At 67.7% G+C, this 56,397-nt stretch carries 53 protein-coding genes and 1 pseudogene (2 of these 54 only partly in view); 18 read left to right on the top strand and 36 right to left on the bottom strand.

The features are described 5' to 3' along the window. Nucleotides 1-898: the 5' portion of a 3-oxoacyl-ACP synthase III family protein gene (locus ACWEQQ_RS16270; RefSeq protein WP_452348758.1), read on the bottom strand. It extends 44 nt beyond the left edge of the window; only the first 898 of its 942 coding nucleotides appear in the window; it begins with the start codon at nucleotides 896-898; the stop codon falls past the left edge of the window. A 391-nt stretch (nucleotides 899-1,289) separates the two neighbouring features. Between ACWEQQ_RS16270 and ACWEQQ_RS16265 the strand changes: the two genes are divergently transcribed. Continuing rightward, the gene (locus ACWEQQ_RS16265; protein WP_452338236.1) at nucleotides 1,290-1,655 is read left to right on the top strand and encodes a hypothetical protein; all 366 of its coding nucleotides are present in this window, start codon (nucleotides 1,290-1,292) and stop codon (nucleotides 1,653-1,655) included. 75 nt (nucleotides 1,656-1,730) lie between these two features. Here the strand turns inward: ACWEQQ_RS16265 and ACWEQQ_RS16260 are convergent, their stop codons facing one another. From ACWEQQ_RS16260 to ACWEQQ_RS16205, 12 genes are all read right to left on the bottom strand, one after another. Continuing rightward, a complete protein-coding gene (locus ACWEQQ_RS16260; RefSeq protein ID WP_452338237.1) occupies nucleotides 1,731-2,219 on the bottom strand; it encodes a h domain protein in 489 nt (162 codons plus the stop codon). Next, nucleotides 2,216-3,058 carry a hypothetical protein gene (locus ACWEQQ_RS16255; RefSeq protein ID WP_452348757.1) on the bottom strand — a complete coding sequence of 281 codons (843 nt, stop codon included), beginning with the start codon at nucleotides 3,056-3,058 and terminating at the stop codon, nucleotides 2,216-2,218. The genes ACWEQQ_RS16260 and ACWEQQ_RS16255 overlap by 4 nt, the downstream gene beginning before the upstream one ends. Further along, nucleotides 3,055-4,464 carry an MCE family protein gene (locus ACWEQQ_RS16250; RefSeq protein WP_452338239.1) on the bottom strand — a complete coding sequence of 470 codons (1,410 nt, stop codon included), beginning with the start codon at nucleotides 4,462-4,464 and terminating at the stop codon, nucleotides 3,055-3,057. Before ACWEQQ_RS16250 ends, ACWEQQ_RS16255 begins: the two co-directional genes overlap by 4 nt. Further along, the gene (locus ACWEQQ_RS16245) at nucleotides 4,461-5,705 is read right to left on the bottom strand and encodes an MCE family protein (protein ID WP_452338240.1); all 1,245 of its coding nucleotides are present in this window, start codon (nucleotides 5,703-5,705) and stop codon (nucleotides 4,461-4,463) included. The genes ACWEQQ_RS16250 and ACWEQQ_RS16245 overlap by 4 nt, the downstream gene beginning before the upstream one ends. After that, on the bottom strand, nucleotides 5,702-6,949 hold the full coding sequence (locus ACWEQQ_RS16240; RefSeq protein WP_452338241.1) for an MCE family protein: 1,248 nt from the start codon (nucleotides 6,947-6,949) through the stop codon (nucleotides 5,702-5,704). Before ACWEQQ_RS16240 ends, ACWEQQ_RS16245 begins: the two co-directional genes overlap by 4 nt. Continuing rightward, entirely contained in the window at nucleotides 6,946-8,007 is a 1,062-nt protein-coding gene (locus ACWEQQ_RS16235) for an MCE family protein (RefSeq protein WP_452348756.1), read from the bottom strand. Before ACWEQQ_RS16235 ends, ACWEQQ_RS16240 begins: the two co-directional genes overlap by 4 nt. Beyond that, nucleotides 8,004-9,035 carry an MCE family protein gene (locus ACWEQQ_RS16230; RefSeq protein WP_452338243.1) on the bottom strand — a complete coding sequence of 344 codons (1,032 nt, stop codon included), beginning with the start codon at nucleotides 9,033-9,035 and terminating at the stop codon, nucleotides 8,004-8,006. The genes ACWEQQ_RS16235 and ACWEQQ_RS16230 overlap by 4 nt, the downstream gene beginning before the upstream one ends. Next, the gene (locus ACWEQQ_RS16225) at nucleotides 9,032-10,276 is read right to left on the bottom strand and encodes an MCE family protein (protein WP_452338244.1); all 1,245 of its coding nucleotides are present in this window, start codon (nucleotides 10,274-10,276) and stop codon (nucleotides 9,032-9,034) included. Before ACWEQQ_RS16225 ends, ACWEQQ_RS16230 begins: the two co-directional genes overlap by 4 nt. Before the next feature lie 16 nt (nucleotides 10,277-10,292). Next, nucleotides 10,293-11,144: an MlaE family ABC transporter permease gene (locus tag ACWEQQ_RS16220; protein WP_452338245.1), complete on the bottom strand. Its 852-nt coding sequence runs from the start codon at nucleotides 11,142-11,144 to the stop codon at nucleotides 10,293-10,295. A 4-nt stretch (nucleotides 11,145-11,148) separates the two neighbouring features. Then, nucleotides 11,149-11,913, bottom strand: a complete 765-nt coding sequence (locus ACWEQQ_RS16215; RefSeq protein WP_452338246.1) for an MlaE family ABC transporter permease — start codon at nucleotides 11,911-11,913, stop codon at nucleotides 11,149-11,151. A 323-nt stretch (nucleotides 11,914-12,236) separates the two neighbouring features. Next, entirely contained in the window at nucleotides 12,237-13,139 is a 903-nt protein-coding gene (locus tag ACWEQQ_RS16210; RefSeq protein WP_364606228.1) for a 3-oxoacyl-ACP reductase, read from the bottom strand. Nucleotides 13,140-13,184: 45 nt separating this feature from the next. Continuing rightward, nucleotides 13,185-13,373: a ferredoxin gene (locus ACWEQQ_RS16205; protein WP_040854753.1), complete on the bottom strand. Its 189-nt coding sequence runs from the start codon at nucleotides 13,371-13,373 to the stop codon at nucleotides 13,185-13,187. Between the two features lie 153 nt (nucleotides 13,374-13,526). On the opposite strand from ACWEQQ_RS16205, the gene ACWEQQ_RS16200 reads away from it, so the two are divergent. Together ACWEQQ_RS16200 and ACWEQQ_RS16195 are read left to right on the top strand one after the other, a co-directional pair. Next, nucleotides 13,527-14,720: an acyl-CoA dehydrogenase family protein gene (locus tag ACWEQQ_RS16200; protein WP_379383118.1), complete on the top strand. Its 1,194-nt coding sequence runs from the start codon at nucleotides 13,527-13,529 to the stop codon at nucleotides 14,718-14,720. Between the two features lie 96 nt (nucleotides 14,721-14,816). Beyond that, nucleotides 14,817-15,944 carry an acyl-CoA dehydrogenase family protein gene (locus tag ACWEQQ_RS16195; RefSeq protein WP_452348755.1) on the top strand — a complete coding sequence of 376 codons (1,128 nt, stop codon included), beginning with the start codon at nucleotides 14,817-14,819 and terminating at the stop codon, nucleotides 15,942-15,944. Between the two features lie 102 nt (nucleotides 15,945-16,046). Here the strand turns inward: ACWEQQ_RS16195 and ACWEQQ_RS16190 are convergent, their stop codons facing one another. After that, complete coding sequence (locus ACWEQQ_RS16190; protein ID WP_452348754.1) at nucleotides 16,047-16,742, bottom strand: maleylpyruvate isomerase family mycothiol-dependent enzyme; 696 nt, start codon at nucleotides 16,740-16,742, stop codon at nucleotides 16,047-16,049. Between the two features lie 75 nt (nucleotides 16,743-16,817). After that, nucleotides 16,818-18,014, bottom strand: a complete 1,197-nt coding sequence (locus tag ACWEQQ_RS16185) for a glycosyltransferase (protein ID WP_452348753.1) — start codon at nucleotides 18,012-18,014, stop codon at nucleotides 16,818-16,820. A gap of 94 nt (nucleotides 18,015-18,108) precedes the next feature. On the opposite strand from ACWEQQ_RS16185, the gene ACWEQQ_RS16180 reads away from it, so the two are divergent. Together ACWEQQ_RS16180 and ACWEQQ_RS16175 are read left to right on the top strand one after the other, a co-directional pair. Continuing rightward, complete coding sequence (locus ACWEQQ_RS16180) at nucleotides 18,109-18,522, top strand: VOC family protein (RefSeq protein WP_452348752.1); 414 nt, start codon at nucleotides 18,109-18,111, stop codon at nucleotides 18,520-18,522. A 69-nt stretch (nucleotides 18,523-18,591) separates the two neighbouring features. Further along, nucleotides 18,592-20,178: pseudogene (locus ACWEQQ_RS16175) on the top strand (acyl-CoA synthetase). 10 nt (nucleotides 20,179-20,188) lie between these two features. Here the strand turns inward: ACWEQQ_RS16175 and ACWEQQ_RS16170 are convergent. From ACWEQQ_RS16170 to ACWEQQ_RS16155, 4 genes are all read right to left on the bottom strand, one after another. After that, nucleotides 20,189-20,830 (bottom strand): hypothetical protein, encoded by a 642-nt coding sequence (locus ACWEQQ_RS16170; protein WP_452348751.1) that lies wholly within the window; start codon nucleotides 20,828-20,830, stop codon nucleotides 20,189-20,191. Nucleotides 20,831-21,219: 389 nt separating this feature from the next. Further along, nucleotides 21,220-22,215, bottom strand: coding sequence for a sigma-70 family RNA polymerase sigma factor (locus ACWEQQ_RS16165; protein WP_452338253.1), 996 nt, complete (start codon nucleotides 22,213-22,215; stop codon nucleotides 21,220-21,222). 105 nt (nucleotides 22,216-22,320) lie between these two features. After that, nucleotides 22,321-23,970, bottom strand: a complete 1,650-nt coding sequence (locus ACWEQQ_RS16160; protein WP_452348750.1) for an acyl-CoA synthetase — start codon at nucleotides 23,968-23,970, stop codon at nucleotides 22,321-22,323. Nucleotides 23,971-24,203: 233 nt separating this feature from the next. Continuing rightward, nucleotides 24,204-25,250, bottom strand: a complete 1,047-nt coding sequence (locus ACWEQQ_RS16155; protein WP_452338255.1) for an LLM class F420-dependent oxidoreductase — start codon at nucleotides 25,248-25,250, stop codon at nucleotides 24,204-24,206. A 92-nt stretch (nucleotides 25,251-25,342) separates the two neighbouring features. Between ACWEQQ_RS16155 and ACWEQQ_RS16150 the strand changes: the two genes are divergently transcribed. From ACWEQQ_RS16150 to ACWEQQ_RS16135, 4 genes are read left to right on the top strand one after another with little or no spacing between them, the layout of a single operon-like run. Then, nucleotides 25,343-26,308: a Zn-ribbon domain-containing OB-fold protein gene (locus ACWEQQ_RS16150; RefSeq protein WP_452348749.1), complete on the top strand. Its 966-nt coding sequence runs from the start codon at nucleotides 25,343-25,345 to the stop codon at nucleotides 26,306-26,308. Nucleotides 26,309-26,325: 17 nt separating this feature from the next. Beyond that, nucleotides 26,326-27,360 (top strand): thiolase domain-containing protein, encoded by a 1,035-nt coding sequence (locus ACWEQQ_RS16145; protein WP_452348748.1) that lies wholly within the window; start codon nucleotides 26,326-26,328, stop codon nucleotides 27,358-27,360. Then, nucleotides 27,357-28,523 (top strand): thiolase domain-containing protein, encoded by a 1,167-nt coding sequence (locus ACWEQQ_RS16140; RefSeq protein WP_452338257.1) that lies wholly within the window; start codon nucleotides 27,357-27,359, stop codon nucleotides 28,521-28,523. Before ACWEQQ_RS16145 ends, ACWEQQ_RS16140 begins: the two co-directional genes overlap by 4 nt. Next, entirely contained in the window at nucleotides 28,520-28,936 is a 417-nt protein-coding gene (locus ACWEQQ_RS16135) for a nuclear transport factor 2 family protein (protein WP_379398124.1), read from the top strand. The genes ACWEQQ_RS16140 and ACWEQQ_RS16135 overlap by 4 nt, the downstream gene beginning before the upstream one ends. Nucleotides 28,937-29,053: 117 nt before the next feature. Here ACWEQQ_RS16135 and ACWEQQ_RS16130 read toward each other — a convergent pair whose 3' ends face one another. Beyond that, complete coding sequence (locus tag ACWEQQ_RS16130) at nucleotides 29,054-30,250, bottom strand: cytochrome P450 (RefSeq protein ID WP_452338318.1); 1,197 nt, start codon at nucleotides 30,248-30,250, stop codon at nucleotides 29,054-29,056. Nucleotides 30,251-30,456: 206 nt separating this feature from the next. On the opposite strand from ACWEQQ_RS16130, the gene ACWEQQ_RS16125 reads away from it, so the two are divergent. After that, nucleotides 30,457-31,623 (top strand): steroid 3-ketoacyl-CoA thiolase, encoded by a 1,167-nt coding sequence (locus ACWEQQ_RS16125; RefSeq protein ID WP_452348747.1) that lies wholly within the window; start codon nucleotides 30,457-30,459, stop codon nucleotides 31,621-31,623. Nucleotides 31,624-31,981: 358 nt separating this feature from the next. Continuing rightward, nucleotides 31,982-32,398 (top strand): helix-turn-helix domain-containing protein, encoded by a 417-nt coding sequence (locus ACWEQQ_RS16120; protein ID WP_011207048.1) that lies wholly within the window; start codon nucleotides 31,982-31,984, stop codon nucleotides 32,396-32,398. Nucleotides 32,399-32,986: 588 nt separating this feature from the next. Here ACWEQQ_RS16120 and ACWEQQ_RS16115 read toward each other — a convergent pair. The 7 genes from ACWEQQ_RS16115 to ACWEQQ_RS16085 form a co-directional block, all read right to left on the bottom strand. Further along, nucleotides 32,987-34,018 carry a hypothetical protein gene (locus ACWEQQ_RS16115; RefSeq protein WP_452348746.1) on the bottom strand — a complete coding sequence of 344 codons (1,032 nt, stop codon included), beginning with the start codon at nucleotides 34,016-34,018 and terminating at the stop codon, nucleotides 32,987-32,989. 19 nt (nucleotides 34,019-34,037) lie between these two features. Beyond that, complete coding sequence (locus ACWEQQ_RS16110; RefSeq protein ID WP_354831205.1) at nucleotides 34,038-34,550, bottom strand: ImmA/IrrE family metallo-endopeptidase; 513 nt, start codon at nucleotides 34,548-34,550, stop codon at nucleotides 34,038-34,040. A gap of 10 nt (nucleotides 34,551-34,560) precedes the next feature. Next, entirely contained in the window at nucleotides 34,561-35,853 is a 1,293-nt protein-coding gene (locus ACWEQQ_RS16105) for a hypothetical protein (protein WP_452348745.1), read from the bottom strand. A gap of 575 nt (nucleotides 35,854-36,428) precedes the next feature. Beyond that, complete coding sequence (locus ACWEQQ_RS16100; RefSeq protein ID WP_452338260.1) at nucleotides 36,429-37,508, bottom strand: NAD(P)H-dependent flavin oxidoreductase; 1,080 nt, start codon at nucleotides 37,506-37,508, stop codon at nucleotides 36,429-36,431. After that, nucleotides 37,505-38,263, bottom strand: a complete 759-nt coding sequence (locus tag ACWEQQ_RS16095) for a CoA-transferase subunit beta (protein ID WP_452338261.1) — start codon at nucleotides 38,261-38,263, stop codon at nucleotides 37,505-37,507. The genes ACWEQQ_RS16100 and ACWEQQ_RS16095 overlap by 4 nt, the downstream gene beginning before the upstream one ends. Further along, nucleotides 38,263-39,141 carry a CoA transferase subunit A gene (locus ACWEQQ_RS16090; protein ID WP_452338262.1) on the bottom strand — a complete coding sequence of 293 codons (879 nt, stop codon included), beginning with the start codon at nucleotides 39,139-39,141 and terminating at the stop codon, nucleotides 38,263-38,265. The genes ACWEQQ_RS16095 and ACWEQQ_RS16090 overlap by 1 nt, the downstream gene beginning before the upstream one ends. Before the next feature lie 15 nt (nucleotides 39,142-39,156). Continuing rightward, complete coding sequence (locus ACWEQQ_RS16085) at nucleotides 39,157-39,921, bottom strand: enoyl-CoA hydratase family protein (protein ID WP_354831217.1); 765 nt, start codon at nucleotides 39,919-39,921, stop codon at nucleotides 39,157-39,159. A gap of 50 nt (nucleotides 39,922-39,971) precedes the next feature. On the opposite strand from ACWEQQ_RS16085, the gene ACWEQQ_RS16080 reads away from it, so the two are divergent. Both ACWEQQ_RS16080 and ACWEQQ_RS16075 read left to right on the top strand, forming a co-directional pair. Next, nucleotides 39,972-40,766 (top strand): SDR family oxidoreductase, encoded by a 795-nt coding sequence (locus ACWEQQ_RS16080; protein WP_379383149.1) that lies wholly within the window; start codon nucleotides 39,972-39,974, stop codon nucleotides 40,764-40,766. A 28-nt stretch (nucleotides 40,767-40,794) separates the two neighbouring features. Continuing rightward, nucleotides 40,795-41,706 carry an SDR family oxidoreductase gene (locus ACWEQQ_RS16075; RefSeq protein ID WP_452348744.1) on the top strand — a complete coding sequence of 304 codons (912 nt, stop codon included), beginning with the start codon at nucleotides 40,795-40,797 and terminating at the stop codon, nucleotides 41,704-41,706. Between the two features lie 75 nt (nucleotides 41,707-41,781). Here the strand turns inward: ACWEQQ_RS16075 and ACWEQQ_RS16070 are convergent, their stop codons facing one another. Continuing rightward, nucleotides 41,782-42,615, bottom strand: a complete 834-nt coding sequence (locus ACWEQQ_RS16070) for an SDR family oxidoreductase (protein WP_452348743.1) — start codon at nucleotides 42,613-42,615, stop codon at nucleotides 41,782-41,784. 85 nt (nucleotides 42,616-42,700) lie between these two features. Here ACWEQQ_RS16070 and ACWEQQ_RS16065 point away from each other — a divergent pair, with 85 nt between their 5' ends. Beyond that, the gene (locus ACWEQQ_RS16065; RefSeq protein WP_452348742.1) at nucleotides 42,701-43,579 is read left to right on the top strand and encodes a metallophosphoesterase family protein; all 879 of its coding nucleotides are present in this window, start codon (nucleotides 42,701-42,703) and stop codon (nucleotides 43,577-43,579) included. Here ACWEQQ_RS16065 and ACWEQQ_RS16060 read toward each other — a convergent pair. From ACWEQQ_RS16060 to ACWEQQ_RS16025, 8 genes are all read right to left on the bottom strand, one after another. After that, nucleotides 43,568-44,947: a uracil-xanthine permease family protein gene (locus ACWEQQ_RS16060; protein WP_452348741.1), complete on the bottom strand. Its 1,380-nt coding sequence runs from the start codon at nucleotides 44,945-44,947 to the stop codon at nucleotides 43,568-43,570. The genes ACWEQQ_RS16065 and ACWEQQ_RS16060 overlap by 12 nt on opposite strands. A 204-nt stretch (nucleotides 44,948-45,151) precedes the next feature. Then, nucleotides 45,152-45,559: a hypothetical protein gene (locus tag ACWEQQ_RS16055; protein ID WP_452348740.1), complete on the bottom strand. Its 408-nt coding sequence runs from the start codon at nucleotides 45,557-45,559 to the stop codon at nucleotides 45,152-45,154. Between the two features lie 66 nt (nucleotides 45,560-45,625). Then, the gene (locus ACWEQQ_RS16050; RefSeq protein WP_452348739.1) at nucleotides 45,626-47,398 is read right to left on the bottom strand and encodes a multicopper oxidase family protein; all 1,773 of its coding nucleotides are present in this window, start codon (nucleotides 47,396-47,398) and stop codon (nucleotides 45,626-45,628) included. 205 nt (nucleotides 47,399-47,603) lie between these two features. Next, complete coding sequence (locus tag ACWEQQ_RS16045) at nucleotides 47,604-48,755, bottom strand: acetyl-CoA C-acetyltransferase (RefSeq protein WP_364606754.1); 1,152 nt, start codon at nucleotides 48,753-48,755, stop codon at nucleotides 47,604-47,606. An 80-nt stretch (nucleotides 48,756-48,835) separates the two neighbouring features. After that, nucleotides 48,836-49,444: a TetR/AcrR family transcriptional regulator gene (locus ACWEQQ_RS16040; RefSeq protein WP_379383156.1), complete on the bottom strand. Its 609-nt coding sequence runs from the start codon at nucleotides 49,442-49,444 to the stop codon at nucleotides 48,836-48,838. A 47-nt stretch (nucleotides 49,445-49,491) separates the two neighbouring features. Then, nucleotides 49,492-50,244, bottom strand: a complete 753-nt coding sequence (locus ACWEQQ_RS16035) for a hypothetical protein (protein WP_452348738.1) — start codon at nucleotides 50,242-50,244, stop codon at nucleotides 49,492-49,494. Between the two features lie 206 nt (nucleotides 50,245-50,450). Next, nucleotides 50,451-51,245, bottom strand: a complete 795-nt coding sequence (locus ACWEQQ_RS16030; RefSeq protein ID WP_452338270.1) for an SDR family oxidoreductase — start codon at nucleotides 51,243-51,245, stop codon at nucleotides 50,451-50,453. Continuing rightward, nucleotides 51,242-52,462, bottom strand: coding sequence for an acyl-CoA dehydrogenase family protein (locus ACWEQQ_RS16025; RefSeq protein ID WP_364606757.1), 1,221 nt, complete (start codon nucleotides 52,460-52,462; stop codon nucleotides 51,242-51,244). Before ACWEQQ_RS16025 ends, ACWEQQ_RS16030 begins: the two co-directional genes overlap by 4 nt. A 71-nt stretch (nucleotides 52,463-52,533) precedes the next feature. Here ACWEQQ_RS16025 and ACWEQQ_RS16020 point away from each other — a divergent pair, with 71 nt between their 5' ends. The 4 genes in view from ACWEQQ_RS16020 to ACWEQQ_RS16005 are tightly spaced (at most 19 nt apart) and all read left to right on the top strand, a layout consistent with a single transcriptional unit that may run on beyond the window. Next, complete coding sequence (locus tag ACWEQQ_RS16020) at nucleotides 52,534-54,081, top strand: FadD3 family acyl-CoA ligase (RefSeq protein ID WP_452348737.1); 1,548 nt, start codon at nucleotides 52,534-52,536, stop codon at nucleotides 54,079-54,081. Next, a complete protein-coding gene (locus ACWEQQ_RS16015; RefSeq protein ID WP_452338272.1) occupies nucleotides 54,078-54,995 on the top strand; it encodes an enoyl-CoA hydratase in 918 nt (305 codons plus the stop codon). Before ACWEQQ_RS16020 ends, ACWEQQ_RS16015 begins: the two co-directional genes overlap by 4 nt. Beyond that, nucleotides 54,996-56,126, top strand: a complete 1,131-nt coding sequence (locus ACWEQQ_RS16010; protein WP_452348736.1) for an acyl-CoA dehydrogenase family protein — start codon at nucleotides 54,996-54,998, stop codon at nucleotides 56,124-56,126. A gap of 19 nt (nucleotides 56,127-56,145) precedes the next feature. Beyond that, nucleotides 56,146-56,397, top strand: the start of a protein-coding gene (locus tag ACWEQQ_RS16005; protein ID WP_452348735.1) for an acyl-CoA dehydrogenase family protein. 792 nt of this gene lie beyond the right edge of the window; only the first 252 of its 1,044 coding nucleotides appear in the window; it begins with the start codon at nucleotides 56,146-56,148; its stop codon lies off the right edge, out of view.

Below are 56,397 nucleotides of genomic sequence, written 5' to 3'. Positions count from 1 at the left end.
CGACGCCGGCCAGCAGAATGCGCTCACCGCGTTGCAGCGGGCGTTCGAGATGGCTGCTGTGCAGGGTGATGGGAATGGAGGCCGCGCCGGTGTTCCCGTAGCGGGGAGCGGTCAGCGGCACCCGGCCGGGATCCATGCCGAGTTCCCGGATACAGGTCTCCAGCAGCCGAGTGTTGGCCTGGTGCAGGATGATCCGGTCCATCTCGGCGAGCGTGAAGCCGGATTCCGCCAGCGCCTCCGCGATGAGTTTGGGCAGCATGGTCAGCACGTAGTCGCGCACCGCACGGCCGTCCATCCGGAACAGCCGCTCGCCCGCGGGAACCTCGACGAGAGAACGTAATTCACCGTTGGTGACCAGACGGCTCGCGTGCAACCCGTAGCCCGGCGGCACCGGTCCGACCAGGGTCGCGCCCGCACCGTCGCCGAACAAGCTCACGGTCTTGCGATCGGCGCGGTTCATGATCCGCGAGTAGATGTCGGCCCCGACCACCAGCGCCGGGTCCGCCCGCTCCCCCTCGCGTTCCAGCAGTCCGGCGGCGACGGTCAGGGCGAAGAGGTAGCCGACGCACACCGAGTTCAGATCGAAGGCGGGTATGCCGCTGAGCCCCAATTTGTGTTGCAGCGCAGCGGCTGTCGCGGGCTGCGGCTGATCCCCGGTCGAGGTGGCGACGATGACGCTGCCGATCCGCGGCCAGGTCTCCCGGGGCCCGAGCAGGTCCAGGGCGGCTCGATGGGCCAGATCGGAGGTGGCCGTCTCCGCGCCGGCGTAGCAGCGGGTGTCGATCCCGGTACGTTCCCCCACCCACTCCGGGGTGGTGCCCGCCCACTCCGAGATGGCGGCATTGCCGATCTCGGCGGGCGGCAGGTAGGCGCCGGTGCGCAGAATACCGACCGCCATCACAGGCACACCGGTAGTTCGGCCAGCTGCCAGACCGCCGATCCGCCGTGCCAGCACACCTCCAGACCCAGTGATCTCGTTGTCCCCGAAGGGAATCGGCGTACGGGACACCGCAGCATATCCATAGAACCTCTCTCATCGGCGTAGCGCGTGACTGTGCTACTCCGCCAACCAGTTTCACGGCCGACCGTCTCCAATTGCCGCTGGCCATGCGCAGATCTATTGCGTCTCAGCGACTTTCAACACCCATGACCCCCCCACCCACTCCGTCGCCACTGTAACTCGTTCTACAGCTTGATGCAGAGCTTGGTTCGGCAAATCCGCTGTGACCAAACACATATGGACTCACAGACATCTTTTGACTAGGTCACGTTTCGCTTCTTGGACTGCAGTGGATTTCGTCGAGAGTGCACACGCCGACGTTGCGCCGCTCGCGGACGAGCATGTCCCGAGCAGCCCCAACGGATTACGGGGCAAGGTGGTGCACGGCATATTCACGACGGCCCGCCAAAACCATACTAATGCGGAGGAATACCGCGAAGCGCTCATAGCAGCCGGCTTCGAAGATGTCGGGGTCTACTCCATCCGCCATCACGTCTTCCCGCAATATGCGGAATTTGTCAGCAATAGGTCCAGGCAGCCGGAAACGAAGCGAATCAATCCGTTGACTCGAATGTTTTTCGGTAGCAGAGGAGTCTCGTTCCGGGCCCCTTGGCTGGACTACATCGTGGCCGTCGCAGAAAAGCCGTCTGTGTGAGTCGACTTGGGGTAGAACACGAAACGCGGAACCTCTGATGCACAGAGGTTCCGCGCTTCCGCCGGTGTCGGTGGCTCAGACCGTCTTGATGTCGGAGACCAGCCAGTGGCCGTCCTTCTTCGAGAGTTGCACCTGCAGACGGTCGCTGGCGAGCGTCTCCTGTGCCGAATCCGCGCTCGAGAAGCGCTGATCCGCGATCACCAGCACGGTCGCGCCGTCGCGGGTGGAGTCGATCACGCCGGTCGCCTGCACGATGGTCTGGACGTTGAGCTTCTTCTCCTTGGCCGCGGGAATGGCCTGCTCGTTGATCACCTTCATGTAGGAATCGCGGTAGGCGCCCGACAGCCGGTCGGCGACCTTCGGCAGTTCCTTTTCGGCGGAATCGTAGTTGTAGGTGAAGAGGTCCTCGACCGTGTCCTGTGCGAAAGCGGCTGCGGAAGTGCGGTTTCGTTCAGCGGTACGGTCGGACCAGAAGCGGTCGGCGACGAGCGATCCCACCGTCACGGCGGCGACGAGGAGCACGCCGGCGACGGCGATCATGATGGAACGGGCATTGATCTTCACGGCACCAGCTCCCACGACGAGGCGGTCACGGTGCCGCCGCTGCGGTTCACGGTCACTCGGAAGCGGTAGTCCTTCTGCATCGGACCGTTGGACGCGGCATTGGACACGGTCTGCTGGGCCAGCAGCAGCACCTTGGCCGAATCGGCGCTGTCGCTCTCGATGGCGGCGGAGATGATCTTGCCGGAGGACTGCACCTTCATCTGCTCGAAGACCTTCTTGTAGCTGTCTTTATTGGCGGCGAGGTCGTCCTTGAGGCCGCCGCCCGCTACCGCGAACAGCCGGTCCAGGTCGGGCCCGGCGGTGTCGGCCTTGACGGTGACCATGTCCAGGTACGCCTGCTTGGCGACCTGGATGTATTCGGCGCGCCGCGCGCTCAGGTCGTCGGCATGCTGTTGGTGGTAGTAGAAGAGGCCGCCCGAACCGATCAGCACCAGCGTGGAGAACAGGGCGACCACCGCGGCGATCGAGCCCGCCCAGCCGAGCGAGGCCCGCGCCCGCTGGAAACTCGACTTCGGTTCGCCGCCTGCGGATTCGGCCGGCGCGTCGACGGCCGGCTTCGCGTCCTCGACCACCGCGACCACGAATTCCGGCTCGGCGGTGACGGATTCGGCGGCGGCGGACGCGGTGTCCGCGACCGCCTCGACATCCGCGACGTCCGCGACCGCCGGCTCCGGCTCGGCGGCCGGGCTCGACGCCACGGCCGCTGCCGTTTCCGGGCTCATCGCGGCGACCGAGGTCTGCTGGACCTCGATGCCCGCGCGATCATCCTCGACGGGCGGGCCCGCCTGCCGCACAACGCGTCGCCGGGTGCGGGTTCGATTTGCTGGGGTTTCGCTCATGGCGTTGGCTCCTGAAGCAGCTGTTGCCAGCTCGACGGCACCCTGGTGGAACCATCTGCATTGACGTCTCCCCGACGGTACACGTGACCATCAGGTCCGACGAAGGTACCGGTGCCCGGATCCTCGTGTGCGATGAAGGGTGCGCTCTGGTCGCCGAGCAGCTTGTCCAGCGGCTGCCCATTGTTGTCCACCTTGTTCGGCGGACCGAACGGCGGGTTGTCGCCCTCGGGCTGGTAGCCGTTGGGATCGTGGCAGAGCTCGGGGGTCGGCGCGCGCTTGCCCGGCACATCCACACACGGGGTGTTGCGGATACCGCGCACGGCCTCCTTGGCGTTCTGCGGCACCTTGCAGTACATGTTGCTCGGGGTTTCGATCTGCGAGGTATCGGCGGGCGAGCGTCGCTCCGACGCCGGCAGGAAGCCGGTGGTGCAACCCGGCGGGTCGTTCAGGCCGAGCATGAAGTCGACCATGGCGCCGTACTGCACGGGCCCGCGAATGGCGGTCAGCAGTCCCGACAGCAGCGGCGGATAGATGACCAGGACCTGCTCGAGCCCGGCGTGATAAGTGAGCCCGACCTGGCCGACGCTGAGCATATTGGCGAGCATGATCGGCAGGGTCGGCTTCAGGTCCTGGAAGGTCGAGTTGACCTTGTCCAGCGTGGACGGCGTCTTCTGCAGGATCGCCTTCAGCGACGGATCATGTTCGCGCAGTTGGTCGGTGACGGCGGCGAGATCCCTGGTCCAGGCCCGGACATCGTCCGAGGTCTGGTTCTGGGTGTCCAGCAGCGGGCCGATCTTGTCCAGCAGATCCTTGGTGGCGTCGGTGTTGTCCTTGGCCGACTGCACCAGCAGCGACGCCGAATCGATGAAGCGCTGCAGATCCGGCCCCGCGCCGTTGAAGGCCACGAAGGCGTCGTTGATGACCTCTTGCAGCTTGGTATCCGCGACGGTGGACAGCAGCCGGTCGGCCTGGTCGAGCATGGCGCCGACGTCCTGCGGCAGCTTGGTCTGCTCCACCGGGATGACCGAACCGTCGTGCAGGTTGCCGCCCTTGGGATTATCGGCCGGAACCAGATCCACGAACTGCTCACCGATGGCCGACACGCTCTTCACGTAGGCGGTCACATCGGACGGGATCTTGTAGTCGCTGTCGATGGAGAGCTTGGCGTCCACACCGGCCGAGGTGAGTTTGACGTCCTCCACCTTGCCGATATTGGTGCCGCGGTAGGCCACGTTGGCGGTCGGGTACAGGCCGCCGGTCGCGGCCAATTGCACGGTGACGCCGTACCTTCCGATACCCAGCATGGCCGGGAGCTTCACGTAGTCGCCGCCCATGACGGTCAGGCCGATCACGGTCAGCACCGAGAAGATGGCCAGCTGCACCTTGACGAACTTGGTGAGCTTCACTTCCCGTCACCCCCTTGCTGTGCGGGCACGGTCAGGCCCGGAATGGCCGGCAGACCTGGAATCGGCGGCAGCCCGGCGATACTCGGGGTCGGCGGCGGCGTGGTCGGCTGTGGCGCGGTCTTCAACGGATCGGTGAGCGGGTCGCCGATGCCCTGCGGGGTCTTCGCTCCGGTGATCCCGGTGCCGAGGGTGGCCTGGGCGCCGCCCAGGCTGCCGCCCAGCGGCGTGCCGGTGAGGAAGTTCGAGTCCAGCCGGGCGCCGGTGAGGTCGACGGTCATGAACAGGTTCATGTAGTCGCCCTTGATGACCTTGTCGATGTTCTTGATCGGGAACGGGAACGACAGCAGCCACTGCAGCGATTCGGCGAGTTTGCCGCCGGTCGAGGCCAGCGACTGCAGCGCGGGCTCCAGGTTGGACAGGTCCGCCTTGAGGTTGTCGCCGCCCTGATCGATGACCTTCTGCACGGTGTCGCTCAAACCACCCAGTGCCGTAATGGCTTTGGTGATGTTCTCGCGGCGGTCGGCGAGCACGGTCAGCGCCGGGTGGATCTGAGTGATGGCCTTGGTGACATCGTCCTTCTGCTGCGCGAACACCCCGGCGAACCGGTCCAACCCGCTCATGGCGGCGATGATGTCGGCCGTCTGCTTGTCCAGGGTGGTGGTCAGCTGATTCAACTGCGGCAACAGATCCCGGATCGAATCGGTGCGGTTCTTGAAGGTGGCGTCGAGTTCCTTGGTGATCGTCTCCACCTGGGAGATGCCACCGCCGTTGAGCACCACCGACAGTGAGGACAGCGTCTGCTCGGTGGTCGGGTAGGCCGCGGCGCGGTCGAGCGGGATCAGGTCCCCGTCCTGCAAACGGCCTTGCGCCGGCTGATCGGCCGGTGCGGCCAGCTCCACGTGGTTGGAGCCCAGCAGACTGGTCTGCCCGATGCGCGCGATGGCGTTGGCGGGCAACGTGACTCCCTTGTCCAGGGAGAGGGTGACCAGGGCGTGCCAGTTCTCGACCTCGATCCCGGTGACCGAGCCCACCGCCACGTCGTTCACCATGACCGGCGAATTACGGGTCAGTGTGGTCACATTCGGCATCTGGACGCGCACGTGCCAGGCGCCCGCACCGGTGCCGGGCGCACCCGGCATGGACACCGAGTTCAGGCCGTCCCAGGAGCAACCGCCCACACCGAACAGCGCGACCAGGCTGATCGCCGTGCCCGCCAGGCGAATTCGTCGGCGACTGGTCATCGTCCACCTCCAGTCAGCAGATCGGCGAGGGACTTGGGCGAGGCGACCGGCGCACCGTCGGCCGCGGGGGCCCGGTTGGCCAGGTCCGGCGTGCTGTAGGTGAGCTGATTCGGGAACGCGTTCTGCTCGGTCGCCGGATTCACCAGCAGCGGAGGATAATTCATCATCAGCGACTGGATGACGGGCGCCAGGTACTGCTTGCACAGCTCGGCGCTGTGCTGGGAATCGTTGACCGGGTCGGCCTCGACGCCACCGCACAGGAATGCGGTCGGGTTCGCGAAGTTCGGTGCGCCCAGGGCGCCGGTTATCGTGCCCTGCGCGGGCTTGTAGAGCTGGTAGAAGTTCGCCAGCGCGGTCGGGGCGGAGTGCATGATACGTTCCAGTTCCGGCTTCTTGTCCGCGAGGATCTGGGTGGCGTCGGCCAGCTTCTGCACGCTCTCGGTCAGTGCGCCGCCGCGCTCGTCCAGGAACCGCTTCACATCGCCGATGGCCGAGTCGAGATTGTCCAAGCCGGAACCGAGATCGGTCGAAACATTGGCGAGCACCGAGGAGACCGAGGCCAACCGGCCGCCGAACTGCACGATCTGATCGTTCGACTTGGACAGCACATCGACGAACTTCTGCAGGTTCTGGATGGTGCCGAACAGGTCGGTGCGACCGTCGGAGAGCGTGCTCAGCGTGCTGGACAGCTCTTTCAGGGTGTCGCGGAAGGCCTGGGCATTGCCATTGCCGAGGTTGTCGGCGGCGGTATTGATGGCCCGGCCGAAGGAGCCCTGCTTGTCCTCGCCGATCGGGCCGAGGGCGGTGGACAGCTTGGTCAGCTCGGCCTTGATGTCGTCCCATTCCACCGGAACGGCGGTGCGCTCCACGGGAATCGACGCGCCGTCGCCCATCTTCGCGCCGCCGGTGTAGGCGGGCGCGAGCTGGATGAAGCGCGCCGACACCAGCGACGGCGAGATGATGACGGCCTTGGCGTCGGAAGGAACGTCGACACCGCGGTCGACCGTCATCTTCACGGTCACCCGGTCCTTGCCGGGATCGATGGAATCGATGCGGCCGACCTTCACGCCGAGCACCCGGATCTCGTCACCGGCGTAGAGGCCGTTGGTCGAGGGGAAGTACGCGGTGATGTGCTTCTTGCCGATATCGGAGACGAGTCCGTATACCAGCCACCCGGCCAGCACGACCACCACGGCCAGGGCCGTGAGCTTGGTCCACCGCGGCAGCTTGCGAATGGCGTTCATCGCGGCGGCTCCTGGGGGTTGGTCTGAACTTGGAAGGCGCCGTTGAGCATGTTCTGCAGCGAGTCGGGCAGATGCTGCGGCCAGACCATGGAGTCGACCAGAACCTGCAGGGCCGGGCTCGCGCCATTGGACAGGTAGGCCTGGAAGTACGGTCCGGAGCCGACCTGCTCACCGAGCGCGGCCTCGAACGGGCCGAGCTCGTCGACCGCCTTGCCGATGTTTTCCTTGTTCTTGATCAGCAGCGCCAGCACCGAATTCAGCTTGTCCAGCGTCGGTTTCAGCTGGGCCTCGTTGTCGGTGACGAAGCCGGTCAGCTGCTGCGCCAGGCCGTTGATGTAGACGATGAGCTGGCTCAGTGCCGAGCGGCGGGCGTCCAGCTCGCCGAGCAGGGTATTGCCGTCGACCAGCAGCGAATTGATCTGCAGCGCACGGTCGCCCAGCACCTTGGTGACGTTCTGGGCATGCGAGAGCAGATCGGTGAGCGCCTTGTCGCGAGCGTTCAGGCTGCGGGAGAGCGCGGTGACGCCGTCCAGCGCCGAGCGCAGCGGTCCCGGGGTGTCGCTGAAGGCTTCGGACAGGGTGTCCAGGGTCTTGTTGACCTGGTCGGTGTCCATGCCCTTCACGTCGGTCGCCAGATCGCCGAGGGCGTCGGTGAGCGAGTACGGAGAAGTGGTGCGCTCCAACGGGATCGTCTGATCCTCACGTAGCGCGCCGTCACCGGTCGGCACCACCTCGAGCGACTTGCGCCCCAACACGGTGTTGGTCTTGATGGCCGCGGTGGTCTTGGTGCCGAGCACGATCGCCTCGTCGAGGCTGAACCGGACCTTGACCTTCGCGCCGTCCAGTTTCACCGACTCGACCTTGCCGGACTTCACGCCGGCCACCTGCACCTGGTCGCCGGGCAGCAGCCCGCCGGCATCGGCGAAGTAGGCGCTGAACTGCGCGCCCGAGCGGATGAACGGCAGCCGGTCGAACTGCAAGGCGGTCAAGCAGATCGAAACCACCAGCACGATGCCGACGACGCCGATATTGATCAGCGGTGAGCGTTGTTGGTTCAATTTGCCGCGCACCTTCCGGTGTTCTGACCGCCCGGCAGGGTGATCCGTGTGGTGCCGCCGCCGGGGGCGTCCACGATCAGGGCCGCGCCACAGACGAACATATTCAGGAACGAGCCGTAGGAGCCGATCCGGATCAGCTTCTTGTAGGTCTCGGGCAGCAGGTTCAGGACGTAGTTGACGTCGTCGCTCCGGTCGTCGAGATTCTGCGACAGCGTGCCGAGCTGCTGGAAGTCCGCCTTGAGATCCGGGCGGGTCTGCATCAGCAGATCCTGGAGACCGCCTGTCGCCCCGGCCAATCGGGGCAGGGCGTCACCGATCGGATCCTTGTCCGCCGCGAGCCCGCTGACCAGCCGCTGCAATTCGGTCAGCGTGGTCTGGAAGTCCGCGTTGTTCTGATCGATGGTGCCGAGCACCGTCTTCAGATTCTCGATCACGCTGCCGATCAGGGCATCCCGATCGGCGAGGGTCTTGGTGAAGGAGCCGCCGCTGTTGAGCAGCGACACCAGCGTGCCGCCCTGACCCTGGAACACCTGCAGCAGCGCACCGGTCAGATCGTTCACCTGGTCCGGATTCAGGCCGCGCAGCAGCGGTTTGAAGCCGCCGAGCAGCAAGTCCAGGTCCAATGCGGGCTTGGTCTGGCCGATCGGGATGGTGGCGCCCTTGCCCAGCGATTGCGCCGTGCCCGGGCCGTCCATCAGTTCCAGGTAGCGGTTGCCGACGAGGTCCTCGTAGCGCACCGCGGCCTGGGTGCCGGAGTAGATCCGGTACTGACGGTCGAGGTCGAAGTCGACGTGCGCCAGATGGTCCTTGCCCACGTAGACGCGGCTCACCGAGCCCACCGGAACACCGGCGATGCGCACCTTCGCGCCCGGCAGCATTCCGGACGAGCTGGCGAAGATCGCGTGGTAGCCGGTCGCGCGGGAGAAGCGCACCTCGCTGAAGACCACCCCGAGCGCGGCCAGCACCAGCACCATGATCAGGGCGAAGATACTCAGCTTCACCGTGGTGCCATGCGGTTTGAACTTCACTTGCCCACCCCCGGAACATCGCCGAACAGCAGCTGGAACACCCGCGGACCGTTGAGGCTGGTGCTCGTCGGCGGCGTCCACACCTCACCTTCGGAGGTGTCGGTGACGAGGAAGTTGGAGTGGCTGCCCGGCACCCGATCGAGAATGTTCTCGCAGTGCGGGCCACCGGTGGCATTCACCTTCGGCAGATCCTTCGGGTACGAGTACGGCGTGCCGCCACCCATGAAGCCGGCGTTCAGCGTCACGTACGGGCCGTCACCACCGAAGATGCGGTTGCCGTCCGGCAGTGCGTTGGCCGCACCGACGACCAGGCAGTACAGGGCCGGGTTGTACTCGTTGAGCAGTTCGGTGGTCGGGCGCAGCACACCGAGGGTGTCCACCAGGGCCTTCTCATTGTCGGAGAGCACGCCGCCGGTGTCGTTGGCCAGGCCCACCAGGTTCAGCAGCACCTTGTCGAAGTTGTCCTTCTCGTCGACGATGGTGCCGCCGGTGGTCGCCGCGTTTCCGGTGGTGCGCAACAGATCCGGCGCGACATCGGCGTACAGGTTGGTGACGCCGACCGAGGTCTGCAGATCGCGCTGCAGGTCGGGCAGGCTCGGATTGAGGCTCTTGAGCACGTCGTCACTGTTCACCATGAGCTGGCCCAGCTTGTCGCCGCGGCCCTGCAGAGCGGTGCCCAGCGCGGTCAGCGTGGCATTCAGCTTCTCCGGCTGCACCTTCGCCAGCAGATCGTTCAAATGCTGGAAGAGCGTGTTGAATTCGACCGTCACCGCACCGGCCTGCACCACCGCACCCGGCTCGAGGGAATCGGTGGAGGGGTTCTGCGGTTCGATGAAGTTGACGTACTTGGCGCCGAACACCGTAGTCGAGTTGATGTCGACGGAAGCGTTGGCGGGCACCATCTTCAGCTTGTCCGGATCGACCGCGAGATCGATGCGGGCGCCGTCCGGGCCGTCGGTGATCTTGGAGACCCGGCCGATCTCGACGCCGCGGATCTTCACCTTGGCGTCCTTGTCCATGACCAGGCCCGCGCGCGGGGAGGCGATGGTGACCTTGACCGTGTTGTCGAAGCCGCCCGCGAAGGCGACCAGGCAGATCGCCACCGCCGCCACGATGGTGAGCACCAGGCCGGCCCCGGCGAGCCGGATGACCCACCCCTGTTCGAGGTAGGGCTTGGGCTTCGGTTTCTGGACGAACGGTGAACCGATCGGGTTCACCACGCCGCCTTGCTGTTGGACCATGTCGTGTGTCCCGCCCCTACCCGGAGAGATGGAAATTGCCGGAGGTGCCGTAGATGGCCAGCGACATCAGCAGCGTCACCATGACGACCGCGATCAGCGAGGCCCGCACCGCATTGCCTACCGCCACACCGACACCGACCGGTCCGCCCGCGGCGTTGTAGCCGTAGTAGGTGTGGATCAGCATGACGGCCATGGCCATGAAGATCGCCTGGGCGAAGGACCAGAGGATGTCGCTGGGGATGAGGAAGGTCGAGAAGTAGTGGTCGTACACACCGGCCGACTGGCCGTAGATCACGACGGTCGAGAAGCGCGAGGCGATGAACGACGCGATGACCGCCAGCGAGTACAACGGGATGATGGCGATGATGCCCGCCAGCATGCGGGTGCCCACCAGGAAGGGGACGGGCCGGATGGCCATCACCTCCAGGGCGTCGATCTCTTCGGAGACGCGCATGGCCCCCAATTGTGCCGTGGTACCGGCCCCCAGCGTCGCCGCCAGGCCGATGCCCGAGATCACCGGCGCCGCAATGCGAACGTTGATGAAGGCGGCGAAGAAGCCGGTCAGCGCCTCGACGCCGATATTGCCGAGCGAGCTGTAGCCCTGCACGGCGATGGTGCTGCCGGCCGCCAGCGTCAGGAAGCCGACGATCACGACGGTGCCGCCGATCACGGCCAGCGCGCCTGTGCCCATGGAGATCTCGGCGATCAGGCGAATGGTCTCGGTCCGGTAGTGCACCAGGGCCTTGGGGACCGAGCCGATCGAGCGCGCGTAGAAGACCGCGTGCTTGCCGATCGAGTCGAGGGCCGCGGAGAAGCGCCGAAAACGGTTGGCTACCTTCGGGAAACGACTTTGGATCACGAAAGCCATCTGATCACCGCGCCGTGAACTTGATGCCCGCGGCGGTGACCACGACGTTAATCACGAACAACGCCATGAAGGCGAAGACGACGGTCTGGTTGACGGCGTCGCCGACGCTCTTGGGACCGCCCTTCACGTTCAGGCCCAGGTAACAGGCGACCAGTCCGGCGACGAGTCCGAACAGCATGGCCTTGATCTCGGAGAGGACGAGCTCCGGGAGGTGGGTCAGCAGGGTGAGCCCGTTGACGAACGCGCCGGGGTTCACGCCCTGCAGGAAGACCGAGAACAGGAACCCGCCCAGGATGCCGATGGCCGACACCAGACCGTTGAGCAGGAGGGCGACCAGCATGGAGGCCAGCACACGCGGAACCACAAGGCGCTGAACCGGATCGATGCCGAGCACCTTCATGGCGTCGATCTCTTCGCGAATGGTGCGCGCGCCCAGATCCGCGCAGATGGCGGTCGCGCCCGCGCCGGCCACAATGAGCACCGTGACCATCGGGCCGATCTGGGTGATGGTGCCGAACGCCGCGCCCGCGCCGGACAGGTCGGCGGCGCCGATCTCCCGGAGCAGGATATTGAGGGTGAAACTCACCAGGACGGTGAATGGAATCGCCACCATCAAGGTGGGGAACATGGACACCCTGGCGATGAACCAGGACTGATCGATGAATTCCCGTCGCTGGAACGGGGGCCGTACCGCGGCGCGAGCGACAGCACCGGCGAGTTCGAAGAACCCTCCGACCGCCCGCAGCGGTACGGCAAGGACTTCATTCATTCCCGCTATTCCTCCTGCCCCTGCCTAGCTATAGCAACCGAGATCTGAATGTGATCTCGGTCCCGCTCGAAGATTAGAACACGTTCTCATACGGTTCGGGAAGGTTTCGACGGTTTGAACAGGCAATCTTTCTGAACTTGCGTCCAGTTTTGAGAACAGGTTCACGTCAGCCTAACCACCACAGGTATGCCGCATTGTGAGGCGACACACATAGTTGTCCCTTTTCTTACCAACGATCGATCTCGTGATCAACCGCAGCCGCCGGGGGCCGGGCCGTGTCTTCAGGAACCCACGACCCCCGGACGGGGACACCGAGGCCAGTCTCAGCCCAGATCCTTCAGCGAGGAGGCGGAAAACGTAGCGTCCGAACCGCGTTCGGAGAAATAGCCGCCCAGGGTCGCGGCCAGGCCCTCGCGGGTCCACTCGCCCTCGGCGTCGAAGCGCTGCTCCACCACCGGAGCCGCCATCAGGGCCACCATCGGGCCGTAGACGACGAACAGCTGACCGCTGATCGCCTCGGCCGCCGGCGAGGCCAGGTAGGCCACCAGCCGCGCGACGTGATCGGGCGAGAGCGGGTCCGGACCCTGGTCGGGAGCCGCGGAGAAGACCTTCTCGGTCATGGCCGTCCGCGCTCGCGGCGCGATGGCGTTGGCGCGCACGCCGACCGACTCCAGCGCCCGCGCGGCCGAGAGTGTCAGCGCGGTGATGCCGGCCTTGGCCGCACCGTAATTCGCCTGCCCGGCCGGGCCGAGCAGACCGGCCTCCGAGGAGGTGTTGATGATGCGCCCATAAACGGGAGCACCCGTCTCCTTGTACTTGCCACGCCAGAAGGCGGCCGCATTGCGGGTCAAAAGGAAATGCCCGCGCAGGTGGACCGCGACGACCGCGTCGAAATCCTCATCGGACATGTTGAACAACATCTTGTCCCGGGTGATCCCGGCATTGTTCACCACGATGTCCAGCCCGCCGAAGGTCTCCTCGGCGGTGCGGATCAATGCGTCGGCCGTCGCGCGCTCGGCAATACTGCCGCCCACGAACTCCGCCTTGACGCCCAGCGCTCGGATGTCGGCGAGGGTTGCGCTCACCGCGTCGTTCTCGGCAAGGTCGTTGACGATGACCGACGCGCCGGCCCGGGCCAGCTCGAGGGCTTCGGCCCGGCCCAGCCCGGCGCCCGCGCCGGTGACGATGGCAACCCGGCCCGAAAGACTTACATCAGAATCGCTCACCGGGCCGACTCTAGAACGTGTTCCACCCGACGGGCAAGCGTGCGCTCAGACCAGCTTCAATGCCGCCTTGGGGCACTGGGCCACGGCGGACTCGATATCGCGACGGTTGGCCTCGGTGACCTCGGCCTCGTTGACGTGCAGGTTGTCGTCGTCATCGAGATCGAAGACGTCAGGGGCGATTCCGACACAGATTCCGTTGGCTTCGCACTGATCGAAATCGACGATCACCTTCATAGTTCTCTCCTTAACCACAGGTTCTTCCCGAGCCTAACAAGCGGACCGGTGGTCAGAACAGCAAAGTAGCCCTAACCGGAACGAATACTGGAACATGTTTCACTTGCGTGCGATGATCGGCTGAACCGAGAAACGAAGGCTAGAGGTACTGCTATGCGTATCGCCTACACGCCGCAACAGGAACAGCTGCGTGCCGAGCTGCGTGACTATTTCACCCGCCTCATCACTCCCGAACGGCGGCAAGCGCTTTCGGCGCAGACCGGAGAGTACGGCGAGGGCAACGTCTACCGCGAGGTGGTCGAGGAGATGGGTCGCGACGGCTGGCTCGCCCTCGGCTGGCCCAAGGAGTACGGCGGCCAGGACCGCTCCACCATGGATCAGCTGATCTTCACCGACGAGGCCGCCATCGCCGGCGCCCCGGTGCCGTTCCTGACCATCAACTCGGTGGCGCCGACGATCATGCACTACGGCACCGAGGAGCAGAAGAAGTTCTTCCTGCCCAAGATCGCCGCCGGCCGGCTGCACTTCGCCATCGGCTACTCCGAGCCGGGCGCCGGCACCGACCTGGCCTCGCTGCGCACCTCCGCGGTCCGCGACGGCGACGACTGGATCATCAACGGACAGAAGATGTGGACCTCCCTCATCGCCTACGCCGACTACGTGTGGCTCGCCGCCCGCACCGACCCGAACGCCAAGAAGCACAAGGGCATCTCGATGTTCATCATGCCGACCACGGCAGAGGGCTTCTCCTGGACGCCGGTGCACACCATGGCCGGGCCCGACACCAGCGCCACCTACTACCAGGACGTGCGGGTCAAGCACTCCGACATGGTGGGCCCGGAGAACGGCGGCTGGGCGCTGGTCACCAACCAGCTCAACCACGAGCGGGTCGCGCTGACCTCGTCCGCGCCGCTGGCCCTGGCCGTCGCGCAAGTGACCGAGTGGGCCCGCAACACCAAGACCGCCAACGGCGCCCGGGTCATCGACCAGGAATGGGTACAGATCAGCCTGGCCCGCATCCACGCCAAGGTCGAGTACCTGAAGCTGACCAACTGGGAGATCGCCTCGCGCGCCGACGCCGGCGGCGACGCCGCCCCGCGCCCGTGGGACGCCTCCGCCACCAAGGTGTACGGCACCGAACTGGCCACCGAGTCCTACCGCGCGCTGATGGAGATCCTCGGCCCGCAGGCCTACCTGCGCCAGGACTCGGCGGGCTCGCAGCTGCGGGGTCGCCTGGAGCGCATGCACCGCGCCTGCCTGATCCTCACCTTCGGCGGCGGCACCAACGAGGTGCAGCGCGACATCATCGCCATGACCGCCCTCAAGCAGCCCGCCGCCGCGCGCTAGCTGTGTCCGATAGCGATGTGAGCGGGCCCTCCGTGGTTACGCAAGCTGCCTCCTCCGGGCCTGACGCTCACATCGCGCGAAACCAAGGTAACCATCATGGATTTCACCCTCACCGAGGCGCAGCAGGATCTCGCCCGCCTCACCGCCGAGGTCACCGGCAAGCTGGTCACCGCCGACCGGCTGCGTGAGCTCGACCGCAACACCGACGCGTCGGGCAACCCGACCCTGCGCTTCGACGAATCGCTGTGGAGCTCGCTCGCCGAGACCGGCGTGCTGGCCGCGGCCCTGCCGGAGACAGTGGGCGGCAGCGACTTCGGTGTGCTGGAGCAGACCGCCATCCTGCGCGAGATCGGCAAGTCCGTCGCGCCCGTGCCGTACCTGTGGTCGATCGTGCTCGGCGCCGGCGCGCTCGCGCAGTTCGGCTCCGCGGCCCAGCGCGAGCTGGCCGCCCAGGCCGCGCGGGGCGAGATCATCCTCACCGCCGCGCTGAGCGAGGAGCGCAACTGGGAGCCCACCAGCCCCGTCACCACCGCGATGGCGGGCGACGGCTGGCAGCTGACCGGTCTCAAGACCACGGTGCCCTTCGCCCGCCAGGCGGCGCGCATCCTGGTGTCCGCCAGCGTCGACGGCTCCCCGGCGGTCTTCCTGGTCGACCCGTCGCACGCCTCGGTGCGCGTCGAGGACCAGATCGTCACCGACCGCTCCCCCGAGGCCGAGGTCGAATTCGCCGGCACCCCCGCCGAGCTGGTGGGCACCGTCGACCAGGGCGCCGAGATCCTGACCTGGCTGCTGGAGCGCGCCTGGCTCGGCCTGGCCGCCACCCAGCTCGGCGTGGTCGAGAAGGGCCTGGAACTGGTCGCCGACTACGCCCGCGAGCGCGAGCAGTTCAATCGCAAGATCGGCAGCTTCCAGGCCGTGGCCCAGCGCCTGGCCGACGCCTACATCGACGTCCAGGGCGTGCGCCTGGCCGTGCAGCAGGCGGCCTGGCGACTCGCCGAGGGCCTGCCCGCCGCGGCCGAGGTCCACACCGCCAAGTTCTGGGCCGCCGAGGCGGGCCACCGCGTCGCCCACACCGTGGTGCACGTGCACGGTGGCGTCGGTATCGACCGCGACCATATCGTGAACCAGTACTTCACCGCCGCCAAGCACAACGAGTTCGCCCTCGGCGGCGCCACCGACCACCTGCGCGCACTCGGGTCGCTGCTGACCGACGCTGCGCAGTAACAACTCTCGGAGACTCGGCCGAACCCTGCACTGCGGCCGACGGCGAGGCGGTGGCTCCCATACCGGCCACCACCTCGCCGTTTTTCTTTGTCCGGGAACGGTTTACGGCACCAGCGGACCGGCGAGCACCCGCTCCCCCGCCGCCCAGTTGCCCTGCCAGGTCAGCGCCGCATCGTTGGAGGGCTTGCGCTGCCACAGCGCCAGCAGCAGATCCGAAGCGGTGCCGGAGATTTCGGCGACCGGGGTGCCCGGGCCGTAGGTCCAGCTCTCACCGGTATCGGTGGCGCGGACCCTGACCGCCACCTCGGGCTCGCTCGCCAGCCCACGCTGAATCATGCGCGGCGCGAACAGCTCGAAGACCTCCGCGATGCCGTCGGCGGCCTGCGCCGGATCGAATTCCTCCGTGATGCCGAGCGCGTTCTTGCCGTCCCACACGTGCATGAGGGTCTCCTGGGCGCGGCGGCGCTGCCAGAACCCGACCGTGCGCGGCAGCAGCTTGGTGAAGGTCCAGGCCGGGGTCTCCGGGGCGACCGCCACCGCCTCGAGCAGGGCCTGCACCGTCTCGTCGTACCAGGCCCGCAGCTCGACGGGATCCTTCGGAGCGGGTTCGCCCCGGTAGTCGCCGCGGCCCTCCCGGATACCGGTGACCACCCACAGATTGCCCTGGCCGACATGGTCGACCAGGTCGTAGAAGGTCCAATCCCCGCAGCTGGGAACCGGTGCGGCCAGATCGGCCCCCGGCGTGATCAGCTCTCCGAGCTCGCTCAATTTCTCGCGCAAAATGGCCACGAAATCCATGCGGCCCACGCTAACCAGCGAAAACTCGGCCTGCCAGCCATATGCGGCCGGTCGAACACGAAATCCGGCCGAACATCAGGATTCGACTTCACGGACGGAGGAGATGCGCTCACCCACCGGGTCGTGATGATCCGTCGACGGTTCCAGTTCGTACAGCAGGGCCTCGCCGCGCGCGTCGTCGCGGATCGCGCGGCCCAGTTCGGCCGCGGCCCGGTAGTGGGCCGGGGTGCGCAGGACGTGGCGGATCCCGCGGGCGATGCGCTGCGGGGTCGCGGTGCGCGGCACCGTGATTCCGGCATGGTGGGCGCGGACGCGCGCGGCATTGTCGGCATTGTCGCGGCCGTGCGGCAGGACCACGACCGGGAGGTCGGCGGCGAAGGACTTCATCAGGGTGCCGTGGCCGCCGTGGGTGACGACCAGGCTGGCATGCCGCATGATTTCGCGGTGCCCGGCCGAGCGCAGCACCGTCACGTTCGGCGGGGCGCGCAGCTCGTCCGGGTCGACGGCGGGGCCGGTGGTGATGACGCCGCGCACCGGGAGCTGGCCCAGGGCGTCGGAAATGCGCTGCAGGCAATCGGTTTGGCGTTGAAAGGTGGTGGACAGCGCGACCAGGACGAGCGGGTCGCCGCCGTCGGTCTGCGTCCACGTGGCGCCCTCGACCCAATCCGGCTCGTCGAGGATCGGGCCGACCCAGCGCACCCCGTCGGGGCCCTGCCCCGGGAAGTCGAACGCCGCACTGGACAACACCAGCTGCCGGCGCGCCAGTTGCGCCTGATCCTGATAGTGGGCCAGCCGCTCCAGCCCGAAATCCGTGCGCAGGACATTGAGCTTCGGGAGCAGTTCCTCGTCCCAGCGCCGCTGCACCAGCGAGCCCACCACCCGGTCGCGCAACCGGCCCAGCGGCCCGTGCGCCTGGCCGAAGCCGGAACCCGGCGGCGGGCCACCCTCCACCGGCAGCGGGTAGATGCCGGGGATGAGCACCGAGAAGGGCACCTCACAGGCCTGCGCCGCAACCATGGCCCCGAAGGCGAAGAAGGAGGCCAGCACCAGATCGGGTCGCTCGGCATCGATTTCGTCGGCGGTGTCGCGGGCGAATCCGGCCCCCGCGCGCAGGCGCAGCCGTGCGCCCGTGGCCGTCACCGCGCCGGTGAGCGATTCCTCCGCCAGCACGGTCACCCGATGGCCACGCCGCACCAGACGACGCACCACACCCAGCTCCGGTGGAACCGTTCCGCCGCTTCCGGTGAGGGCGACCAGGTAGCTGTGAGTCATCGGGCACCTCCCCCAGTCACTCTTGCACGACCGATGAGTTTTCCGCACCCGCTTCGTCCCCATCAGTACATCGAATGAGAGGGATCGACCCGCCATGCCGAGCAAGATGATCTTCATCAATCTGCCCGTCGCCGACCTGGACCGGTCCAAGCGCTTCTACGAGGCCGTGGGCTGGAAGGTGAACCAGGACTTCACCGACGGCAATGCCGCCTGCATCGTGGTCGACGACAATATCTGCGTCATGCTGCTGACCCGCGACTTCTTCACCACCTTCGGCACCCGCCCCCTCGGCGACACCCGCGGCACCGTCAACGGTGTCTACGCCCTGGCCCTGTCCAGCCCCCACGAAGTGGACAGCCTCGTCGAAGCGGCCCTCCAGGCCGGCGGCACCGAAGAACTCAGCCCCGACCGCCGCGCCCAGGAAGCCGAGGTGGGCATGTACAGCCGCACCTTCCTCGACCTCGACGGCCACCAGTGGGAGCCCTTCCACATGGCCTACCCCGCCTGACCGCCGATCGGCAGCTTCCTGCCATCCGATGAAGTGTCGGTTCACCCGGGTGCCAACCAGGGTGAACCCATGGCTTTCAACGTTGCAGACTTGTTCGAGCACGCCGTCGACGCGGTTCCGGACCGGATCGCCCTGATCTGCGCCGACCGGCACCTCACCTACCGCGAACTGGACGAGCGGGCCAACCGGCTCGCGCACCACCTGGCCGCCCGCGGCATCGGCGCGGGCGATCACGTCGGCGTGTAGGCACGCAATTCGGCCGAGGCCCTGGAAACGATGCTCGCGACCTACAAACTGCGGGCGGTGTCGGTGTGCGTCAACTACCGCTATGTGGCCGACGAGGTGCGCTACATCGTCGAGAACGCCGATCTGCAGGCCCTTGTCCACGAGGCGCAGTACAGTGCCGTCGTCGCCGAGGTCCAGGCTGCGGTGCCGTCCGTGACCGAGGTGCTCGCGATCGGACCCGACTACGACGCGGCGCTGGCCGCGCAGTCCCCGGACCGCGATTTCGGTCCGCGCAGCGGCGAGGACCTGTACATCCTCTACACCGGCGGCACCACCGGCATGCCGAAGGGCGTGATGTGGCGGCACGAGGACGTCTGGCGGACGCTCGGCGGCGGCATCAATCATGTGACCGGCGAGTATGTCTCGGACGAATGGGAATTGGCCGCCTCCGCGAAGTCCGCGCCGACCGGAATCGTCATGGCTCCGCTCTCGCCTCTCATCCACGGCGCCGCGCAGTGGGCGGCATTCATCGCCCTGAACTCCGGTGGCACCGTGGTCTTCGTGCCACAGTTCGATGCGCACGAGGTGTGGCGGGTAGTCGAACGACACCGGGTCAATGTGCTCACCGTGGTCGGTGATGCCATGGCCAAACCGCTGCTGGAGGCGTATCACGAAGGGCACTACGAGGTTTCGTCCCTGTGGGCGTTCAGCAGCCACGCCGCGCTGTTCTCGCACTCGCTCAAACAGCAGTACCTCGACACCTTCCCGAACCTGTTCATCACCGACGTGATCGGCTCCTCGGAGAGTGGCAGCACCGGATTGTCCGTGGTCACCAAGGATTCCGACCACACGCAGGGCCCGCGGGTGAAGTTCAGTGCGCAGGCCGTCCTGCTCGACGACGACGGCAACCTGGTCGAACCCCGGCCGGGCGCGGTGGGCCGGATGGCGCGGACCGGGCACGTGCCGCTCGGGTATTACAAGGATCCCGAGAAGACGCGGTCGATCTTCGCCGAGGTGGACGGCAAACGCTATGTGGCGCCGGGCGATTACGCGCGCTACGAGGCCGACGGCACCGTCACCCTGCTCGGGCGCGGCTCGGAGTGCATCAACACCGGCGGCGAGAAGGTGTTCCCGGAGGAGGTCGAGACCGCTCTCAAATCCCATCCGGAGGTCTTCGACGCCCTGGTGATCGGCATTCCGCACGATCGCTTCGGACAGGCCGTGGCAGCGGTGGTGCAGCCGCGGCCGGGAGCCGCGCTCGCGCTCGGTGAGCTCGACGCGCACCTGCGCACCATGATCGCGGGATACAAAGCGCCCCGGGGGTATTGGCTGGTCGACCAGGTCATGCGGCAGCCCAGCGGCAAGGCGAACTATCCCGCCGCCAAACGGTATGCGGCCGAGCACGCCGAAGAGATGCGCAGTCCCCGCTGACCGGGTGCGGTCAGCGCAACAGCCCGAGGTCACGCACCCGCACCCCGAGCTGGAATCGGGTGCTGACCTCGAAGCGGGCCATCAGCTGCGCGACATAGCGGCGGTAGGTGCGTAGCGACACCCCCAGCGCCCGCGCCGCCGTCTCGTCCTTCGCTCCGGCGTGCAGCTGCTCGACCACCGCGAGCGCCACCGCGTCCAGCCCGCGCTCCCCCAGCTCCAGGTGATCGCGGAGCTGACGCGCGGAATGCCAGGTGCGGACGGCGAATTGGTGTACCACGCCGAGCAGCGCCGGTTCGGCCACCAGCAGGCCGCGCGGTTGCTGCCCGGGCGCGGCCGACCACAGCGCCGCCCGCTCGCGATCGACGATCAGCACATTGCAGAAGTCGGTGTCGGTAACCCGGATCTGCGAGCCGACCGCGAACTGCCGCAGCACCGACTGCCGTCCGCGCACGCCCACATAGGCGGCCGACAGCAGCAGCCGGACCTGCTTGCCGGCGGCGTGCAGCTGCCGGAAAACCGTGTCCTCCGAACGGTATTCGGTCTCCGGTCGGACGGGGCGGGCGATGGCCATCACGGCCTCGTGGCGCACCCCCACCAGCATGCGGCGCAGATTCTCCGCCCACAGCTCGTCCGCGTGCAGCTCTACCGTCATCACGCACCTCTCGTGAACACCTGTGGGAGAGCATATTTCGTCCCGGCCGACGGGTTCCACGAACACACCGCCGTGGTCCGCGACCCGGGCACCGGCGAGATATCAGTGTTCCGGATGGACCGCATGCGCTGGGTGTCACCCAAAACGGGTGAGTCGCCGATCTTGACCGGTGGTGGCGCCGACCGTGAGGGTAGGGGAACCGGCTAGTTCGTGCGGAGCCTCCGATCAACGGCGATCAGCGACGGCCACCGATGTCCTCCGTCTTTCGACGGAGGTTGCGCGCCAAGCCGGTCCGCGGGCCGGAGTTCACCGTCGTCCGAGATGTGGACGGAGCGGGACCGGCCCGCGGAACACCACCGGAGCACGGCGACGGCCGTGACGAGCCCGCCCTAGTTCGAGCCCAGCTCCATGGGCAGGCCGAACAGCGGGAAGAGCTTCTCGGTGTCGAGGAAGAAGGTGAGACCGGAGATGCGGTCACCGTCGAGTTCGAGAGTGGTGATGGACCACGGGATCCAGCGGCCGGGCTCGTCACCCGGCTTGTAGTGGCCGAAGGCGGGTAGCCCGTTGGCGCCGGCCAGCGGGACCAGGCGGGAGTCGCGGCACGCGTGGCCGGTGCCGAGCATGAAGGCGGCCACGTTCTCGGGACCGGAGATCCACAGCGAGAACGGCGGCATGGACAGGGCCACATCGGCTTTCAGCAGGTCGGTGAGGGCGTCCATGTCGTAGGCCTCGAAGGCCTTGACGAAATCGTCGACGAGTTTGCGCTGCTGCTCGTTGCTCTCGTCGAAGGGGTCCGACACCGTGGCCGTCTCCTGCACCTTCGACATGGTGGCGCGGGCCCGCTGCAGCGCGCTGTTCACCGAGGCCGGGGAGACATTGAGCATGTCGGCGGTCTCGCCCGCCGAGAAGCGCAGCACCTCGCGCATGATCAGGATGGCGCGCTGACTGGCCGGCAGATGCTGCACCGCCGCGACGAAGGCCAGGCGCAGCGTGTCCTTCGCGCTGGCGGCCTCGGCCGGGTCGGCGCCGAAGGCGAGGGCGTTCGGAATCGGTTCCACCCACACGTAATCCGGCTCCGGCGGGGGCAGCTGCGAATCGGGGGTCGAGGGACCGTTGAGATCCATGGGTCTGGCGCGCCGTTGCGGACCGTCCAGCATGTCCAGACAGACATTGGTGGTGATCTTGTACAGCCAGGACCGCAGACTGGACCGGCCCTCGAAGGAGTCGTAGGACTTCCACGCCCGCGTGAAGGTCTCCTGCACCGCGTCCTCGGCTTCGAACGAGGACCCGAGCATTCGATACGCGTAGGCGCACAGCTCCCGCCGATACCCCTCGAAAGATCGCAGTACATCGTCGGAAACGGTGCCGCCCACCTTCTCGCTCATGCCAGACAGCGTCGCACAGCCCACCGACAAGAAACACCCGCGAAAAGGCTGGTGCCCGTCTGCGATCGCAGACGGGCACCGGCACACACCACGAGCTGAGCCGCGTTACTTGGTGTTCGAGGCCTCGGCGTGGTGGTCGGCCTCGCGGGCCTCGGTCTGCGCCTTGGCCCACTTGTAGTCCGGCTTGCCCGCGGGCGAGCGCTTGATCTCGTCCACGAACCACAGGCTGCGCGGCATCTTGTAGGAGGAGATCTCCTTGACCAGGGTCGGGCGCAGCTCCTCCAGCGTCGGGCGGGCGCCGCCGCGGCACTGCACGACCGCGACCACCCGCTGGCCCCAGCGCTCGTCCGGCACGCCGACCACGAGCGCGTCGAAGATCTCCGGGTGCGCCTTGAGCGCGCCCTCGACCTCTTCGGGGTAGATCTTCTCGCCACCGGAGTTGATGGACACCGAGCCGCGGCCCAGCATGGTGACGGTGCCGTCCTCCTCCACCCGGGCGAAGTCGCCGGGGATGGAGTAGCGAACGCCGTTGAACACCTTGAAGGTTTCGGCGGTCTTGACCGGGTCGTTGTAGTAGCCGAGCGGAATGTTGCCGGTCCGCGCCAGCATGCCGACCTGGCCGGAGCCGGGCGCGACCTCGGTGCCCTCCTCGTCGATCACCTTGGTGGAGCCGTCGATCTTCACCCGCGGTCCGCCGGTGTGCGTGGCGCCCTTGGCCGCCACGGCCAGACCGCCGAAGCCGGTCTCCGAGGAGCCGATGGAGTCGGTGATGAGCGCGTTCGGGAAGTTCTCGATGAACTGGTCCTTCAGTGCGGGCGAGAACAGCGCCGCGCTGCTGGCCAGCACCCACAGGCTCGAATGCTGGTATGCCTCACCGGTTTCCGCATTGCCCTCGGCCAGCGCGTCCAGCATCGGACGGGCCATGGCATCGCCGGTAATGAAGATCATGTTGACGCCGTGCCGCTGAATCGCCTGCCACACACCGTGTCCGCTGAACTCCGGCAGCATGACGGCCTTGCCGCCGTCGAACAGGCTGTGCAGGGTCGCGGTGAACGCGCCGCCGTGGATCAGCGGCGGAATCGGGTAGCGCACCATCGGCGAGTTGCCGCTCGCGCCGCCCTTGGACTGCTCCCACTCGTCCTGGATGAATTCACCGGTGTAGAAGTTGATGCCGCCGCCGAGGACGCGCCACCAGTCCTCCTGCCGCCACATGACGCCCTTGGGCATGCCGGTGGTGCCGCCGGTGTAGATCATCATGATGTCGTCGGAGGAGCGCTCGCCGAAATCGCGCTCGCCGCGCGAGCCGGCCAGTGCCGCTTCGTATTCCACCGCGGTCGGGGGCAGCGGCAGGTCGGTGCCGTCCTCGACGGTGACGACCGCCTTGATCTTCGGCACGTTCGGCAGCACATTGGCCACCTTGTCGCTGTACCGCCGCTCGTGAATGAGCGCGACCATATCCGAGTTCTCGAAGATGTACTGCAACTCGTTCTCGACGTAGCGGTAGTTCACGTTGATCATGACTGCCCGCGCCTTGAAGATGGCCACCATGGCCTCCACGGCCTCAATGGTGTTGCGCGAGTACACGCCGACCTTGTCACCCGGCTGCACACCCTGATCCTGCAGGAAGTGCGCCAGCCGGTTGGCTCGGTCCTCGAGCTCGGCGTAGGTCACCGAACGAGCGTCGTCAACCAGCGCGACACGTTCCGGCATGAGGTCGATGGTGTGCTCGACAAGGTCCGCAATGTTGTAGCTCACTGCTTCAAAATAGAACGTGTTCTTGTGTGTGACAAGCCACAGATTCGGCTTTGGTCCAGCGACCCGATGTGCCCCCTGTCACACCCTACGGCGACTTACGCTGAATTGGAACAGATGCGAAAGGGCGCGACCCACTCACCGGGGCGCGCCCTTTCCAACCGGCCGCGAAGCGCTTCTTCGTGGCCGGATTTCTGGAACTAGTTCTACGACCGACTCAGTACCCTGCGGCCGACTCAGTGCCCCTGCGACTCGATCAGCGGACGCAGCGCCTCGAACTGCGCCACGTCGCGGACACCCACGAGCATCATGGTGACGCCGGCCTGCTCCCACACCTTCAGCTGCTCACGCACCTGCGCCTCGTTGCCGATGATGGTGGTGTCGAGAATCAGCTCGTCGGGCACGACCGCCGCGGCCTCCTCCTTGCGGCCGGTGCGGAACAGCCGGGTGATCTCGTCCACCTGCTCGCCATAACCCATGCGCCGGTACACCTCGGCGTGGAAGTTGAGTTCCTCGGCGCCCATGCCGCCGATGTAGAGCGCCATGAACGGGCGCAGCCGATCCAGTTCGGCCTTGGGGTCGTCGGTCAGGATCACCTGCGCGGTGGCGGCGATCTCGAAGTCCTCGCGCGAGCGCCGCGCGCCCGGGCGCGAGAAGCCCTCGTCGAGCCATTCGTTGTACATGTCGGCCAGCCGCGGCGTGTAGTAGATGGCCAGCCAGCCGTCCGCGATCTCCGCGGTCAGTGCCACGTTCTTGGGGCCCTCCGCGCCGAGCCAGATCGGCAGGTCCGCGCGCAGCGGGTGGGTGATGGGCTTGAGCGGCTTGCCGAATCCCGTTGCGCCCGATCCGGAGTAGGGCAGCGGGTAGTGCGGGCCCGCACTGGTCACCTTGCCCTCGCGGGCCAGCACCTGCCGCACGATCGAGACGTACTCGCGGGTGCGGGCCAGCGGCTTGGCGAACGGCTGCCCGTACCAGCCCTCCACCACCTGCGGCCCCGAGACGCCGAGCCCGAGGATGTGCCGGCCGCCGCTGAGGTGGTCGAGGGTCAGCGCGGCCATGGCGGTGGCGGTCGGCGTGCGCGCCGACATCTGCACGACGGAGGTGCCCAGCCGGACCCGGCTGGTGTCCGAGCCGTACCACGCCAGGGGCGTGAAGGCGTCCGATCCCCAGGACTCCGCGGTGAAGATGGCGTCGAAGCCGGTCTCCTCCGCGGCCAGCACCAGTTCCCGGTGATTGGCGGGCGGCTGCGCGCCCCAATATCCCAGTTGCAAACCAAAGCGCATTTCCATGTCCTTCCTAGAACATCCGGGGCCGGTCGTCAGGGCCGCAGCCCGTACTCTTGCCACCGTCACTAGAACCTGTTCTACTCGATCACGTGACTCTGGGGAACACCGAAATACTGTCCGCACCGCTGCGGATGCAATTCGACTACACCCGCTCCACCGGTCCGATCATCGGTCGCTTCCTCACGGAACTGCGATCCGGCAAGGTCGTCGGGGTGCGGGGTTCCGATGGGCGCGTGATCGTGCCGCCCGCGGAATTCGATCCGGCTACCGGCGAGGCGCTGTCGGAGTTCGTCGGCGTGTCCGACGTCGGCACCGTCCAGACCTGGTCGTGGGTGGCCGAGCCGCTGCCCGGCCAGCCCTTCGACCGGCCCTTCGCCTACGCGCTGATCAAGCTGGACGGCGCGGACACCGCCATCCTGCACGCGGTGGATGTGGCCTCCCCGGCCGACATCGCCACCGGTATGCGGGTACGGGCACGCTGGGCCGCCGAGCGCACCGGCGACATCCACGACATCGCGGCCTTCGAACCGGGTGAGACCTCCACGGCCCCGGACGATTCCGCGAGCGACCTGGAACCGGTGACCGGCATCGTGACCCCGGTCGACTTCTCCATCAAGCACACCGCCGCCCCGCAGGAGGCCGTCTTCCTGAAGGCGCTCACGGAGGGCCGCCTGCTGGGCGCCCGCGCCCGGATGGACGGCAAGGTGTACTTCCCGCCGCGCGGCGCCGACCCGCGCGACGGCTCGCCGACCGACGACTACGTCGAGGTGTCCGACAAGGGCATCGTGACCACCTTCTGCATCGTGAACGTGCCGTTCATGGGCCAGCGCCTCAAGCCCCCGTACGTGGCGGCCTACGTGCTGCTCGACGGCGCCGACATCCCCTTCCTGCACCTGGTGCTGGGCGTCGAGGCGAGCGAGGTCCGGATGGGTATGCGAGTGGAGGCGGTGTGGAAGCCGCGCGAGGAGTGGGGCCTGTCCATGGCCAATATCGACCACTTCCGGCCCACCGGTGAACCCGACGCCGACTACGACAGCTTCGCGCACCACCTGTAGAGAGGCGCTGAACCACCTTGAACCACAAGGCAACTGACATCGCGGTCGTGGGCTTCGCGCACGCGCCGCACGTGCCGGAGACCTTCGGCACCACCAATGGCGTCGAGATGCTCGCGCCCTGCTTCCAGGAGCTGTACGCCAAGCTCGGCATCGGGGTCTCCGACATCGGCTTCTGGTGCTCCGGTTCCTCGGACTACCTTGCCGGACGCGCCTTCTCGTTCATTTCGGCCATCGACTCCATCGGCGCGGTGCCGCCGATCAACGAGTCGCACGTGGAGATGGACGCGGCCTGGGCGCTGTACGAGGCGTGGGTGAAACTGCGCTCCGGACAGGCCGAGACGGCCCTGGTGTACGGCTTCGGCAAGGCCTCGGCCGGTACCCTGCGCCAGATCCTCACCCTGCAGACCGACCCGTACCTGGTCGCGCCGCTGTGGCCGGACTCGGTGTCCATCGCCGGCCTGCAGGCCCGCGCGGGCCTGGACTCGGGCCGCTGGACCGAGGCGGACATGGCCGCGGTGGCCGCGCGCAGCACCGGCTCCGACGCCGAAAAGCTGCTGGCCGCACCGAAGGTCGCCGATCCGTTCCGGGCCCATGACATCGCGCCCATCACCGACGGCGCGGCCGCCATCGTGCTGGCCGTGGGCGACCGCGCCCGCGAGCTGTGCGAGCGTCCGGCCTGGCTGACCGGAATGGCCCACTACATCGACACCCCGGTGCTGGGTGCGCGCGACCTGACGGTCTCGGCCTCGGCCAAGAAGGCGGCCGACGCCCTCACCGGCGGCGACGCGAGTGGCTTCGACATCGCCGAGCTGCACGCGCAGTTCAGCCACGAGGAGCTGATCCTGAAACAGGCCATCGGCCTGAACGGCACCACCCGGATCAATCCGTCCGGCGGTCCGCTGTCGGGCAATCCGATGTTCGCCGCGGGCCTCGAGCGCATCGGCTTCGCCGCCACCGAAATCATCAACGGCACCGCGAATCGCGCACTGGCCCACGCCAGTTCGGGCCCCGCGCTGCAGCAGAACCTGGTTGCCACCCTGGAGGCACGATGACTTTCCCCGCCGCGGTGCTCGGCACCGGACAGACCCATCACGTGACCAAACGGTCGGATGTATCCATGGGGGGCATGGTCCGCGAGGCCATCGACCGCGCCCTGGTGGACTCCGGCCTGACCATGGCCGATATCGACGCCGTGGTGGTCGGCAAGGCGCCCGACTTCTTCGAGGGCTCCATGATGCCGGAGCTGTTCCTCGCGGATGCCCTGGGCGCCACCGGAAAACCGCTGCTCCGGGTGCACACCGCCGGTTCGGTGGGCGGCTCGACCGCGATCGTCGCGGCCAACCAGGTGCAGGCCGGCGTGTACGGCAAGGTGCTGGCCATCGCATGGGAGAAGCAGTCGGAGTCCAACGCCATGTGGGCGCTGTCGAATCCGGTGCCGTTCACCATGCCGGTCGGCGCGGGCGCGGGCGGCTACTTCGCCCCGCACGTGCGCGCCTACATCCGCCGCTCCAACGCCCCGCTGCACGTGGGCGCCATGGTCGCGGTGAAGGACCGCCGCAACGGCGCGCGTAATCCGTTCGCGCATCTGCACCAGCCCGACATCACCCTGGAATCGGTGATGTCCTCCCAAATGCTGTGGGACCCCATTCGTTTCGACGAGACCTGCCCGTCCTCGGACGGCGCCTGTGCCATCGTGATCGGTGACGAGGCGTCCGGCAAGGCCGTGGAGGCGCAGGGCAAGAAGGTGGCCTGGGTGCACGGCACCGCCATGCGCACCGAGCCGCTCGCCTACGCCGGCCGCGACCAGGTCAACCCCAAGGCCGGTCGGGAAGCCGCCAAGGCGCTGTGGAAGCAGGCCGGGATCACCAACCCGCTCGAGGAGATCGACGCGGCCGAGATCTATGTCCCCTTCTCGTGGTTCGAGCCCATGTGGCTGGAGAACCTGGGCTTCATGCCCGAGGGCGAGGGCTGGAAGCTCACCGACGCCGGGGAGACCGCCATCGGCGGGAAGCTGCCGGTCAACCCCTCCGGCGGCGTGCTCTCCTCCAACCCGATCGGCGCCTCCGGCATGATCCGCTTCGCCGAGGCCGCCAAGCAGGTCATGGGCCGGGCCGGCGACTACCAGGTGGAGAACGCCCGCAAGGCCTACGGCCACGCGTACGGCGGTGGCTCGCAGTACTTCTCGATGTGGGTCGTCGGGAGTGAGCAGCCGTGACCACCACGACCGAACACCCGGCCCGGGTAGCGGGCACGGCGTCGCAGGCCGCGGTGCGGGCGAAGAACAAGGAGGCCTGGGTGGCGCTGTTCGCCGCCGACGGGATCGTGGAGGACCCCATCGGGCCGTCCTTCTTCGATCCCGAGGGCGTCGGGCACCGCGGCGCGGAGGCCATCGCGGCCTTCTGGGACAAGGCGATTGCCCCCACCGAGTCCATCGAGTTCCTCTTCGACGACTCCTTCGCCTGCGGTCGTGAGGTGGCCTACACGGGCCGCATCCGCACCACCATGAGCGGTCATATCGTCGACGCGGAAGGCGTCTTCACCTACAAGGTCGACGAGGACGGGAAGATCCTTGCCCTGCGCGCCTTTTGGGAGACCGAGCGCGCCATGTCGACGATGAAGAAGGCCTAGGCCCTCGGCCGGCTACGAAAGACGAAGCGGGCGACTGGATTCATCCAGTCGCCCGCTTCCTTTTTCTCCGCCCCGAGGAGTGAGAGGGGGAACGGGGCGGATCAAATCATCTGCGGCTCAGTGCTTCACGGGGCAGGTCTTGTAGTCGACCTGGAATTCCTTGATGCCGTTGAGCCAGCCGGACTGCAGCCGTCGCGGATCTCCGAGCTTGGAGATGTCGGGCATGTGGTCGGCGATGGCATTGAAGATGATCTCGATCTCGAGCCGGGCCAGGTTCGCGCCGATGCAGAAGTGCGCGCCGGTGCCGCCGAAGGACAGGTGCGGGTTCGGATCACGCAGGATATTGAAGGTGTACGGATCCTCGAACACCTCCTCGTCGAAGTTGGCCGAGCGGTAGGACAGCACGACCCGCTGCCCCTTCTTGATCTGCACGCCGCCGACTTCAACGTCCTCGAGCGCGGTGCGCTGGAACGAGCTGACCGGGGTGGCCCACCGGATGATCTCGTCGGCGGCGGTCTTGGGCCGCTCCTTCTTGAAGAGCTCCCACTGGTCCGGGTTCTCCATGAACGCGATCATGCCGTGCGTGGTGGCATTGCGGGTGGTCTCGTTGCCCGCGACGGCCAGCATCATGACGAAGAAGCCGAATTCCTCCGGCAGCAGCGCCTCGCCGTCCATGTCGGCATTGATGAGCTGGGTGACGATGTCGTCGGCCGGGCAGGCCCGGCGGGCCTCGGCCATTTGGTACGAGTAGCCGAGGATCTCGGTGGAGGCGACCACCGGGTCGGCGTCGCTGTCCGGATCGTCGTAGCTGGTCATGTCGTTGGACCACTTGAACAGCTTCATGCGGTCTTCCTGCGGCACGCCGATCAGTTCGGCGATGGCCTGCAGCGGCAGCTCGGCGGCCACCTGCTCGACGAAGTCACCGGTACCGGAGTCGGCGGCGGCCTTCACGATGGCCTCGGCCCGGGCGGTCAGCTCGGCCCGCAGGCCGTTGATGACGCGCGGGGTGAAGCCCTTGGAGATGATCTTGCGGAGCTTGGTGTGCTCCGGGGCGTCCTTGTTCAGCAGGACGAAGCGCTGCAGATCGATCTGCTCGCGCGTGATGTCGTCCTGGAACCGCGGGATAGCGGTGTTCTCATAGGTGGAGAACACGTCGTCGCGCCGCGAGACGGTCTTCACGTCGGCGTGCTTGCTGAGCACCCAGAAGCCGTCGTCGGTGAAGCCCCCGACCTCCGGCGACTTGGGGTTCCACCAGATGGGGGCGCTGCGGCGCAGTTCGGCGAGTTCTTCGACCGGGACCCGGTGCGCCCACATTTCCGGGTCGGTGACATCGAATCCATCCGGCACATCGGGCCGGGCTGCAGTGTCGACCACCAGCAGTCTCCTTTGACCAACTGAAACACGTTCTACCGCTATTGAAGCACAGGAGGTAAAACAAGAGAAGGGACTAGGTATTGGTCCGGAACAGGCTTACGTTACTGGTTGTGAACTCGTTGCAGTTCTAATCCGGAAGGAAAGACATGGGTACTCCCGTCATCGTCGAGGCCGCCCGCACGCCCATCGGCAAGCGCAATGGCTGGCTGGCCGGCCTGCACGCCGCCGAGCTGCTGGGCGCGGCACAGCAGGGCGTGCTCGAGCGCGCGGAACTGAATCCGGCGCTGGTCGAACAGGTCGTCGGCGGCTGCGTCATGCAGGTCGGCGAGCAGGGCAATAACGTCACCCGCACCGCCTGGCTGCACGCCGGGCTGCCGTGGCAGACCGGTGCGGTCACCATCGACAACCAGTGCGGTTCGGCGCAGCAGGCCGCGGGCCTGGTGGCCGGTCTCATCTCCACCGGCGCCATCGAGGTCGGCATGGCCTGCGGCATCGAGTCGATGAGCCATGTTCCGTTGGGCGCCAACGTCGGAACGCACGCCGGCCCGCGCCGGCCCGCGTCCTGGAACATCGACATGCCCAACCAGTTCGAGGCCGCCGAGCGAATCGCCAAGCGGCGCGGCATCACTCGCGACGATGTCGAGGAGCTGGGCGCGCGCTCGCAGCGACTGGCCGCGCAGGCGTGGGCGGAGGGCCGCTTCGACCGCGAGGTGCTGACCATCAAGAACGCGCCGCAGGTCGACAAGGAGGGCAACCTCACCGGCGAGTTCGCCGACATCAGCCGCGACCAGGGTCTGCGCGAGACCACCCGCGAGGGCCTGGCGAAGCTGAAGCCGGTGCTGGAGGGCGGAATTCACACCGCCGGCACCTCTTCGCAGATCTCCGACGGCGCGGCCGCGGTGCTGCTCATGGACGAAAAGGCCGCGCAGCGTGAGGGATTGCGCCCGCGCGCCCGCATCGTGGCGCAGTGCCTGGTGGGCGGCGAGCCCGAATTCCACCTGGATGGTCCGGTGCAGGCGTGCGAGCGACTGCTCGAGCGCAGCGGCATGAGCATCTCCGACATCGACTTGTTCGAGATCAACGAGGCTTTCGCGTCCGTGGTGCTGTCGTGGGCCTCGGTGCACAAGCCGGATTTCGATCGCGTCAACGTCAATGGCGGCGCCATCGCGCTCGGCCACCCGGTCGGCAGCACCGGATCCCGCTTGATCACAACGGCTTTGCACGAGCTGGAGCGCTCGGACAAGACCACCGCCATGGTCCTGATGTGCTGCGGCGGCGCCCTCGCGACGGGCACGATCATCGAACGCATCTAGTCCCTCAATGATTTTCGGCCAGGTTGAACGTTCATCCTGCTGGCCGCAAAACGTGGCGTACGCCACATGATCAGCGGCGCAGACAGGAAGATGAGACGTCAGCTATCTTATGGCTACCCGTGGCCCGTCCGGGAAGAGCCTCGCGACGGGCCAGAACCGGGGCTCTTAAGCGCTTGGCAAGAACCGTAGGGTTAGCCCGCAAACGCCCAAGCCACAGCGGGTGAAGCGGATGACCGCCTAGAAGCTTCAAGGAAATCGCGAATCAGGCGTAGGTTTTCAGTTACTGAGCCGCTAATATCAATGATACGTATCCGAGATAACGACTGTTAGTACAGCGAAGGGAATTGGGCGGCTCACAATGGCTGATTTCGCGGCGCGGCTGAACAAGCTGTTCGAAACCGTGCATCCCCCGGGGCGTAAGCCGCACACGAACGCAGAGGTGGCGGCCGCCTTGACGGCATCCGGCCATCCGATCTCGAAACCGTATCTGTCGCAGTTGCGGTCGGGACAGCGCACGAACCCGTCGGATGAGACGGTGGCAGCGTTGGCAAAGTTCTTCAAGGTCAAGCCGGACTACTTCTTCAACGACATCTATGCGGCGAAGATCGATCACGATCTCGAGCTGCTGTCCCAGCTGCAGGGCTACGGACTCCGTCGTCTGTCGAGTAGGGCGTTCGACCTGTCCGAAGAATCTCAGAACCTCCTCACCTCTATGGCGGAGAAGTTGCGGGCAAGCGAAGGACTGCCCGAAATTCCTCCGGACGGCACGGAATAGGCACTGCCACAGAGCAACACAGTGCGGCTAGCTCGGAGGCCGCACTGTGTTGGTTTGTTACAGGGCTTGCTCCAGCCTGGACATGGACGGGTCACCGGCACCGCTTGCAGGGCAGTGCCGGTGACCCGTCGAACCATTCGGTTCGAGTGAAGGATGTTGCACCGGTCTCAGCGTGCTGAGGCCATGTGGCGTAGACCCCTGCGCTGGTGCAGTATGCACAAACCTGGCATAGCACCAACTGGGCGAGTCCGGTCGGTCCAATGAGTTGTTTTGTGCACTATGTCGTTTTGTGCACTGTGGATGTTTCGGCCCCCAATGCATCATCCGCGACAAGCAAGAGTGACAACATCTACTGACAAGCAAAGTCCCGTACTGCGCACGACGGGTTCGATGAGACGAAACCTCGGATACGAAGTCTCATCGTGCAGAGCCCGCCGGAATGCCACGCCCTTGGCAATCGCGCGCGGTACGGGACTTGCGCATTTGCGACAAGATCGCAATTGAGTCAGTGATCTCCGCGTGATCAAGTTCGGAGCCCAGCGAGGGGTAATACGCGGATCCGCCCGAATAGTAATGGAAAAGTAATGACTACCGTTGCGCAGAGCCCCGAATCGTGCTCGGCGACGCGGCCGCCGTCGCGTCGTAGGCGCGGGCGATGGCCTGCACCCAGCCACGCGGACTGACCCCCGCCGGCGGCGAGATCCAGCGACCGTCGATCACCACCTCGCCGAACGGATTCCGCGACCACTCGGCCACCCGCCGCGCGCGCTCGGCCACCGAGACCGGCGGCGCCCCCGCCGCGGCCAGCTCCACCCCGCCACCGGACTGCAGATAGAGCGCGTCCATGATCTGCGCGACCTGATCGGAAGCCTTGAGCTGAGTGCCCGATCCGGTCTGCTCGTGCGCCACCACCTCCGGGAAGCGCGCGATCAGCACCCGGTGCAGGGTGTGAATCTGCTTGAGCAGCACCCGGGCTCGCCACCACAGCTCGATCACGATCCACACCGCACCGATGGCGATGAGCATGGCCGCGATCTGCCACATCGGCCAGAACCAGCCCGCGTCGCCGGGCTTCGGCAGCGGCTCGTCACCCCGCTCGCGGCGAATCGACATCGCCGTCAGCACACCGACCACCGCGGTACCGGTGGTGTAGAGCGCGATGCCGCGGCCCAGCGTGGTCCAATCCAGGTTGCGCACACCGGTAATCACGATGAACACGCACTCCAGCAGCACGATCACCCAGCCGAAGGTCAGCGACCAGAGCAGCGTGAGAATCATGGCGATCGCGCCGCCGGCATAGATCATCATGCCGATCTGCCGCAGATTTCGACGCGACACCACCGGCCACGCCGCGGCCGCCACCACCGAGGTGGCGGTCGCGAACATGATCCACGCCGCGGTGACCACCCGGTCGCCCAGCCACTGGCCGTGCACGCCACCCGGCGCAGAATGGTCAACGGCCAGAGCGATTTCCGGCACGCCGACGGTCACCGCCAGCGCCACCGCGGCCACCGCGATCACGATCGCGACCCGCGCGGTGGTCGCCGGTTTCACCAGCACGCGCCCGACGCGTGCACCCGAGGCCATCCACACCAGCATGGCCGTCACCCAGAAGGTCATGCCGCATCCCCTGACTCGGTCATCCCAACGCCTCATCGAATCGAAGGACCGAGACGCCCGCGCCCCGGCTGTTGAACACGCGCAGGCGGGTCATGAGCATGCTCGCGAAAGTCTCTGCCTCCCACTCGCATTGCTCGTCGTCGCCCAGATCGATGGCCTTCTGATGCGCGCGCTGGCTGAGCATGTAGGCGATGAGATCGTCGCTGGCCTCCAGCACCACCTCGGTCGCCGCCTCGCCCGGATGGTCGAAGACGATGTGCCCCAGCTCGTGCGCCAGGGTGTGCTCACGACTGGGCAGCGACTGCGCCAGCACGATCACATCCCGGTCCGGATAGCTGCGGCGCTGGCCGCACACGCCCGGACCCAGTTGGGCACTGGCGATCTCGATGATCCGCCGCCGCTCCGCCGAGATGGCGAGCACCACCTCGTCCAGGTCGGTGGCGTCGAAATCGGCGGCCACCGCGCACACCGCGTCCACCGCGGCGGCCACCCGGCGGTAGGACCCGATGCTATGAGCCTTGCTCCCGGTCATCGCGGTCCCCTCATACCCTCGGTCCGAAGAAAGCAGCGCGCGCGGCATCGACGCGCGCCTGGGCCGCGGACGCGCTCTGGAAGCTCACCACGCCCGAGCCGGTGCCCACCAGCGCCAGGGCGATCAACCCGCCGATCACCGACAGTGGCTTCCACGGCGGCAGCGGGGTGTTGTTCGAGGTCGGCTTCACCTCCGGATTCGGCTGGGCCAGAACGGGAGCGGGTGCCGGCGGAGGCGGTGGCGCGGCAGGTGCGACCTCCGGCTCGGGCAGCGCGGCCGCCGGGGCCACGACGGCGGGCAACTGCGGCACGGCCGGGGGCTGCGGAATCTCCAGCGGCACCGGCGGCACCGCGGGTGCGGCGGGTGGCGGGATCAGCAACAGCAGCAGTGGCGAGGCGCAGACCGCGGCGGAACCGAGCCCCGCCGAACCGAGCCCCGCCGAACCCACCGCGGCCGATCCGAGATCGGCCGAACCCGCGGCGGAACCCGCGCCGGCCGAACCGACACCGGAACCCGTCGCGGCCGAACCCGCACCGGAGCCGGCCGAGCCCAGGCCGGTGAGCGCACCGACCGCGGAACCCACACCGGCGGAACCGATCCCGGCGGAACCGACCGCGGCCGAACCGGTGCACAGCGCGGCCAGCCCGGCCGAACCTGTTGCGGCCGAACCCGTGCCGAGCAGCACGCCCAGCAGCGCGGAACCGGTGCCCACGCCCGCCGAGCCGACGGCCGCCGAACCCAGGCCGAGCACGCCCGCGGTCCCGAGACCGGCGGAACCGACTGCGGCGGAACCGGTTCCGAGCACGGCCGAACCTGTGGCGGCCCCGGCCGAGCCGGTGCCCGCGACGGCGGAACCCGATCCCGCACCGGCAGAACCAGTTACGGCAGACCCGATGCCCAGGGCCGCGGAGCCGGTACCGCCCAGCACGGTGCCCAGTCCGGCCGAACCGACCGCGGCCGAGCCGACACCGGCAGAACCGGCACCGGCGGATCCGGTTCCGAGCGCGAGCAGTATGGACAGCAGATCCTGCGGCCCGGCCACCGGGGTGACGTCCACGCCGGTGAGACCGATGCCGCCACCGCCGGGCTGCGGACGAGTGGCATCGATTGGCTGAGGTTGCGTGACGGCGGGCGCCTGAGCTTGCGTGACGGCGGGCGCGGGCAGGGTCGGATCCTGGCCCGCGGGTACGGGATCGAGCGGGATGCCCCCCGGCTGCGCATCGGCAACCGCGGGCGCGAGCAGCGCCGAACCGGTGACAGCTGCGATCACTGCCACCAGGCGCATTGCACGATCGACGATCATGCGACAGCCATCCCCTCATCAGATACCGCGCGCTTGGCTTCCTCCGCACCAGGGGTACGGAATCCCGCTCCGCACCAGGCAGATCGGGACAGGTCTCGAGCTCACACTGTCGCCCCGATTGCCGGACCGTTGCGGAACGCGGCCATCGTACCGGTCACGACGGCAATCCGCGCAAGTCCCCGATTGCATTAGGGGGGCTCACAAACCGTACGCCTGCGCGACACCCCATATACCCAATATCACCAGCGGCCCAGGTTAATTGGCCCGGGCCAGGCCCTTCGAGCCGGACCTCACCGCCGAAACAGCACGACTGTGAGGTCTGAAACCTCGCACGAAAGCTGACAAATCAGGCAAAAGGCAGCTAACTCGCAAGTGCCCTGGCCGACCCGACATGGATCCACACAAAGGCGCTCCAGCGTTGCGTCATGGGTCGGCAAAACGCGCAAAGCCGCCCCCGGGCGAGAGGTTCCGGGGACGGCTCGGCACGCGCCGGATGGGCGCGCGCAAGGATCCGAGGGTTGGCCGGATCCGGGTGCGCGGTCGGGCTGTGGTGGCCGCGCACGTTCGGGGACGCGTCAGGCGGTGGTGGTGACGCGGTAGGTGTTGAGGCTGTCGATGCGCTCGATGGCCTCGGTGATGATGCGGTCGATGAGGTCCTGCACCGTGGGCAGGTCGTCGATGATGCCCGCGGCCTGGCCGGAGGCGAGCACGCCCGCGTGGGTGTTGCCCTCCACCAGACCGGCTTTCAGCAGCATCGGGGTGTTGGCGGCCATGATGACCTGGGACCAGGTGAGGCCCTTTTGCTTCCGCATGCCGATGCCGTCCTTGATCATGGTCGACCACTTCATGCCGGTCATGCTCTTGAACTTGACGGCGTTCGAGACGGCGGCGGTGAGTCCGCGCAGGCCGCTCGAATGCTCCAGCTTGTCCACCAGTTCGGTGTTCAGCACGCGGTGCGGCATGCCGTCGACCTTCTTGGAGACAACGGTGTCCTGCAGTCCGCGCTTGAGGTACTCCTGCTTGACCGAGTCCGGGACGCTCGAGTCCTGGGTGAGCAGGAAGCGGGTGCCCATGGCGACGCCGGCCGCGCCGTAGGACAGCGCGGCGGCCAGACCGCGGCCGTCGAAGAAACCGCCACCGGCGATCACCGGGATGTCGACCGCGTCGAGGACGGACGGCAGCAGCAGCGTGGTCGCGACGGAACCGGTGTGGCCACCGCCCTCACCGCCCTGCACGATCACCGCGTCCGCGCCCCAGGAGGCGACCTTGACCGCGTGCTTGGCCGCGCCGATGGACGGCATGACGACCACGCCGTTGTCCTTGAGCTTGGCGATGAGCTCCTTCTTGGGAGCCAGCGCGAAGGAGGCCACCTTCACGCCGTCGCGGATCATCATGTCGATGCGGTCGGGCGCGTCGGACAGGTCGGCGCGGATGTTCACGCCGAAGGGCTTGTCGGTCTTGGCCTTCGTCTTGGCGATGGCCACCTCGAGCTCGTCGAGGGTCATGGTCGCCGAGGCGAGGATGCCGAGGCCGCCCGCGTTCGCGGTGGCCGCGACCAGGCCCGGACCGGCGACCCAGCCCATGCCGGTCTGCACGATCGGGTGTTCGATGCCGACCAGTTCGGTCAGCGGCGTCTTGAGCCGTTGCGCGGTCATGCCGTCACTTCCTTCTCACGGAAGCCCTTGGGGTCCAGCACGGTCCGGATGATGGTGAGCTCTTCCTCGGTGGGCAAACGGGTCTCGCCCGCCTCGGCCAGCCCGGCGATCTCGAAGGAGGTGTTCTCCGCGACCTCGTCGGCGGTCACACCCGGGTGCAGCGACAGCGCGCGCAGGGTCTGGTCCGGGCCGTCGAAGTCGAACACGCCCAGGTTCGAGACCACCCGGTGCAGGTGGTGGAACCGATAGGCCGGGTTCTCGGAATCGACCTTGTCGTAACCGATTCCGGAGACGATGTCGACCTGGTCGACGAACACCCGCTTGTTGTGCTTGGGCACGAAGTAGCTGGTGGCGTGGTTGATGGTGTTGCCCGGCGCGCCGCGCACACCGAACATCTGCCGGGTCGGCTGCTGCAGCGGACCGAACGCGGACAGGTTCTGGTTGCCGTACCTGTCGATCTGGTTGGCGCCCATGACCACATGGCGGCGACCGGAATTCACCACGTCGAAGACCTTCGAGAACGGAATCCAGCCCTCGATGGGCGCCTTGCCGCCGATCGGCGGGATCTCGGCGAAGAACAGCGCCTCACCGTCGGACAGCAGCAGGTCCGGCTCGAAGGTGAGCCGCGCCAGCCGCGCGCCGATGGTGGTGACGGTGGACATGGGCGAGGCCATGATCTCGCCCGCGCCCCGGAAGATCTCGGCGGCGGCGACGACGCAGATCTCTGCCCGAGTAATAGTGGTGGTGTCGCTCATTACTTCTGCTCCTCGGCGAAAGCCTTGACGGCGGCCTGGTACTCGGCCTCGGACACGTCCAGGTAGCGAGCCTTGAACTCGGCCCACGACTCGGGCGTCTTGGCGGCCTCGACGTAGTGGCGCTGGAACTTCTCGTCGCGGCCGTAGCTGCCGGAGAAGGTGAAGTGCGCGCCGCCGGGGGCCTCGACCACCCCGTCGACCATCATGCGGTTGAGGATGAGGGCCTGCGTCGGAACGGCTTTCACCAGTTCCTCGGTCTCGATGAGACGGTCCACCGACAGGTAGCGCTTCTCGGCGGAGAGCAGGTACAGGTCGTCCATGTACGGATCGACGCCGGTGTAGGCGGCATTGCCGTGCTTGTCACCCAGGTCCAGGTGCACGAAGGCGGCGTCCAGGTTCAGAGCGGGCATGGCGACGAGGGTTTCGCGGCGGCCATCGGCATCGGTGTACGGGGACTGGACGGTCTCGAGCTCGCCCTCCCAGAAATCGATGACGGCAGAACCCAATCCGGCGCGGATGGGCAGGAACGGCAGGCGGGCCGCGGCGGCCTGCAGACCGCACTTGACCATGCCCTCGTCCATCTCGCGCACGGTGATCGCACCCTCGGTGCGAGCCTTGGCGAACCACGGGTCGTAGAACGGGGCGGAGTCCAGGGACACGAAGCCGTAGTAGGCCTTGCGCACCTTGCCCGCCGAGCACAGCAGGCCCAGATCCGGGCCGCCGTAGGTGACGACGGTCAGATCGGTGATGTCCGAACGCAGCAGGGCACGCACGAAGGCCATCGGCTTGCGCCGGGAACCCCAGCCACCGATGCCGATGGTCATGCCGCTGCGGAGCTCGCCGACGACCTCGTCGAGGCTCATTCGCTTGTCGCGCATAGTGTTTCGCCCCTTCTACTTTGCTTTTTTCTGAGCGGCCAGGTCGTCGTCGAAGCGCGCCCGGATCTCGTCGGCCACGCCCGCGAGGTTGAGCTCCATGGTGAAGCCCTGCTCGAAGCGGTAGGAGCGGTGCACGTCCTGCACGTCGATGCCGTTGAGCGCCTTCTTGGCGGCGCGGATGACGCGGCCGTCCTTGTTGGCGATGTTCTTGGCGACCTCCATGGCGGCGGCGTCGAGTTCGGCGCGCGGCACCACCTTGAAGACCGAGCCGTAGTGGTGCAGCTGCTGCGCGGTGAGGGTGCCCGCGGTGTAGAACATGGTCCGCATCAGGTGCTGGGGGACCAGTCGCGCCAGGTGGGTGGCCGCACCGAGCGCGCCGCGGTCGACCTCGGGGAGGCCGAAGGTCGCGTCGTCGGAGGCGACGATGACGTCGGAGTTGCCCACCAGGCCGATGCCGCCGCCGAGGCAGAAGCCGTTCACGGCGGTGACGACCGGAACCTCGCAGTCGTAGATCGCGGCGAAGGCGGCGAAGCAGCCGTGGTTGGCGCGGATCAGGGCGGTGTGCCCGGTGTCCGCGTTCATCTCCTTGATATCCACGCCCGCGTTGAAACCGCGGCCCTCGGCGCGCAACACGACGACCCGGGTCTCGGGGTTGCGGCCGGCCTGGGTGACGGCGTCGGCCAGGGCGAACCAGCCGTCGGAAGGCAGCGCGTTGACCGGCGGGTAGTCGACAGTGACGACTTCGACGCCCTCGGTTTCGGTGTGACGGTTGATCCCCATCGAATGTCCCATCGTTGGCAAAACAAGCAAGTGCTTGGTAGGTTATCACGGTGGGAATCGAAGTAAACCTGTCCGGCTCGGTCGTCTTGGTCACCGGCGGCGTGCGCGGCGTCGGCGCCGGCATCAGCCGGGTCTTCCTGGACGCGGGCGCGACCGTGGTGGCCTGCGCGCGACGGCCCGGCGACACCCCCGTCGAGAGCAATGGCCGCGGCATCGACTTCCTGCCGTGCGATGTGCGCGACCCGGACTCGGTGCGCGGACTGATCGAGGCCATCGTCGCGAAGTACGGGCGGCTCGACACCGTGGTGAACAATGCCGGTGGCGCGCCCTTCGCCCTGGCCGCCGACGCCAGCGCCAACTTCCACGCCAAGATCGTGCAGCTGAATCTGCTGGCGCCGCTGCTGGTCTCGCAGGTGGCCAACGAGGTCATGCAGAAGCAGGAGACGGGCGGATCGATCGTGATGATCTCCAGCGTCTCCGGGCATCGGCCCTCCCCGGGCACCGCGGCCTACGGTGCGGCCAAAGCCGGTGTGGACAGCCTGGTTTCGTCGCTCGCGGTGGAGTGGGCTCCGAAGGTGCGGATGAACTCCGTTATCTGCGGCCTGGTCAACACCGAGTCCTCGCACCTGCACTACGGCGACGAGGAGGGCATCGCCTCGGTGAGCCGAACGGTTCCCATGCAGCGCATGGCGACGCCCGAGGACATCGGTCGCACCGCCGCGTTCCTGGCCTCGCCCCTGGCCGCGTACGTCACCGGCAGCGCGCTGCTGGTGCACGGCGGCGGCGAGAAGCCCGCCTTCCTCGAAGCATCCACCGCAGACGTCCCCGCCGTCTCGGGCCACTAGACCGATCGAACACGAAGAGGTAATCGATATGACCGACAACAAGATCTGCGACGGCCGCGTCGTCATCGTGACCGGCGCCGGTCGTGGCATCGGCCGTGCCCACGCCCTCGCCTTCGCCGCCGCCGGCGCGAAGGTGGTCGTGAACGACCTCGGCGCCGAGCTCGACGGCGCGCCCAGCCCGGACTCCCCGGCCGCGCAGGTCGTCGAGGAGATCAAGGCCCTCGGCGGCGAGGCCATCGTGAACGGCGACGACATCTCCGACTGGGAGGGCGCGCGCCGCCTGATCCAGACCGCCGTCGACACCTTCGGCCGCCTGGACGTGCTGGTCAACAATGCCGGCATCGTCCGCGACCGGATGCTGGTCAACCTCGGCGAGGACGAGTGGGACGCGGTCATCAAGGTGCACCTCAAGGGCCACTTCGCGCCCATGCGGCACGCCGCCGAGTACTGGCGCAACGAGGCCAAGGCCGGTCGCACCCCCGAGGCCCGCATCATCAACACCAGCTCCGGCGCGGGCCTGCTCGGCTCGGTCGGCCAGGGCAACTACTCCGCCGCCAAGTCCGGCATCGCGGGCCTGACCCTCACCGCGTCGGCCGAATTCGCGCGCTACGGCATCACCGTCAACGCCATCGCCCCGGCGGCCCGCACCCGCATGACCGAGACGGTCTTCGCCGACATGATGACCGCCCCCGAGGACGGCTTCGACGCCATGGCCCCGGAAAACGTCTCGCCGTTGGTGGTCTGGCTGGGCAGCACCGATTCCGCCGGTGTCACCGGCCGCATGTTCGAGGTCGAGGGCGGCAAGGTGACCGTCGCCGACGGCTGGCGCCACGGCGTCTCCATCGACCGCGGCGCCCGCTGGGAGCCGGCCGAGCTGGGCCCGGTCGTGCGCGACCTGCTGTCCAAGGCCACCACCCCCGAGCCGGTCTACGGCGCGTAATCTCCCCCCGCCGCTCCGGGCCTTCAGCGGACGGCAGAGAGCGATCTGCTCCGGCACAACGCTGCGTTGTGCCGGCTACTTCTTGCGGATGCCGGAGACCAGGGCGAAGACGGTGTCCAGGATCGGGGTCGGGGTGAGTGAGGTGGCCACCACCTGGATCTTTCCGGCGAGGCCCGGGATGTAGCGGGCCCGGGGGCGCTTCGCGGTGAGAGCCTTTTCGACCTCGGTGACGACCGAGCCGACGGGGGCGGCGATCTTCGGGACCTGCTGGGACATCTTGCGCAGGCCCGCGAGGTGGGCGCTGTAGAGCTCGCGCTGGGCATCGGTGAGGTGGGCGGTGGTGGTGTCGACCATGTCGGTCGCGCCGAACCAGAGGTCGGTGGCGATCGGCCCCGGCTCGATCAGGCACGTGCGGATTCCCCAGGGGCGCAGCTCCACCCGGAGGGCGTCGACCAGGCCCTCGAGGGCGAACTTGGAGGAGTTGTAGGCACCGGTCCCGGGGGTGGAGATGCGGCCGGACAGCGAGGAGATGAAGACCACGCGGCCGCGGGTGGCGCGCAGGCGCGGCAGGACGGCCTGGGTGACCGCGACCGCACCGAAGACATTGACCTCGAACTGGTTTCGGAGGGCGTCCAGATCGAGGAGCTCGACGGGACCGTCGGCGACGATGCCCGCATTGTTGACCACGGCCGTCAGGTCTGCGGGCAGCACCTCGTCGAGGGCGGCGATGTGGTCCGGATTCGTGACATCGAGGACGACCGGAGTGATGCGGGAGTCCGCCTCGACCAGCGCCTCACCGTCGGAGAGCTTGCGGACGCCGGCGTAGACCTGCCAGTTCTGCTGCGCCAGACGCAGGCAGACGGCCTTGCCGATGCCGCGCGCCGCGCCGGTAACCAACACAGAGTTCATGGAGGTCAGCCTAATTCGGACCGGCCGAAAGCGGCGTCCGGGAATTGCGGATGCCGTCCGGGGACGGGGGTGCCACCATGTGGCGATGGGGAATGTCCTGATTGCCGGAGACCTGCACGGGAACACCGCGCATGCGCTGGCATTGATCCGGGTCGCGGCGCGGAATGACTGCCAGCGGGTGTTCGCGGTGGGGGACTTCGGGGCGTGGGAGCACATGCACTCGGGGCGGCGGTACTTCGACGTGGTGAACAGGGCGGCCAAGCGCGCCGGGGTCACCGTGTACTTCCTGGACGGGAATCACGACAAGAGCTCGCTGCTGCACGAGCTCTACGACGAGCATCCCGACGACGAGGGATTCCTGATGTGCCGCAAGCACCTCCGGTACGCCCCGCGTGGGCACCGCTGGACCTGGGAGGGCACCAGCTTCGCCGCCTTCGGCGGGGCCCGCTCCACCGACAAGGGCTGGCGGCTGGCCCGGGAGGCCCGCAAGGCCGAGCAGGTCGCCAAGCGGCGCGGCTACGGCTCCTCGAAACGGCCGGAGACCGCGGGCATGCTGTGGTTTCCGGAGGAGGAGATGACCGACGCCGAGCTGACCGGCCTGCTCGATGCCGACAGCTCACCGGTGGACGTACTGCTCACCCACGACAAACCGCGGGCCGCGCAGCCGAAGTGGAATCGCAAGGACAAGGCCGAGTGCTATCCCAACCAGGACCGCATCCAGCGGGTGGTGCGGACGCTGCGGCCCAGTGTGCTGTTCCACGGCCACCTGCACGTCCGCTACACCGACACCATCGCCTCCGGTGACGGGCAGTGGACCCGGATCGAGGGGCTGGCCTGCGACCCGGAAGCCTCGCAGTACCTGGAGTATTCGTCCGAACACTCCTGGTACGTGCTGCAGCTGCCCTACGCCGGAGAGCAGACGGACGGACCGGCCGAGGCCGAACCCCGTTCGCTACCTGCCTGATTCGTCGTAGGAGGAGGTGCCCTCGTCGAGCAGCGGCTCCTCCCCCTTGAAGTGCGCGGGCGCGAAGACGCGCAGCACGTGGTAGCCGGTGATGACGACCAGGGTGCCCAGGGCGATGCCGCTCAGGGTGAAGTTGCCGGTGAACTTCATGCTCACATTGCCGATGCCGATGATCAGGCCCGCGGCGGCGGGCACCAGGTTCAGCGGATTGCGGAGATCGACCCGGGCATTGGTCCAGATCTGCGCGCCCAGCAGGCCGATCATGCCGTACAGAATGACCGTGATCCCGCCCAGCACGCCGCCCGGAATGGCCGCGACGATGGCGCCGAACTTGGGGCACAGGCCGAACAGCAGCGCGAAGAACGCGGCGGCCCAGTAGGCGGCCGTGGAGTACACCCGGGTGGCGGCCATGACGCCGATGTTCTCCGAGTAGGTGGTGTTGGGCGGGCCGCCGACCGCGGTGGACAGCATGGAGGCCGCGCCGTCGGCGGCGATGGCGGTGCCGAGCCTGTCGTCCAGATTGGCGCCGGTCATCTCGCCGACCGCCTTCACGTGCCCGGCGTTCTCGGCGACCAGCGCGATCACCACCGGCAGCGCCACCAGCACCGCCGACCACTGGAAGGACGGGGCGTGGAAGCTGGGCAGGCCGAGCCAATCCGCCTTGGCGACACCGGACAGATCCAGCCGCCAGTGATCGGTGACCTTGCCGCTGCCGTCGGCGGAATGGATCTGCCCGAACACCCGGTCCAGCACCCACGAGAGCCCGTACCCGAACACCAGGCCCAGGAAGATCGCGATGCGCGCGAAGAATCCGCGCAGGCCCACCACGGCCAGCCCGGTGAACAGCATGACCAGCAGCGCGGTCCACTGATCCTGCGGCCAGTAGGTCGAGGCGGTGACCGGGGCCAGGTTGAAGCCGATGAGCATGACCACCGCGCCGGTCACCACGGGTGGCATGGCGGCGTGAATGATGCGCGCCCCGAACCGCTGTACGGCCAGGCCGATCAGGAAGAGCGCGGCGCCCACCACCAGGCAGGCGCCGGTCACCGTCGCGCTACTGCCGCCCTGCGCCCGGATCACCGCGGCCACACCCACGAACGACAGCGAGCAGCCCAGATAGCTGGGCACCCGGCCGCGGGTGGCGAGCAGGAACAGCACGGTCGCGACGCCCGACATCATGATGGCGAGGTTGGGATCGAGCCCCATCAGCACGGGCGCAACGAAACTCGCGCCGAACATGGCCACCACGTGCTGCGCGCCCAGCCCGAAGGTGCGCGGCCACGACAGCCGCTCGTCCGGCCGCACCACCGCCCCCGGCGCGGGCGAGCGCCCGTCGCCGTGCACCTTCCAGCGGACACCCAGATCCATGAACCGCCCGCTTTCTCCCTGAGGCCCGAAACAAGTCCGCGGCCATCCTAATCCGAGCAAACCCCCAGCTCGCGGCGCGCTCCCCGCCGGGCCCGCAGAGCCCGGCCGATGCGGTGCCAGCCCGCCGGGCCGGGCCGGTGGGCTGTCTTCACCGCTCTGGGCAACGTCCCGCAACCCGCCGGGCGCGCGGGTACGCCGATCGGTTCAGGGCAGGCCGTATCGGTGCCGGACAGCGGCGGGCAGGGCGTACGGGTTCGGGGCATCCACTTGCGACGCGGCCGAGTCATCGTGCGGCGCAGCAGTTTTCGACGACTCCGGGACCGGTCGCATCAACAGACGCCAGGCGGTCGCCACCGCGGGATCGGCGGTGAGTTCACCTCGCAGGCGATCGGCACATTCGAGCGCGTGCGCGAGCGCCTGTTCGTGAGCATGCAAAATCGCCTGTGCCATCCGCGAATCCGGTAGCTCCAGGGCGGTGATGCGGCCGTCCGGGGCGACCACGATCCGCACCCCGTCCACGTCGGCGCGAGCCCGCACGCCGTCGATGGCGTCCTGTACCCGCCGGGCCTTGCGGGCTATCTCCTCGAACCGGCCCTCCACCGATCTCGACATGCACGCAGTGTAGGAATATCGGCCGAAATGCCGTGGCATCCCGGCAACTTCGCACGCCCTGCGGAGTCAGGGCTGGACGCGGATCTGCTGCATCATGTCGTGGTCGGCATGGTCGAGGTTGTGGCAGTGCCACACATAGCCGTGGATCTCCGGGGTGTCCGCCATCCCGCCCGCCATGCCGGCACCGGTGGGCGCCATGGCCTCCGCGCCGGGCGGCACGGGGACCACCGCATCGGGATCGAAGCCGAGCTCCTCGACCGACGGCCACTTCACCAGGATCAGGGTGATGGTGTCGGTCGGGCACTCGATGGTGTCCTTCCACCCGGCCTCCCAGGGCGGCGGCCCCTGCTGCGGCCCGATGGCGAACCGGTCGGCCGAGGGCGCCCAGCGGGTACCGAACGCGGGCGGGTAGTTGGCGAGGAAGTAGGCCGAGGTGAGCATGGGCTGGCGGCCGATCACCCGCATCCGGGCCAGGTGCAGGTGGATGGGGTGGTCGAACGGGGTGGTGTTGACGATGTCCCACTGTTCCACCGTCCCGGCCCGCGCGGTATCGATGTCCGAGCTCAGGAAGGGCAGATTGTTCAGCGACATCATGGTCGGGAAGACCGCCGCGGCCCGGGAATCGTCATTGAGACCGAGTAGCGTCACCGTGCGCACCGAGCCCGGCCGGTGGGTGGGTTCCAGCGGTTCCGGCAGGCCGGGGCCGCCCCGCAGCAGTCGCGGGATGTCGTGGGCCGGACCGTCGCCCGCGCCGGTGAAGCGCATGATGGGCCGTAGCGCGGGGGCCATGAACACGGCATTGCCGAAATCGTTTTCGGCGGTATTGATCAGGTCGACGGCCTCGCCGTCCCCGAGGCCGCTGAAATCGATGAGCAGGTCCACCCGTTCACCGGGGCTCACCCGGATCGACGGTGTCGGCACCGGCCGGTCCAGCAGGCCCAGATCCCCGCCGATCGCGAAGAACAGCATGCCATTGGAGAACTCGAAGATGTAGGGCCGCGAGTTGGAGCCGTTGAGCAGCCGGAACCGGTATACGGTGCGCCGGACCTCGAGCCGCGGCCACACCACTCCGTTCACGCAGCACACGTCCCCCAGCTGCCCGGATTGGTTGTAGCCCTGGGGAATATAGGTGGCCACCATGGGTTGCAGGCTGCCGTCGGCATTGAAGGTCCGGTCCTGCACGATGAGCGGGATCTCGAACTCGCCGCTGGGCAGGCCGATCGGGTTGTCGTCGCGGCCGGTGTCGAATTCGTCGCGCAGGTAATACATTCCGGCCAGCCCCGCCTGGATGTTCAACCTGGTGATCCCCATGGCGTGGTCGTGGTACCAGAGGGTCGCGGCCTCCTGCCGGTTGCCGTACGCGAAGCTGGGTCCGCCGCCATTGCGCCAACCGATGAGCGGATGTCCGTCGGAGTCGGGGGAATTCGCGCCGCCGTGCAGGTGCACGGTGAAGCGCGGATCGGTGCGGTCCAGCTCGGTGACGCCGTGCATGGTCAGGTCCACATGCTGGGCCAGCACATGGGTGCCCAGCTCATTGCGAAAACCGATACGCGCCACCTGATCCCGATGCGCTTCCAGATTCGGCCCGAGCACCGGCTGCCCGAAGCCCCAGCTGCGGGTCTCCGGCAGTTCCCGGTGATAGCGGTGAGTTCCCGAGATGGCCGCCAACTCCCCCGCGGCCCGCCGTGTTTCAGGAATGGGCAGGTCGTCGACGAACGGCTGCAGCGCGGGCGAATGGTAGTTGAACGGCGTGAACGTCGGCGGAGGCAGCGGGGGCAGCGGCACGGGCGGCGGGGGCAGGGGGACCGGATCGGCGGTCGCAGCAGCCGTGTAGCCCATGCCCGCTAAACCGAAGGCCCCCAGGAGGAAACCTCTTCTCGGCAGGTACTCCTCCATCACAGTCCCACCCCGGACAACTACGCCTTCAACCGGTCTGTCGTCCGACGATAGCGAACATTGCCGCGCCCCGGACGCGAAAGCGGCGCGGCTCCGCCTCTCCGCGCCGCGAAACTCGGTGTGCCGCTTCCGAAAAGCCGTACCTGGATTAGCCCAGGCGCTCGATGATGGTGACGTTGGCGGTGCCGCCGCCCTCACAGATGGTGAGCAGACCGTAGCGGCCGTTCACCCGCTCCAGCTCGTTGAGCAGGGAGGCGAACAGCTTGGCGCCGGTCGCGCCCAGCGGGTGGCCCAGCGCGATGGCGCCGCCGTTGACATTGACCTTGTCGGGGTTGGCGCCGGTCTCCTTGATCCAGGCCAGCACCACCGAGGCGAAGGCCTCGTTGATCTCGATGACGTCCATGTCGTCGATGGTCAGACCGGTCTTCTCCAGGGCCCACCTGGTGGCCGGGATGGGCGCGGTCAGCATGTAGATCGGGTCCGCACCGCGCGCGCTCACGTGGTGGATGCGCGCCCGCGGGGTGAGCCCGTACTCCTGGACCGCCCAGTCCGAGGCCAGCAGGGTGGCGCTGGAGCCGTCGGAGATCTGGCTGGCCAGGGCCGCGGTGATGCGGCTGCCCTCGGCCAGCGGCTGCAGCCCGGCCATCTTCTCCAGGGTGGTCTCGCGCGGGCACTCGTCGATCCAGAAGTCGCCCACCGGCACGATCTCGCGGTCGAACTTGCCGTCCACGATGGCCTTGCGGGCGCGGTCGTTGCTGCGCAGCGCCCACTCCTCCATGTCGCGGCGGGAGATGTCCCACTTCTCCGCGATCATGGTGGCCGAATTGAACTGCGACACTTCACCGGTGCCGTAGCGGTGGTCCCAGCCCTGCGCGCCGACGAACGGCGAGTCGAAGCCGTAGGCCTGCCCGGCCAGCATGGCCGCGGAGATCGGGATGGCGCTCATGTTCTGCACGCCGCCGGCCACGATCACCTCGGCGGTGCCGGACATGATGGCCTGGGCGCCGAAGGTGATGGCCTGCTGCGAGGAACCGCACTGCCGGTCCACCGTCACGCCCGGCACCGACTCGGGGTAGCCCGCGGCCAGCCACGAGGTGCGCGCGATGTTTCCGGCCTGCGGGCCGATGGTGTCGCAGCAGCCGAACACCACGTCGTCCACCGCGGCCGGGTCCAGGCTGGTGCGCTCGATGAGCCCCTTGATGGCGGCGGCGCCCAGATCGGCCGGGTGCACGGCGGCCAGTGAGCCGCCCCGCTTGCCGACCGGCGTGCGCACGGCGTCGATCACATACGCCTCACGCATCGGCGAATACTGACGGCGGGACGGTGCTGACATGGGGAACTCCTACTGGCTGCTGCGGTGAAGTTGTCGCTGAGAGTTGGTTATGTGCGCTTCTCGGGGCTGGTGAGCCCGTCGAGCACGATGGTCAGGTACTGCTTGGCGAGGTTGTCGACGGTGATCCGGCCACCGGGCTGGTACCAGCGCACCGACACCCAGACGGTGTCGCGCAGGAACCGGTAGGCCAGTTCGATGTCCATCTCGGGCCGGAAGCTGCCGTCGGCGACGCCGTTGGTCAGCACCTGGTGCCACAGCTCACGGAACTCGCTGTTGTATTTCGCGATGTAGTCGAATCGCGGTGTGCCGCTGAGTCGTTTGGCCTCGGCCTGGTAGATCGCGACGGCCGCGTGGAACCGGTCGAAGGATTCGTAGGAAGCGATGACCAGAGCTTCCAGCGTGTCGCGGGCGGGGACGCCGGCCGCCACGATTTCGCGGTAGCGACCGAAGAGGTCGTCGAGGAACCCGCGCAGGATTTCGTCCACCATGGCTTCTTTGGAATCGAAGTGGTGGTAGAGACTCCCGGATAGAATCCCCGCCGCGTCGGCAATGTCGCGAACCGTGGTGGCGCGCAGGCCCCGTTCCGCGAACAGATTCGCGGCCAGGCCGAGCAGCTCGGTGCGACGTGCTGATTTGGAGGGGTCAGGTTGGGTCACCCCGTCAATATACAACCAAGCATTTGCTTGGTCCACCTGCCTCCCGTTCAGCGCATCGAATACCGCAGCGGCGACGAGACCGACAGGTCGGCCAGCAGGCGATCGCAGATGACCACGGGTGACACCCCCGCGCGCGCCATCCGCGCCACCAGCGCCAACCGCCGTTCGGGACTGTCCCATTCGACGGTCAGCGGCTCCCGGCCCGGCCCGGCGTCCACGGTGGCCATGACCCGCGGCGGGATGCCGTCGCGACCGGGTTCCTCGATGAGCTTGAGGACCATCCCCCGCTGCCAGGCCCGATAGGTCTCCATATCGGCGCCCACCACCAATTTGTCCGTGGCAGCGCACAATCCCTGCGCGATACCGTCGGTGAAGGCGGCATGGTCGTAGCGCAGGCGGCGGCAGTTGCGCACCACCTCCAGCAGATCGGCCCGGACCTCGCAGAGCAGGGCCGTCCTTTTCCGGCGACGCCGATCCGCCTCGGTGTCGGAAAACCCGATCCGGGACAGGCCGATGCGGCGGGCGCGCTCCCGATCACGAACCATGTCCCGCCGCAACGCGCCCCGCGGGTCGCGTGTCACGTCGGTTTCGTCCACGGCGTGTTGTTCCAGGATCTGCGCCGCCCGCATGGCGGTGGCGCACTCGGAGTCGTGATCCAGTAATTCCGCACCCAAAGTCAGTGCGGCCAGAACGACATTGTCGAGTCTTCGGCGCGCTAGAACGACCTCACGCACCAGCTCGAGTTCCAATTCCTCGCGGGCCTGTTCTGGGGCTGCTTGTTGTCGGCGATCCGGACCCATGGGTCGTGCCCTTCGACTAGCGGTACCGGCCTAAACCAGGATTGCACAACCGCCCCCTCGACGCGCCAGCCATTTTTCGCAGCCGATAAAACGGGCACTGCCGCGCCCCCTGAGGGACGCGGCAGTCAGAAAAGCTGCGACCGTACGGCACAGCATTTCGTGCCGGCCGAACGCACGAATTCGGCCGCGCAGGCGAGTAATACGAATTACGCGCGCTGGCTGGAAATGGAGACCACCTCGCCGGTCAGGTAGGTGGTGTAGTCGCTGGCGAGCATGGCGATGGTGGCGGCCACCTCCCACGGCTCGGCGGCGCGGCCGAAGGCCTCGCCCGCGGCCAGGCGGTCGAGCAGGTCGGCCGAGGTGACCTTGTCCAGGAAGGCGTGGCGGGCGATGGAGGGGGCCACCGCGTTGATGCGCACGCCGAACTCGGCGGCCTCGACCGCGCTGCAGCGGGTCAGCGCCATGACGCCGGCCTTGGCGGCGGCGTAGTGGGCCTGGCCGTGCTGGGCGCGCCAGCCCAGGACCGAGGCATTGTTGACGATGACGCCGCCGTGGCCGGCCTCGCGGAAGTACTTGAGCACCGCACGAGTTGCGCGGAAGGTCCCGTTCAGCGTGATGTCGAGGACCTTGTCCCACTGCTCGTCGGTCATGTCCACGACCGGCACCTCACCACCGAGGCCCGCATTGTTGACCATGATGTCGATCCGGCCCAGCGCCGCGACGGCACCGGCGACCAGCGCGTCCACCTGCTCGGTCGAGCTGACGTCACAGGGCACGGAAGCGATTCGGCGGTCCGGGAATTCGGCCTGCAGCGCCTGCTCGGTCTCCTTCAGGCGACGCTCGTGCCAGTCGGAGATCACCACGTCCGCGCCCTCGGAGAGCAGGCGGCGCGCGGTGGCCGAACCGATGCCGGTGCCCGCGGCGGCGGTCACCACCGCGATCTTGCCCGCGAGCAGGTTGTGGCCGGGGGTGATGTCGGGAGCGGTGGACAAATCGGTCACGGTCGAGCCTCTCGGGGAAGTCCGAGCACGCGCTCGGAGATGATATTGCGCTGCACTTCGTTCGAACCGCCGTAGATGGTGTCCGCACGGGTGAAGAGGAACATGCGCTGCCAGGCATTGAGGTCATCGCCCGGGCCGTCGGCGATCAGGCCGGGCGCGCCGAGCACGTCCATGGCCAGTTCACCCAGGCCGCGATGCCAATTGGCCCACAGCAGCTTGGTCACCGAGGCCTGCCCGGCGGCGGTGCGGGCGTCCACGGAGGCTCCGTCGTGGCCGGACTCCAGGGTGCGCAGTACGTGCGCGCGCAGCACCCGCAGGCCGACCCACGCCTTGTCGAAACGGTCTGCGAGGACCGGGTTCTCGATCGCCCCGTTCTCCCGGGCCACGGCCTCGAGGTCGGCGAGTTCGCGCGCGTAGCGGATCTGCTGGCCGACGGTGGAGATGCCGCGCTCGAAGGTGAGCGTGCCCATGGCGACCTTCCAGCCGTCGCCGGGCTGCCCGACCACCAGATCGGCGGCGGTGCGGGCATTGTCGAAGAAGACCTCGTTGAATTCCGCGGTCCCGGTGAGCTGGATGATGGGCCGCACCTCGACGCCCGGCTGCTTCATGGGGACGAGCAGGTAGGACAGACCGTGGTGGCGGGTCGAGCCCTTCTCGGTGCGGGCGACCACGAAGCACCAGTCGGACAGGTGCGCCAGCGAGGTCCAGATCTTCTGGCCGTTGATCACCCATTCGTCGCCCTCGAGCTGAGCGGAGGTGGTGACGGCGGCCAGGTCCGAGCCCGCGCCCGGCTCCGAATAGCCCTGGCACCACAGCTCGGTGACATTGCGGATGCCCGGCAGGAAGCGCTTCTTCTGCTCCTCGGTGCCGAAGGCGATGACCGTGGGTCCGAGCAGTTCCTCGCCGAGGTGCGAAACCCGGCTCGGGGCATCGGCTTTGGCGTATTCCTCGTGGAAGATGACCTGCTGGCGCAGGGTGGCGTCGCGGCCGCCCCACTCCTTGGGCCAGCCCAGGCAGGTCAGGCCGGCGGCGGCGAGGGCGCGATCCCATTCGAGCCGCTCCTCGAAGGCCTCGTGCTCGCGCCCGGGACCACCCAGACCGCGCAGCTCGCGGAACTGGCCGTTCAGGTTCTCGGCCAGCCATTCGCGCACCTCAGCACGGAATTCGGCGTCCTCGGGGGGCTCAATCCCGCTGGCCGGTTCGGGGGTCTGGATCATGCTCACGTCGGTAGAGTAACCTACCAAGCACTTGCTTTGTTAGACCCATTCCCGGACAGCGAGGAAGCCCTGTGACATCTCCTCCGCAGACCACACCGCTCGCTCTGCACGCGGCCGCGCACGCCTACGGTGACGCGCCCGCTGTCGGCGACGGTGCCGTGCGACTGAGCTGGTCGCAACTGCTGGACTCGGTGCGTGAGACCGCGCGTGCGCTGATGGCGCGCGGCATTCAGCGCGGCGACCGCATCGGCATCTGGGCGCCCAACACGCATCACTGGGTGACCGCGGTGCTGGCGAGCCACTACGTGGGTGCGGCGATCGTTCCGCTCAATACCCGGTACGTGGCCGCCGAGGCGGCGGATGTGCTGTCGCGGGTGCATGCCAAGGCGCTGTTCATCACGGGCGAATTCCTGGGGCGCGACCGGCTGACCGAACTGCGGACCGCCGCACCGGAACTGGGCATCGAGACCACCATCGTGATCCCCGTCGAGGGCGAGGCCCCCGTCGAGGACGCCATCGTCTGGTCGGAACTGGGCAAGGTGGCCGAGGCGGTGAGCCTCGAGCAGGTCATCGCCCGCGCGGAATCGGTATCGCCGAACGATCTGTCGGACATCCTGTTCACCTCCGGCACCACCGGGCGCAGCAAGGGCGTGCTCATCGCGCACCACCAGGTGCTGAGCAGCGCCCGGGCCTGGGCCGACTGCGCGACGCTGAACAACACCGACCGCTATCTGATCGTGCCGCCGTTCTTCCACAGCTTCGGGTACAAGGCGGGCATCATCACCAGCCTGGTCACCGGAGCGACCATGATTCCGCAGGCCGTGTTCGACGTGCGGGAGAGCATGCGGCTCATCCAGGGCGAGCGCATCACCGTGCTGACCGGTCCGCCGACCATCCACCAGACCATCCTCGACCACCCGGAGCGCGACGGGGCGGACCTGTCCAGCCTGCGCGTCGCGGTCACCGGCGCGGCCACCGTGCCGGTCGTGCTCATCGAAAGAATGCGCAGCGAGCTCGATTTCGAGGTGGTGCTGACCGCGTACGGGCAGACCGAATCCGGCGGGTTCGGCACCATGTGCCGGCCCGAGGACTCCAGCGAGACCATCGCCAATACCTGCGGGCGCACCATCGACGGCTTCGAGATGAAGCTCGCCGACAATGGCGAACTGCTGCTGCGCAGCGACCAGGTGATGCGCGGCTACCTCGACGATCCGCAGGCCACGGCCGCGACCGTCGACGCCGACGGCTGGCTGCACACCGGTGACGTCGCCGTCATCGACGACCGCGGCTACATGAAGGTCACCGACCGGCTCAAGGACATGTACATCTCCGGCGGCTTCAATGTGTATCCCGCCGAGGTGGAACAGACCATGGCCCGGCTCGACGGTGTCGCCGAGACCGCGGTCATCGGCGTGCCGGACGAGCGCATGGGTGAGGTCGGCAAGGTGTTCGTGGTGCGCCGGTCCGGCTCGGAGCTGACCGCCGACGACGTGCAGGCCTACGCCAAGGCGCAGCTGGCCAACTTCAAGGTGCCCAGGTACGTGGAATTCCGCGACGAGCTGCCCTACAACGCCGCCGGAAAGGTTCTCAAGCGGCAACTACGTGAGGAGACCGCATGAGTCAGGAACTCGGACCCATCCCGGACGAGGGCGAGGTCGTCCGCTACGAGAAGCGGGGGCCGATCGCGGTCGTCACGCTGAACCGGCCGGATTACCGCAATGCGCAGAACTCGGTCATGACCTACGCCCTCGATGCCGCCTTCGTGCGGGCCGTCGAGGATCCGGAGGTCAAGGTGATCGTGCTGGGCGGCGCCGGAAAGCATTTCAGCGCGGGCCACGACATCGGCACGCCGGGCCGCGACCACCACATCAAGTACGAGAACAAGGCCGCGCTGTGGTGGGACCACACCGATCGCCCGGGCGGCGATCAGCGCTTCGCCCGTGAGTCCGAGGTCTACCTGGGCATGTGCCGCCGCTGGCGGGAGATCCCCAAGCCGACCATCGCCATGGTGCAGGGCGCGTGCATCGCCGGTGCGCTCATGCTGGCCTGGTCCTGCGACATGATCGTGGCCTCCGAGGACGCGTTCTTCTCCGATCCGGTTGTCCGCATGGGCATTCCGGGCGTCGAGTACTTCGCGCACCCGTGGGTGCTGGGGCCGCGCCGCGCCAAGGAGATCCTGTTCACCGGCGAACGTTTCACCGCCGCACAGGCTTACGAGTGGGGCATGGTCAATCGTGTCGTCCCGCGCTCGGATCTGGAGACCGAAACCTTCGCGCTGGCCGACAAGATCGCGGAGATGCCGCAGTTCGGGCTGGCGCTGACCAAGAAGGCCGTCAACCAGTGTGAGGACCTGATGGGCATGCGGGCCGGCATGGACTCGGTGTTCGGGCTGCACCACTTCGCGCACGCCCACAATGCCGAGGTCGGCGCGGACTCGCTGGGCGGGATGAACGCCAAGTCCATGAAGGCCGCCGCGACCGACGCCGCTGCCGGCCGCGAAACAGAATCCGCCAACAACGACGGGGCGAAATAAGTGGATCTCGAATTCGACGCCAAGACAGAGGAGTTCCGCGCCGAGGTGCGCGAGTTCCTGGCGGCCAATGTGCCCGCCACTCCCCTGCCCTCCATGGACACCAAGGAGGGCTTCGAGGCGCACCGCGCGTGGGAGGCCGAACTCGCCGAGGCCCGCCTGTCGTGTGTGGCCTGGCCCGCCGAGTACGGCGGCCGCGACGCCTCGCTGACCGAGTGGGTCATCTTCGAGGCGGAGTACTACGCCGCGGGCGCGCCGGGCCGCGTCTCGCAGAACGGCATCTTCCTGCTCGCGCCGACCCTGTTCGAGCACGGCTCGCCGGAGCAGCTGGCCCGCATCCTGCCGAGAATGGCGCGCGCCGACGACATCTGGGCGCAGGCGTGGTCCGAGCCGGAGGCCGGCTCCGACCTGGCGGGCATCCGCTCCACCGCCAAGCGCACCGAGGGCGGCTGGCTGCTCAACGGCCAGAAGACCTGGAGTTCGCGAGCCTCGTTCGCGGACTGGGGTTTCGGCCTGTTCCGCAGCGATCCGGAGGCCGAGCGCCACCGCGGCCTGACCTACCTGATGTTCCCGCTCACCGCGGAAGGCATTACGGTGCGGCCGATTCCGCAGCTGGACGGCGAGCCGGGCTTCGCGGAGATCTTCCTGGACAACGTGTTCGTGCCGGATGCGGACGTGATCGGCGAGCCGAACAACGGCTGGAAGGTCGCCATGGCCACCTCCAGCAACGAGCGCGGCCTGTCGCTGCGTTCGCCGGGCCGGTTCAATGCCACCGCCAACAAGCTCATCGAGCTGTGGCGGGGCGCGGCCGCCGAGTCCGACACCGCCCTCGCCGACCGCGTGGTCGACGCCTGGGTGGGCGCGGAGGCGTACCGCCTCAACACCTGGGCCACCGTGACCCGGCTGGCCGAGGGCGGTCAGCTCGGCGCGGAATCCTCGGTGAACAAGGTGTTCTGGTCGGATCTGGACATCGCCATGCACGAGACCGCGCTCGATCTGCACGGCGCGGCCGCGGAACAGGAATCGGCCTGGACGGACGGCTACCTGTTCTCGCTGGCGGGCCCGATCTACGCCGGTACCAACGAGATCCAGCGCAATATCATCGCCGAACGCCTGCTCGGCCTGCCGCGATAGCCACCCGGAGGACGACGACATGCGATTCGCATTGACCGCAGAACAGAACGATTTCGCCGCCAGCCTGCGCAAGATGAGCGAGGCCGCCAAGACTCCCGGCGTCGTCCGGGCATGGGGCGCGGGCGATTCCGCCGCTGGGCGCGCACTCATCGGCCAGCTGGCCGAGGCGGGCGCGCTGGGCCTGACCGTCTCCGAGGAGAACGGCGGCTTCGGCGCGGGCCCGGTCGAGATGATCGTGGCCTTCACCGAGATCGGCCGGGCCGCGGTGCCG

The organism is Nocardia sp. NPDC004123 (assembly GCF_053603795.1).
This window is presented reverse-complemented; position numbering and strand designations above follow the sequence as displayed.

Bases quoted from the DNA above. Each gene is read 5' to 3' on its own strand.
- ACWEQQ_RS16255 (WP_452348757.1), bottom strand. From the start codon at position 3,058: ATGAGCGAAACCCCAGCAAATCGAACCCGCACCCGGCGACGCGTTGTG.
- ACWEQQ_RS16245 (WP_452338240.1), bottom strand. From the start codon at position 5,705: ATGACCAGTCGCCGACGAATTCGCCTGGCGGGCACGGCGATCAGCCTG.
- ACWEQQ_RS16240 (WP_452338241.1), bottom strand. From the start codon at position 6,949: ATGAACGCCATTCGCAAGCTGCCGCGGTGGACCAAGCTCACGGCCCTG.
- ACWEQQ_RS16225 (WP_452338244.1), bottom strand. From the start codon at position 10,276: ATGGTCCAACAGCAAGGCGGCGTGGTGAACCCGATCGGTTCACCGTTC.
- ACWEQQ_RS16220 (WP_452338245.1), bottom strand. From the start codon at position 11,144: ATGGCTTTCGTGATCCAAAGTCGTTTCCCGAAGGTAGCCAACCGTTTT.
- ACWEQQ_RS16215 (WP_452338246.1), bottom strand. From the start codon at position 11,913: ATGAATGAAGTCCTTGCCGTACCGCTGCGGGCGGTCGGAGGGTTCTTC.
- ACWEQQ_RS16205 (WP_040854753.1), bottom strand. From the start codon at position 13,373: ATGAAGGTGATCGTCGATTTCGATCAGTGCGAAGCCAACGGAATCTGT.
- ACWEQQ_RS16200 (WP_379383118.1), top strand. From the start codon at position 13,527: ATGCGTATCGCCTACACGCCGCAACAGGAACAGCTGCGTGCCGAGCTG.
- ACWEQQ_RS16195 (WP_452348755.1), top strand. From the start codon at position 14,817: ATGGATTTCACCCTCACCGAGGCGCAGCAGGATCTCGCCCGCCTCACC.
- ACWEQQ_RS16190 (WP_452348754.1), bottom strand. From the start codon at position 16,742: ATGGATTTCGTGGCCATTTTGCGCGAGAAATTGAGCGAGCTCGGAGAG.
- ACWEQQ_RS16185 (WP_452348753.1), bottom strand. From the start codon at position 18,014: ATGACTCACAGCTACCTGGTCGCCCTCACCGGAAGCGGCGGAACGGTT.
- ACWEQQ_RS16180 (WP_452348752.1), top strand. From the start codon at position 18,109: ATGCCGAGCAAGATGATCTTCATCAATCTGCCCGTCGCCGACCTGGAC.
- ACWEQQ_RS16170 (WP_452348751.1), bottom strand. From the start codon at position 20,830: ATGACGGTAGAGCTGCACGCGGACGAGCTGTGGGCGGAGAATCTGCGC.
- ACWEQQ_RS16165 (WP_452338253.1), bottom strand. From the start codon at position 22,215: ATGAGCGAGAAGGTGGGCGGCACCGTTTCCGACGATGTACTGCGATCT.
- ACWEQQ_RS16155 (WP_452338255.1), bottom strand. From the start codon at position 25,250: ATGCGCTTTGGTTTGCAACTGGGATATTGGGGCGCGCAGCCGCCCGCC.
- ACWEQQ_RS16140 (WP_452338257.1), top strand. From the start codon at position 27,357: ATGACTTTCCCCGCCGCGGTGCTCGGCACCGGACAGACCCATCACGTG.
- ACWEQQ_RS16130 (WP_452338318.1), bottom strand. From the start codon at position 30,250: ATGTGGGCGCACCGGGTCCCGGTCGAAGAACTCGCCGAACTGCGCCGC.
- ACWEQQ_RS16125 (WP_452348747.1), top strand. From the start codon at position 30,457: ATGGGTACTCCCGTCATCGTCGAGGCCGCCCGCACGCCCATCGGCAAG.
- ACWEQQ_RS16120 (WP_011207048.1), top strand. From the start codon at position 31,982: ATGGCTGATTTCGCGGCGCGGCTGAACAAGCTGTTCGAAACCGTGCAT.
- ACWEQQ_RS16115 (WP_452348746.1), bottom strand. From the start codon at position 34,018: ATGACCTTCTGGGTGACGGCCATGCTGGTGTGGATGGCCTCGGGTGCA.
- ACWEQQ_RS16110 (WP_354831205.1), bottom strand. From the start codon at position 34,550: ATGACCGGGAGCAAGGCTCATAGCATCGGGTCCTACCGCCGGGTGGCC.
- ACWEQQ_RS16105 (WP_452348745.1), bottom strand. From the start codon at position 35,853: ATGATCGTCGATCGTGCAATGCGCCTGGTGGCAGTGATCGCAGCTGTC.
- ACWEQQ_RS16100 (WP_452338260.1), bottom strand. From the start codon at position 37,508: ATGACCGCGCAACGGCTCAAGACGCCGCTGACCGAACTGGTCGGCATC.
- ACWEQQ_RS16095 (WP_452338261.1), bottom strand. From the start codon at position 38,263: ATGAGCGACACCACCACTATTACTCGGGCAGAGATCTGCGTCGTCGCC.
- ACWEQQ_RS16090 (WP_452338262.1), bottom strand. From the start codon at position 39,141: ATGCGCGACAAGCGAATGAGCCTCGACGAGGTCGTCGGCGAGCTCCGC.
- ACWEQQ_RS16085 (WP_354831217.1), bottom strand. From the start codon at position 39,921: ATGGGGATCAACCGTCACACCGAAACCGAGGGCGTCGAAGTCGTCACT.
- ACWEQQ_RS16075 (WP_452348744.1), top strand. From the start codon at position 40,795: ATGACCGACAACAAGATCTGCGACGGCCGCGTCGTCATCGTGACCGGC.
- ACWEQQ_RS16070 (WP_452348743.1), bottom strand. From the start codon at position 42,615: ATGAACTCTGTGTTGGTTACCGGCGCGGCGCGCGGCATCGGCAAGGCC.
- ACWEQQ_RS16065 (WP_452348742.1), top strand. From the start codon at position 42,701: ATGGGGAATGTCCTGATTGCCGGAGACCTGCACGGGAACACCGCGCAT.
- ACWEQQ_RS16060 (WP_452348741.1), bottom strand. From the start codon at position 44,947: ATGGATCTGGGTGTCCGCTGGAAGGTGCACGGCGACGGGCGCTCGCCC.
- ACWEQQ_RS16055 (WP_452348740.1), bottom strand. From the start codon at position 45,559: ATGTCGAGATCGGTGGAGGGCCGGTTCGAGGAGATAGCCCGCAAGGCC.
- ACWEQQ_RS16050 (WP_452348739.1), bottom strand. From the start codon at position 47,398: ATGGGCTACACGGCTGCTGCGACCGCCGATCCGGTCCCCCTGCCCCCG.
- ACWEQQ_RS16045 (WP_364606754.1), bottom strand. From the start codon at position 48,755: ATGCGTGAGGCGTATGTGATCGACGCCGTGCGCACGCCGGTCGGCAAG.
- ACWEQQ_RS16035 (WP_452348738.1), bottom strand. From the start codon at position 50,244: ATGGGTCCGGATCGCCGACAACAAGCAGCCCCAGAACAGGCCCGCGAG.
- ACWEQQ_RS16025 (WP_364606757.1), bottom strand. From the start codon at position 52,462: ATGATCCAGACCCCCGAACCGGCCAGCGGGATTGAGCCCCCCGAGGAC.
- ACWEQQ_RS16015 (WP_452338272.1), top strand. From the start codon at position 54,078: ATGAGTCAGGAACTCGGACCCATCCCGGACGAGGGCGAGGTCGTCCGC.